The following is a 42,915-nucleotide window of genomic DNA, read 5'->3' on the forward strand; positions in this document are numbered from 1 at the left end:
GCCGCCTCGCCCGTGTATCCCTGCACCGGCTGCTGCCGGTTCCTATCAAGGCCGAGCGAAGTGAGCCAGGCAAAATTTTCGTCTCATTAGGGGGCATCAATGCTGGTTATTTTTATTCTGCAGTGGGTCAATTTTATTTGCACATAGTGGGTCAATTCTATTGACAATCAACAATCGAGCTGTTCCAGTGCCCAGGTGAAAATTTGGTTGCAGACCTTCTGACAAAGTTCATGGATGCCTTTCTCAAGTTCATAGAAGTCCTTGCAACTACCAAGTAATTCAATCAGACCCTTAACGAAAAGAAGGACTGCACCCACTATTTGGCGAATATTTAGCATGAGACCTCATACTCCTTTAGCTTGATTTCTGGTGTTTTTGGGGCGCGTGAGGTCTCATTTCTTTTTCAGGGGGCTGATCCCCTTCTGGTGCCTACTGAAATTTTACACGGCCATTGAAAAGAAGAGGGAGAAAGTAGAGCATCGTGAAGGAAGAGCATTTTTTTTGTCGAATAAAGCTCGGGTAAAAATACTGCCTCCGGGAGAGCAGGCCCGGTTAAGGCCGGGGATTAAATAAGGGGTCTTTAGTTTCCTGCAGGTAATCATTATTTGCGCAAAAGAAAAAGACAGGAACGGGGATGATTTCCATGGTGCAGAGGAAAAAGAAGCTTAGCTTTAGAACGTGTGTTGGGGGGGGGGGGGGGTAAGGATACCCGGTTATACCATAATATACCTCATATGGATTGTTATGGCGCACATCCTCCCCCGCGTCTACCTGCGTTTCCTACCTTTTTCCCCCTGATTTTCATTCGTCAGGTAATTTCCCAGTATAATTTCCCTGATGCTTGAGGTATTTCCGTGTAATCTATACTTAACTGTGTCATATCAAAACCAGGCTGATACACTGTTGCCTGTGCATTCATCCAGTTGAGAGTATTAGACATACCCATGGGAGTGAAGGTTGAAGTGAACAGCGAGGAAAGGGTTGTCCCAGCTCAGAGTCAGGAGAAAAATTCCGGGACAGCCCCGGATACTAACTGGCTTAAGGCCCATATTCTGATTACCAGAGAAGTAAATCATCTCCTTCTTGAGGTTCGCGAGGAGAGCGAGCTGTTTAAGCGCATTTGCGAGCTTCTCGCCGGGCTCGAATTTATCAGGTTTGCCTGGATTGTTCTTGCCGAGAAAGAGACATTTGGCGTGACGCCCATTGCCCACAGCGGTTTTGAGAACGGCTACCTGCGTTCAGTAAAGGTTACCTGGGACGACAGCCAGGCGGATCCCGGACCGACCGGCGCAGCCATCAGAACGGGCGAGCCCGTAGTGGTGAGGGACATATGTGGCGACCCGCGGCATGCGCCCTGGCGCGAGGAAGCGGTACGCCGTGGCTATGCGTCAAGCGCGGCTGTTCCCCTGGTGCACGAGGGCGAAGTTGTGGGAATCCTTAATGTTTATTCCCACCTGCCGGACGCTTTTGACCCCGAAGAAATGGCCTTTCTCGCCGAAATTGCAGGCGACATTGCCCTTGGGATCAAGAGGCTACGCCTAGAAAGAAAGCTGGACGAAACGGTCGTCCGGCTCCGGCAGATGCTGTACGGTACGGTGGAGGCTCTCAGCAGGATGCTGGAACTGCGGGACCCGTATACAGCCGGCCACCAGATGCGGGTGGCGCGGCTGGCCTGCGCCATCGCCCGGGAGATGGGGTGGGCGGAAGACCGGGTGGAGGGCCTCCGGCTCGCCGCGTTGCTGCATGATATAGGCAAAATGGCCATTCCGGCAGAGATCCTCACCGCACCGCGCCGGTTGACGGAACCGGAGTTGCAGCTGATCAGGTTACACCCGGTGCTGGGGTTCGAGGTGCTTAAGGGGATAGAGTTTCCCTGGCCGGTATCGCAGGCAATGCTGCAGCACCACGAGAGAATGGACGGGAGCGGTTATCCGAACGGGTTGCGGGGAGAGACCATCATTCCCGAGGCCCGGATTCTGGGTGTTGCCGACGTGGTGGAATCCATGGCTTCGCACCGGCCCTACCGGGCCGCCCTGGGTATGGAGGCCGCCCTGGAAGAAATCAGCCGGAACAGCGGCATCCTTTACGACCCGCAGGTGGTGGAGGCGTGCCTGGTCGTCTGCCGGAACAACCCCGGCGTCCTGGTGCAGGATTAAACTGGCGTTTATCAGGTTGGTGACGGAGGTGTTTCTCCGGGCGGGGTACAGGAAGGCGTTAATGAACGGCGGCGTTATTCTTGACGGTAACTTCAGACAGTGGTTTAATTGAGTTAGAAGTAATCATGAAGGCCGGGTTGCAAGAGAGAAACGTAGCTGCAGGGAAGTCAGGGTTTTTCCCTGCAGTTTTTCTCATTAATGGAGGCGTTTTGAAAGGGCAGCTCCTGCGGGAGCTTCCGGCAGGAAAACAAGGAATTATGTCGAAATAGCAAAAAATGGTCTTCAGGCTACAGGCTATGGAGGGAAGTATTGATGGATGCTATTAAGGTGACGGAAATCGTCAATGGCCTCACGACAGACGGCAGGCAAAAAGACCTGTGGTGCCGGGTTATGGAGGAAGCGCTAAGCAAAAAAGCAGCAGACGGCTTATTTGAAGCCCTGCGGTCATTAATTGAAGAATTGGGTGAAGAAGAAGTAGGGGCGAAAATACTGCATATTGCAGAAGAACATGCTTCTTTCCCGGCTGTTGATATACTCCGGGCCGCATTGAAGGTTTCCGGGGAGATACGGCGCGAAAATGAGCATATTTTAATGCAGCTCCGCCAGATGCTTTCGGAGCTGGCCACCCCAATAATTCGTATATGGACTGATATTTTACTGGTGGCCATGATTGGAAACCTGGATGGCCAGCGTGCCCAGAATATCGCGGAGAGATTGCTGAACAGGGTGAGTTCCGTCAGGGCGAAAGTGGTACTGGTGGATGTTACGGGTGTCCCCATGATCGATACGGTGGTCGGGGGATTTCTTATGGAGATGTTTAACGCCATAAAATTTCTAGGTGCCGAGGTCATTCTTACCGGTATCAAGCCGGAGGTTGCCCATACCCTTGTCAAACTGGGAGTAGACTTCCAGATGGTTACAGTCGCCAGGGACCTGGAGGATGCTCTCCGCCGCGGGATAGCCATAACCATGGAAGAAAGGAAGAGGCGCAGGCAGCTTGCCCTAAGCCTGGCGGGCGGCAGGCTGGAAGAAAGCGGTGAAGATGATGAGCTTTGAGGACAGGGTTGTGCCCATTATGCAGGTGGATGGCTACCTGCTGGTGCCCATCCAGATCGACCTGGACGACAGAACGGTAGGACGGCTGCAGCAGCAGCTTTTGAAGGAAATCGAGCGGACGAGGGCCAGGGCGATTATACTGGATGTAAGGATGGTGGAAGTGATTGATAGCTATATATCATACACCCTTTCTGAAACGGCTGCTATGGCCCGCCTTATGGGGTGCCGCACTGTATTGTGCGGCATTCAACCCCCTGTAGCTTTGACTCTGGCCCAGATGGGTGTCACGCTGCAGGAGGTCGCGGTGGCGCGGAATCTGGAACATGCCCTGGTACTGGCCGGCTCTTTCCAGGAGAGGGATAAAGGTGTATGAGGAAAAAATAACCTCCATAATTGAGGACCCGGCGCAGGAATTCGATATAGTGGTCCGCATTACTCGAGAGGAAGACATTGCCGTAGCGCGGCAGATGGCCAAACAACTGGCCCAGGAGATCGGCTTTTCCCTGGCCGATGTTACTAGGATAGCCACTGCGGTTTCGGAGCTGGCCCGGAATATCTACCGGTACGCCAGGCAGGGCAGGATAATGATAAGAAAGCGGCTGGAGGACAGGGACAGTCCGGGCATTGAAGTAATTGCTGCCGACCGCGGCCCCGGTATCCCTGATGTCGAGCTGGTCTTGATGCGGGGCTATACCACCTGGGAGCGCAGTCTCGGTATAGGCCTTTCGGGAGTAAAACGTCTGATGGATTCCTTCGCCATTCACTCCGAAGTGGGTAAGGGGACGGTGGTTATTACGGAGAAGAGGAGGCGTACATTTTGACTTTCTCTAAACAGGCCACGGCGTCCGGCCACGGCTGGGAGGTCTGGTCGTGCTGGAGGCCGCGGACAGGCTATCCGGTGGGCGGGGACCTTTGTTATGCATATAAAGGAAATGATAAACTTTTTATTTCGGTAGTGGATGTGCTGGGGCACGGTGAAGAAGCTCATCGCTGTGCGGAAGGGCTGCACAGAGTTCTGGAAGAACGTAAAGAAGACCTGCCGGGTGTGTACGGTGATATCGAAAGGGTCGCTGCCAGAATCCGGGGATGTACCCTCTTCCTCGGTACCCTGGACAATGCGACTCTAAGTTATATCATGGTGGGGAACATAAGGGGCTGGGTGATTGGTGATAAAAGGTTGGAGTTTTTGCCGGGGCAGCCCGGGGTGGTGGGAGGGCGGAAGCTTGTGCCGGTTATCCGGAATGTAAGGATTGATGATTATTCTCTTGTAATAGTATGTTCTGATGGAATAAGGCGTAGCTTTGTGCCCGACCGGGGTGACGGGCACCTGTGGCGACAGGATGGTCTATACCTGGCGGTTACGATAATGGAGAAATATGGTGTTCCGGAAGACGATGCCAGCGTACTGGTGGGGAGGAGGTGCACCTGAGTTGGCTTCAGAGGCCTTTTATAATACTTATAAAAATTACCTTGAACGATATGTATGTGAGGGTGGAACCGAAGGAGTACTCGTGGAAGCCTATCAGGACCTGACACACAGCCTGGATGAGAAACATGTTCAGGCGGCAAATATTCTGGATATCCACACCAGGGCACTTCGGGAGGTAATGGGCATCCGCCGGGATAGCGATCCTGTCCAGTGGATATACATAGATCGCGCTACGGAATTCCTGGCTCAAATACTGGTTGTCATTGATAGTTTTCTTCTGCAGCTTAAAGACAGGATAGAACACGACCCGCTTACAGGATTGTATAACAGGCTCGCTTTATACCCGTTATTGAACCAGCTCCTTAGAGAAGCTCAGAGGAAGGAAAAGCCGCTGGTGGTTGCCATGCTGGATCTTGATGATTTTAAAGTGATAAACGACCGGTTCGGCCACCATGCGGGTGACCAGGTTTTATGTGCTGCGGCCGGCATTATAAAGAAGGCTTTGCGGGCTGCGGATAAGGTGGTTCGGTACGGTGGAGAGGAATTTATAATTATGCTGCCGGATACCAGCCTGAATAGATCGCAGATTGCCCTGGAGCGTATAAGATCCCAGATAGCAGGGCAGAGGTTATTGCCAGAAATGGACGTGGTTGTCACGGCCAGTATTGGGGCTACGGAATATAGCGGCAGGGGAACTGCCAGTGTAAATGACCTGATAGCTCAAGCTGACAGGGCCATGTATAAGGCAAAAAAGGAAGGGAAAAACATGGTGGCTTGTGTTGAACCTGAGTCTCCAGGAAAACAGGAGGAGTGATTAACGTGACCATAGAAGAGCTGCGCAGGCTTCCGGAAGCCATTTCCCAGAATTCCCCGGCTTCTTCTATTGTTTTAAAGTCGGGGATTTTGTTTTTCGGGGTCATTTTTTCCAGCTTTCCTCATTCCAGACAAGTTGAGATATGTACATCTGGAACAACACGGCTGGACTGGCTATTTTAAATATTGTACCATGTATTGTTAATGGAGGCAATCAGCGGTAGGCCACTTGTGCTTATAACCGGTGGTTGGAAGACCGCCGATATGGCCATCGCCACCCTGGTGTAAAGGGTAAAAAAGCCGCCTCCGGCAGGACCTATTTTTCAGGATCCCGGGACTGTTGTATTTGCTACTATAAAACTGATCCATTTTTAGCCCCTGTGATATTGTCAAACTGATCCACCCTGGAAGACGTGGTAGACAAAATGATACTGTGAAACTGATCCACTTTGGCGAAATTGCTGCTCTGAAACTGATCCACTTCCTTCAATAATCCCCTATACTGGATGTACATTCATCCGGGTCTGGGGGGAGAAGGGAAGTGATTGAAATTAATCTTTACGAACAAATCAGGTACCTTTATGCCGTGGAAAAACTTTCTAAAAGAGAAATTGCAAGAAGATTGGGCGTATCCCGCAATACCGTCAAGCGTTACTGTGAAGGTGAAAATGTACCCTGGGAAAGGAAACGCCGGCAGGGTAAATGCCCGGTTACCGACCCCATTAGAGAGACCGTTAAAGAGTGGCTGGAATCAGATAAGGAGTGGAAATGACCACCATAAAGATATTTCAGAAACTCAAGATATTCGTAAATAATTGACTATTTGTATTGGCCAGACCGGAGGAACTGGTTCCCCTGGGAAGGTGCAAACCTTCCCAGTACTTTAGGGGTCCTTGCATACAGTTCACCGGACACCCCGAGGATCAGGTGCCTCTGGCTAAAAGGGGGGATTCATCGGTACCAGCACCTATATGGGCTTACCCGGTACCCGCTAAAATGTGGAGATCAGGGAACGAGACCTGTCTGCCGGCGAAGGACCGGGGGGCCACCGGTATAACCGGCACGAAAAATTACTCAAGACCATTAGAACCAATCGTGCCGGAGGTAGATGCCAATTCACTGTTCTGAACCCGGTAAGACGGTTCCGGCTAAAGGGACTGGATAAGCTGGGGCTGCCGGCAATTGCATATCGGTTTGCTTTGAATTGGGGTAGCTTCTTCCCTGCCCGAGCTACATCAATTCGACTCTTGCCTGGCAGATCAATTAATGGGCTAATGGCTATGGCATGGCGTTCTGTTACGCTCTATAAAAAGACCATCATGTTAGATATTGGTAAAACGGTGGAAGTGGATCACTTTTACTTTATCATTGGTGGATCACTTTCACATTATCAGGTGGATCAATTTTATATTGACAAACGCAGATAGACGAAGAAAAGCAGAGGATCCAGTTGAACCTGGCCGCTTTTTACGATGAACTGCCGGAGTATGCCGAAAAGAGTTCGGACAATTCGCTTTTTACCCTTTCTCCCATGTATTCGGCCACCCTGCGAGCTTTTTTGACCAGTAATCTGAGCATTTACCCCGCAGTCCGGGGGCAATGCATCGGCCCCTTGAGTTTTGGGCTCAAGATAACTACGGAAGACTTAAAGCCAATTATCTGCAACGACGAAGTGCGGATGTTTTTGTTTGATTTTATCGCCCGGAAGGTGAACGCCCAGGTGGAACAGTTGCGCGCTGTTCACCCTGCTGCCTTTGTCTGGGTTGACGAGCCGGGATTGGAAATCCTGTTCAGTTCCTTTACGGGCTACCCCAGCGACCGGGCCAAGGTGGATTTTGCGGAGTTTCTGGCCCAGGTCAAGGGTCTAAAGGTGTCCACCTGTGCGGCAACCCGGACTGGTCCTTCCTCCTCGAGGGCCTGAATCTGGATATTTTATCGGTCGATATTTTTAGCAACGGTTATATTTTTACCCGTTACACCAGGGAAATAAAGAAATTTCTGGAGGCGGGCGGAATCTTATGCTGGGGGATAGTGCCGACCCTAACGGAAGAGCTATCGGCAGAAGATGTCCTTTCACTCACGGCCAGGCTGGAGGGTTTCTGGATGGACCTGGCGGGTAGAAATATTTCCCTGGAACTCATCCTGGACCGTGCCTGGCTCGCCCCGGCACGCTGCTGCCTGGTTAACGCGGATGGGCACGAAACGGTGGAGAGAGCTTTTACTGTCCTGCGAGAAACTTCAGGATATTGCGGGAAAAATACGGACTTAACTAGGCAAAACAAGCGGCAGCCTAAACCCGGGAAATCATTAAAAAATCAAGGTTGTTAGGATGGGGTTTTTGAATCGTACAGCTTTGGTAAGAAAAGGCCTGCGAGGACAGTTATGCAGGCCTATTTTTATAGCCTATTTTTATAAAGGTTGGGGTAACAACCCGGATTTTATAAATATAAGCGCCCCCTTAATCAGAAAAAATACCAGCCGCATATTTATCTTACATGAGATACAGTCCCTGTTAACAATTGAAGGAGGAGTAAAACCTTAAAACTTTTAATAGGGGGCTGCGATCAAATGGAAAGATATAACAATCTGCAGTGGGAAGCCAGGATTAACCGGACACCGGTACTGGTGGGAAGCGGGAGAATTATCAAAGAACAGGAAAATGTGGTAGCAGCTGCCAGGGTTCGCTTAATTGTTTTAGTACCTGAAAATAATACTTATCGTACACAAAGCACTGTAGATGTATCTGCAGAGGTATTAAGCCTGGCAGTAGGGATGGGGAATTTTATGCCGGATCAAATTGTTGTGGGCACTCCGGACAAAATCCTGACCTGGTCGGGCCGCGGAGAAGTCATTATTCCTTTCTGGAGCACTCCACCGGAACAGGGGGCCCGTTTTGTCAGTTTGGCCCTTGGAGATGTAAATGGAGACGGGCGTTCAGAAATTGTGGCTGCTGCTGAAGGAGCACGCGCTTTTTATGTTTATGAGCAACCACAAATACTAGAAGCAGGAATGAGTTTGCAGTTGCTTACCATTCACCTGGTACCCGGAGTACCACAGAAGGTAACTATAACCAGGCGAGAAAGGGCTTTACCCTTAATTGCTGTTGCCTTCCAGGAAGCAAACAACTGGGGTATGGGAACTTTCTTCTTCACCGAAAGGGGGTTTGAAGCCGGACCATACCTGGAACGTCTTCCTGCCGGGGTAACGGCCATAGTATCCGGCAGGTTAACAGGCACCCCCGGGGAGGATATTTCCTGGGGCGGTAATGACGGGAGAATCAGAATAGTAAAAGTGGCAGAAACCCTTTCTACTGTATTAACCACGGATAACCTTGGAAGTATTATTTCAGCCCTGGCTGTGGGGAGGTTCAACGGGCGAGAAGTTCTGGTGGCGGGAACACCTGAGGGATATGTTTTTATCTATCCTTTACCGGTAACTTCTCCATCCCCAGAAAGGATGATAAAATTAGAAATTCCCGTAAATACCCTGGCCATAACTACCAGCGGCCGGCTGGTAGTGGGTAGTCAGGAAGGACGAATAAAAGTAATCGGGACGAATAATGGATTGTCCTTTTTTACATACCGGGTACGCCCTGGGGATACCCTGTGGTTATTAGCCCGCCGGTATAATGTTGCGGTAGAGGAAATTATACAGTTTAACGGGTTAACCAATCCTGATCGTATTTATCCCGGGGAATTCATAAACATTCCATTACGGAAACACTGAACCCTTACATAAGCATAATTCATCATTATTGGGAGAAAGAATATAGGAGAAAGTATAGTGTCTTTAAAATCATAATGGGAGGTGATGTTCGTGCGTGTTGAAGTGGACCAGGATTTATGTATTAGCTGTGGTACCTGCGTGGACACCTGTCCCGAAGTGTTTGATTGGAATGATGAGGATAAAGCCCATGCCATTGTAGATGAAGTACCTCCCGAGTTTGAAGATCAGGCCCATGAGGCGGTAGAAAGTTGCCCCACCAATGCCATTTCAGAATATTAAGTAGAAAGAGACAGGCAGCCTGCTCAAGGAAATGATCCCGCTACGTTCCACTGGTTTCACGTAGCCCAAGTCCACTGGGAGCACGGTTTTAATACCGTGCTTTTAATTTAAGGAGGTTTAAATCATTATTTAGCGAATATTAACGGGGCAAATGTGAAACAACATTGCTTAATGGAAAAACAATAAAAACTATAAAGGAGAAATATACGTGCGGAGAAGGAAGGTACTGCATGTTATCCGCCCGGCTAAAGGGGGCATGAAAAATCATCTAATTTCCCTTTTATCCCTGGGGGATAAAAATTTTTTTGAACCCCTGGTAGCGTGTCCTCCAGGAAATATGGCCCGGGAAATTAAAGAACTGGGGATAAAAGTTTTTCCCATACCTCTGGTGGGAGAAATCTCGCCCCGTTCTGACTGGCGTGTCGTGCGACAGCTTGTGGATATCCTGACAGCTGAAAAGGTTACCATTTTACATGCCCATAGCTCCAAAGCAGGGTTGGTTGCCCGGATAGCAGCCAGGATAGCCCGTACTCCTGTTGTTTTCATGACCGTTCATAATTCTATTTTCTATGAATTTTGGCCATCCTGGAAAAAGACCATTTATGCCCTGGGAGAAAAGTTCCTGGCCCGCTATACCCATCGCATTTTAACAGTGTCTGAAGCGCTAAGAGAAGAATTATTAATAAAAGAAAAGCTACCACCGGAACAGGTGATTACCATACATAACGGTATAGATCCGGCCCTTTATAGTGATGAGGTTGATAGGGTGGCAGTATTGCGTTCTTTAAGCCTTCCACCTTCTGGCCCGCTGGTAGGAACCATTGCCCGTCTGGCACCACAAAAAGGGCTAACGAATTTCATTCAAGCTGCAGCTATTCTATGCAGTAAACATCAGGTTAATTTTATGATTGTCGGAGATGGCCCTTTGCGCAAAGCCCTGGAACAGCAGGCAAACTTCCTGGGGCTTAATGGACGGTTATTTTTCACCGGAGAACGGAAAGATATACCCCGGATATTAGCTGCCATGGATGTCTTTGTTCTACCTTCAATCACCGAAGGATTGCCTCTTACCGTCCTTGAAGCTATGGCGGCGGGAAAACCTGTAGTGGCTACCCGGGTAGGTGGCTTGCCAGAAATAGTATTAGATGGAGAAACGGGACTGCTGGTACCGCCCCAAGATCCCCGGGCACTTGCTCAGGCCATAGAACACCTGCTCTTGAAGCGTAAAGAAGCAGAAGAAATGGGCCAGCGTGGCAGAAAAAGGGTTATCCGGTTCTTTACTGTAGAAGCAATGGTACGTAAAATTGAGGAGGAGTATAAAAGTGCCCTTTTAAACCTGGGTTTATTATCTGCCCGCTAAAAGTTTAAATTAATGAGTTATAACCAGTTATTGAATCCGAGGTGACAAAAATTGCAAGCAAAAAGGCCAATTTTTGTATTTTTTATCTTTATTATTACCATTTCATTAGTAATTTCCTTCCAGCCGCCCCTGCAGGCCGGAAATATGCCGGCACTGGAACTTGCCGCTCCTGCCCATGATAAACAGGTTAAACCAATTTTACCCTCTGATCAGGGCAGGAGGGTAATCATGGTTATTGTAGATCGATTAAATCTCGACGACTTAAAAAACTTGAGTGATCTGCCCTATTTGCAAAAGCTGCTGCAACAGGGTGCCCTGGGTTTGATGAACGGCAATACGGCGGGTGTTCAAACTCCAGAAAATTGCTATGCCACCATTGGAGCAGGTGTGCATATTACTGCTAATGGGACGGCATTTTGGGGATTTAACGCCCGGGAAAAATTAGAGAAGGGTACAGCCGGTGAAGAGTTTTACCGGCGTACAGGCCTGGTTGCTGAACCAGGCTCGCTGGTTCAGCTGGGTATTGTACGGATCCATAAACAGAATCAACGATTACCCTATAAAGCTACAGCTGGCGCTTTGGGTTCTGCTTTGCATAGAGCAGGCCTGAAAACTGCTGTCCTGGGGAATGCTGATGTTCCCCAGGGGTTGCGGCGTGAAGCATTAAGTATTGCCATGGACGAACGCGGTATAGTGGACTACGGCAATGTAGGAGCAACCATGCTGGTCAGCGACCCTTCTTTCCCGGGTGGAATGCGAACAGGATATGAAAAATTGCTACAAGCTTTTGATCGCCTGCCACAGGATACTGCCCTGGTTGTTCTGGAAACAGGAGATCTTTCTCGATTGGAGGAGATGCGTACTGATACCCGTGATGATGTATTTAACATGCAGCGCCAGCTTACATTGAAAAGATTAAACGAGCTGGTGGGTAACCTTGTATCCCGTCTCGATACTCAACGGGATCTGTTACTGATTCTTTCACCTACATCGGGAAAAAGCGATACTGAAAATCCTCAATACCTTACACCTATCATAGCTTATGGAGCAGGAGTTACTCCCGGCCTGTTGTCCTCCCCTACTACCAAAAGGGCTGGCATAGTAATGAATACTGATATTGCACCGACGGTCTTACAATTCCTGAATATAGGAATACCTGGAGAAATGACCGGCCAGCCCATGCATATTACAGGCCGCGAAAAGGTGGAAGTCAATGTCCTGAACCGCATGTTAAATCAGCTTACCATTACTTACAATATCCGCCCGGGTATACAAAAAGGTTATATATTTTACCAGCTTATCCTTCTGCTGGTTTCTCTGTATTGTATTTTCTGGCGGCGTAAAAAGTTGGGGCGGGTTTTGGAGCCTTTTCTGCTCTCGGTAATGGTGGTACCCCTGGTTTATCTTTTATTACCCCTGTTGCCTCAACCAGCAGGTTGGGTTGTTGTTCTGGAGCTATTAATATTAACTGTTCTTATAACCCTGTTCACCATATTTATCCATCGCCAGGGCCTGCTGGATCCCTTTATTTTTCTTTGTTTTACCAATGCAGGGATCATATTACTGGACACTATGCTGGGGAATCCCCTGCAGAAAACATCTATTATGGGTTACGATCCCATCGTGGGTGCCCGCTTTTATGGTATCGGCAATGAATACATGGGCATACTTATAGGTTCTATAATTATAGGTTCCACGTCCCTTTTAACCCGTTTCCCCCGCTGGCGAAAGTTCCTGATAATTTTCATTGGAGGGCTTTATCTTACTACCATTTATATACTTGCAGCTCCACAGCTCGGTACCAATGTGGGGGGGACCATAGCAGCTACTGGCGCTTTTCTTACTACTCTTATCTTACTCTGCGGCCGCTCCTTATCGATTAAAAATGTTGCCCTGATTATTCTGGGTGTTGTGGTGGTACTGGTAGCGTTTATGACCTATGATCTCAACCGTCCTTCCTGGCTACAATCTCATATTGGCCGTAACACAGCCCTGGTTTTACATGGTGGCTGGCCCGTGGTGCTGGACATCATTCAACGCAAGTCGGAACTTAACATTAAACTGGTCCGCTATACTATCTGGAGCCGTATTTTCCTGGCCAGCCTGGGCAGTCTGGTGTTGCTCTTCTATCGCCCGGTGGGGGTGATGGCAGCTATCAGGAACAAATATCCTGATCTCTTCCGCGGCTTTATAGGTGTTACCACAGCCAGTATTCTGGCCCTGATTTTCAATGATTCAGGTATAGTGGCTGCTGCCACCACCATGGTTTTTGGTGCCCCACCCATGGTTTATCTGGTACTTAAAGAAATTGATGAAAAATAACCAGTTATGTAAAAGATATCCTCATGAAGACATCTAAAATTTTATTTGACAACAGCAAATCTTATGCTACAATTGAACTTGATTGGAATTGGCCAATCCTGACAAATGTCGAGTTTGTCAGGTGGTTGGATTCCAAAATATTTTTGTCAAAGGGGGAAGATAACTACGATGAAACACTTGGGCCGCCATGTCTTGGCTGAAATTTATGGCTGCGAGTTTGAACTTCTCAACGACATTGAAAAAGTTGAAGAAATTATGGTCAATGCAGCCCTGGAAGCAGGAGCAGAAGTGCGGGAATGTGTTTTTCATAAGTTCAGCCCGCAGGGAGTCAGCGGCGTGGTGGTTATCTCCGAATCTCACCTGGCCATTCACACGTGGCCGGAACTGGGCTATGCTGCGGTTGATGTTTTTACCTGTGGCGATAGGGTCAATCCCTGGGACGCTTGCAACTACCTGACCAGCCAATTTCGTGCCAAGCACATGTCGGCCAGAGAAACCAAACGTGGCATCTTTCCCGTCACGGAAGAAGAAGAGGCTGATCATCAGGTAGCTGTAAATCTTTAGGAGGGGGATTTTTATTAGTACCCGGCTAACCAAGGGCTAGTGAGCCTTGCGATCTGAAAAAGATTGCAGGGCTCACTGCATTTTCGCATACTTTTTCAGCATTTCTTAGCAGGGAGGAAATTTTTTAGCCGCAACGAATCAATACTATGGTAAGGTAATTAAGGAGGTTTATTATGTTCGACCGGGTGCTCGCCCCCATTAAAACAGAACTTCAGCAAGCTCAAAATATACTGGCCAGGTCATGCCAGATACGGAATATATACCTGAGCAGGTTTACCCGCCCGGTAGCCGATAGCATTCATAATTTTATTCGCCCTGCTCTGGTGCTTCTATCAGCCAGATTATTTGCCCCTTTAAATATGCAGGCTGTAGCTCTGGCGGCTGTAATCCAGCTTATTTACCTGGCTACATGCCTGCATCGCAACGTGCAGGAGAATACCGTTTCCGGGAGCCCCAGAGATGGTTACCAGTTTCCGGTACTCGTGGGAGATTATTTTTACAGCTGTTTTTTTACTTGCTTATGCGAACACGGTATAATTAAGTACTTAGAACCACTTTCAAAAATTATCTGTGAAATAAATGAAGGCGGCCTCCTGCGCATTAAAAATGAGGATGAGCTGCAAAATACGGATTTGCTCAAGCAAATAGTTTTTAAAGAAACAGCTATTCTTTTTGGTGGGGGCTGCCGCCTGGCCGGTGACCTGACAGGTGCCACAAAAAAGGAGCAGGATGCACTGGAAAAATTGGGAGTAAGTTTTGGCATGGCTCTTGGATTGAGTGAATACGCCCTGGAAACCGGCAATTATTATAAGGAAGCTCTAACGGCCTTAACCAGCTTGCCACCTGGGGAAAATCGTGATGTCCTGGAAAAATTGATTTGTTTTATTCTAGAGCAAAATATGGGGTTGGCTTTACAGTTTAAATAACTTTAGAAGGAGCTAGATTGATGCACATCCCACCACCTTACCGGAGTAAGGAAGAATACGTTCATGCAATTTTTTCTTCCATAGCACATCGCTACGACTGGTTAAACACTGCCCTGAGTTTTAACCGGGATAAATACTGGCGTCGTTTTGCCGCCGCTCAAACCGGATTGCAACCGGGTGGTTGCGGGCTGGATGTATGCTGCGGGACAGGAATGCTCACCATCGAGCTGGCACGCCTGGCCGGACCCGGGGGCCGGGTTATAGGGCTGGATTTCTGTGAAAAAATGCTGCTTAAGGGCAGGGAAAACGTTAGCAAAACCCCTTATTCCGGGCAGATCCAGTTTGTACAGGGAAATGCTGTTGACCTTCCCTTTCCTGATAATACTTTTGATTGTGCCACCATTGGCTTTGCCCTGCGCAATGTACCGGATATACGAAAAACTATCAGTGAAATGGCGCGGGTGGTTCGGCCGGGGGGGAAGGTGGTTTCTCTGGAATTGTCCAAGCCCAGCTTGCCTGTTTTCAAGCAACTTTATTATTTTTATTTCAACCACCTGGTGCCTTTGCTCGGCCGTCTGGGAGTAGGTTTTGATGGTCCATACAGTTACCTGCCCAATTCCTTAAAAGATTTTCCACACCAGGAAGAAATAAAGGAACTCTTCCGTGAAACAGGCCTTGCTGACGCCCGTTATTACGAACTGACAGGAGGAATAGTTGCCGTACACGTAGGCACCGTAACTTAACCTGGAGGTAACATTATGGCTTATAAAGATTTGCGAGCCTTCATTAATAAGCTGGAACAAAAAGGTTTATTAAAAAGAATTACTACAGAAGTTGATGTGGAACTGGAAATAACAGAAATCACCGACCGGGTATGTAAAGCGGGCGGGCCGGCATTATTATTTGAAAATGTTCGCGGATACAACATGCCTGTGCTAACCAATGCCTTTGGTTCGCTGGAGCGAATGTGCCTGGCCCTGGAGGTAGAAAATTTAGATCAGATCGGCGAAGAACTGGTCGATATACTGCAGCCTGACGATTTGCCTGTAACTTTCCTGGACAAGCTAAAAGCTATACCAAAACTTGCTCGTTTGTCTTCATATTTACCCAGAAAAGTTCAATCCGGTCCATGTAAAGAGGTAATTCTGCGGGAAAATCCTTCTCTCAAGGAACTCCCAATTCTCAAATGCTGGCCACTGGATGGCGGTCCATATATTACCCTGCCCCTTGTTTTTACCAGGGATCCAGTTACAGGTCAGCGCAATGTGGGTATGTACAGGATGCAGGTTTTTGATGAACGTACCACCGGTATGCACTGGCACATCCATAAGGGGGGAGCAGAACATATCAGGAAATATTCAGGACCCATGCCCGTAGCGGTGGTTATAGGTGCTGATCCGGCAGTTATTTACGCTGCTACAGCTCCCCTGCCTTCCGGTATAGACGAAATGCTCTTTGCCGGTTTCTTGCGTAAAGAACCGGTGGAGCTGGTACGCTGCGAAACTATAGATCTGGAGATCCCGGCAAATGCTGAAATAGTACTGGAAGGTTACGTGGATCCACGGGAGACCCGCCTGGAAGGTCCCTTTGGCGACCATACGGGTTACTATTCACTGCCAGATCACTATCCGGTCTTCCATTTAACCTGTATCACCAGGCGCAAAAATCCCATCTATACCGCAACCGTAGTGGGCAGGCCACCAATGGAAGACGCTTACCTTGGGAAAGCTACGGAACGTATCTTTTTGCCCCTCATCCGGTTACAGCTGCCGGAGATTGTTGATATGAATATGCCCTTCGAGGGAGTGTTTCACAACTGTGTAATTGTTTCCATCAGGAAACAATACCCCGGGCAGGCTAAAAAGGTGATGTGTGCCCTGTGGGGAATGGGCTTGATGATGCTGGCCAAGCTAATCATTGTGGTGGATGAAAACGTTGATGTCCAAAACCTTTCCGAAGTAATGTGGAGGGTATTTAACAATGTCGATCCCCGGCGGGATGTCCTGATGGTAGACGGCCCGCTCGACGCTCTGGATCATGCTTCGCCCCTGCCTCTCTATGGTAGTAAAATGGGAATTGACGCTACGCGTAAAGGTCCCGGAGAGGGACATTTGAGGGAATGGCCTCCGGATATAGAAATGGATGAAAGCATTAAGGAACTGGTAAACAGGAAGTGGGCAAGTTATGGCTTATAGGGTAGTATATAAAACACGCGTTATTCTAGAAATGATCAAGTTTGAACATACCATATTTGCCCTTCCTTTCGCTTATGTGGGCGCACTGCTGGTCCAAAAACAAATACCAGACCTGCATAACCTGCTCTGGATAACCCTGGCCATGGTGGGAGCCCGCACCGCTGCCATGTCTCTTAACCGGTTAATTGACCGTCATATAGATGCCCTGAACCCCCGTACAGCCAACCGTGCGCTGCCCCGCGGGCTGGTCAGGGTAAAGGAAGTATGGTTGCTGGTTATTTTGTCCTTTGCCCTGTTGCTTTTCTCGGCCTACCAGTTGAGTCCTCTGGCATTTAAGCTTTCTCCCGTTGCTGTGGCGGTACTTTCTTTTTATTCATATACCAAGCGTTTTTCCTGGACCTGCCATCTTTTTCTGGGCCTGGCCCTGGGGCTGGCCCCGGTAGGTGCCTGGATTGCTATCGCCAACCGTTTTGATCTGGCCCCTATCCTGCTCGGTCTGGGAGTTCTTTTTTGGGTGGCGGGTTTTGACATTATCTACGCCTGTGATGATTATGATTTCGACAGGAAATATGGGATTTACTCCATTCCAGCTCGTTTTGGTCTGGAGCGGGCCTTATTAATTTCTGCTTTCTTTCATATCATTGCTCCTTTGTTTTTTGTGGCCGTATTTTTCGTATTGCATCTGGGTTTGTTTTACCTGATAGGTGTGCTGATTGCGGTAGTTCTATTATTCAAGCAGCATAAACTGATATCCCCCCATGATCTTTCCCGTGCCGGGGTGGCGTTCTTTAATCTTAACGGAACATTAAGTATGGTAATGTTTATCTTTACCCTTATAGATGTGCTCTTTCCTTTGCACCTTTTTTAGCCGGAATTAGCCAATTTAAATCAGGGAAAGGGAGAATGAGGTTATGAATAATTTCAATGTTTCTGAGGAACTAAAAGACATCGCCGAAAAAGTACAAGCCGGGGAGCGTTTAAGCTTTGAGGATGGGGTGCGCTTATTTAAATCGAACGACCTTTTAACCATTGGTTACCTGGCAGATCTGGTTCGCCGGCGTAAAAATGGAGACCGGGCTTTTTTCGTTGTTAACAGGCATATTAATCATACCAATATTTGTATTAACCGTTGTCCGCTGTGTGCCTTTGGCAAGGACCCGGGTGATCGGGGAGCCTACACCATGACCCTCGACGAAATAGAAAGCCGGGCAAAGGAATGTCAGGGGCAGGGTGTCTCGGAAATACACATTGTAGGTGGTTTGAATGAAGCCCTGGACCTTGAATATTATCTGGAAATGATACGCCGGACACGGCGGGCTCTGCCGGGAGTATTAATTCAGGCTTTTACGGCTGTGGAGGTAGATTATCTGGCCCGCAGCAACGGTATTTCCCTTAAAAGAACCCTGGAGCTGCTCAAAGAAGCCGGGCTGGATTCTCTACCCGGTGGGGGGGCTGAAATTTTTGCCCCCCGGGTTCGGGAGCGGATTTGCCCGCGTAAAATTAGCGGGGAGCGCTGGCTGGAAGTGCATGAAACGGCTCACAACCTGGGCATACGGACCAATGCTACCATGCTTTACGGTCATATCGAGACCGTCGAAGAACGGGTAGAACACTTAATCCGTCTCCGGGAACTGCAGGACCGTACCGGTGGTTTTTTGGCGTTTATACCACTGGCGTTTCATCCCAAAAATACCGGCCTTGAATCCCTGGAACTGACCGGCACCACCGGCTATGAAGATTTAAAAGTGCTGGCCGTTTCACGACTCATACTGGATAATTTTGATCATATCAAAGCCTTCTGGATCATGATCGGTCCCAAACTGGCACAGGTAGCCCTCTCTTTCGGGGTGGACGATTTGGACGGCACGGTAGTAGAGGAAAAGATTGCTCATGATGCAGGTGCGGAAACTGAACAGCATATGCCCCGGGAAAAGCTCATTAAAATGATCCGGGCGGCGGGGCGGATTCCGGTAGAACGGGATACCCTGTACAATGTACTCTGGGAGGGGTTACAGTGACGTGGTTAAGCCTGGGGCAGATAGAATACCTGAACTGCCTGCCTGTCTATCATGCGCTGGAAGAAGGATTGATCCCGTTAAACGGTGAACTGGTTAAAGGACCTCCTACCAGGCTAAACCGCATGTTTTTAGAGGGCGTTCTCCACTGCACCCCTCTTTCTTCCATTGAATATGCGAAACACGCAGGGGATTGTTTCATTTTACCCCACCTGTCCATAGCGAGCGATGGAAGAGTGGCCAGCGTACTTTTTTTCAGCCACCTCCCGGTTACAGAACTGGAAGGAAAAAAAATATGTGTAACCACAGCTTCGGCCACTTCAGTAGTTTTGTTAAGGATTCTTTTTGAACATTATTATCATGTGGAAGTGGAGTTTCACCCTGTAAAAGCAGATCTTAAAACCATGCTGGAGATGGGAGAAGGTGTTTTACTCATAGGGGATAACGCCATGCAGGCTCACCAGCTGGTGATCAGGGAAGGCTTACCGGTATTTGTTACCGACCTGGGCCAGGCCTGGAAAGACTTTACAGGAGAAAAAATGGTTTATGCTTTATGGGTAATCAGAAGGGAGTTTGCCGAAGCCCATCCCCAGGAAGCCAACGCTATGGCCGAATTATTATATAGCTCATTAAAGATAGGGATGAATAACTTACCCGTATTGGTTAAAAAAGCCCACCGGCGAACGGGATTGCCTCCTCAGGTGCTGGAAGATTACTTCCATACCATTCGTTACAATTTTGATGACAGCTACCGCCGCGCATTGCTTACCTTTTATGATTATGCCTATAAGAGTGGTATTATTGAGGAACGGGTAAAGCTTTTTATCTGGGGTGAAGATACGTGCCAGGGGTAACATATTTGCTGGAGAAAGCTGCTGCAGGAGAAAGGCTTTCCCTGGAAGAGGGGGTAGAAATTCTTAAAAAGGCCGACCTTCTGGCTCTGGCCAGGGCAGCAGATCAGGTACGCCGCAGGTTGCACCCGGATAACCGGGTGACTTTCATTATTGACCGGAACATTAATTATACCAATATATGCCAGTGCCGGTGCCGGTTTTGTGCATTCTACCGCCGGCCACAGGATCCCGATGCTTACGTTATTACTCAGGAAGAACTTTTTCAAAAGATTGAAGAAACCATCCAGGTGGGAGGAACGGAGCTGCTCATTCAAGGAGGCCTGCATCCCGATCTGGATCTGGAATATTATCTGGACATGCTGCACTCAATTAAGGAACGCTTTGACATCCATATTCACTCTTTTTCACCGCCGGAAGTAGTGCACATGGCCAGAAAGTCCGGCCTGCCTGTGAAAGAAGTACTGGTTAGATTAAGGGATGCGGGTCTGGACTCCCTGCCCGGTGGAGGGGCAGAAATACTGGTGGACCGCGTTCGCCAGCTAATAAGCCCGAATAAAATTACCTGGGCCCAATGGATGGAAGTGATGCGCTGCGCTCATGATCTGGGCATGAAAAGCACCGCCACCATGATGTTTGGCCATGTGGAAACCCTTGAGGAACGGGTACTCCATATGGTACGCATTCGCGAGCTTCAGGATGAAACCCACGGGTTCACTGCTTTTATTCCCTGGAGTTTTCAGCCCCTGAATACAGAACTGGGAGGGGAAACAGTAACGGGGGTTGAATACCTGCGTACCCTGGCCACAGCCAGGTTAATGCTGGATAATATACCCAGTATACAAACGTCCTGGGTCACCCAGGGAGCTAAAATAGCCCAGATTTCGCTTTTCTTTGGGGCCAATGATTTCGGGAGCACCATGCTGGAAGAAAATGTTGTCCGGGCAGCGGGAGCTAATTACCGCGTACCGCTGCACGAGATAATCAGGTGCATCAAAGAAGCTGGTTTTACCCCGGCCCAGCGGACTACTTTATACGAGATTATACGGGAATACTGAGTTATAACTCCCGGCTTGCCTTAAAGGAGCCGTTTACCCTATAATTTTAGGGATAACATGAGCGGAGGAAAACAGGCCCATGGAAAATAAAGAAGTTTTGCGCAAATTGCCGGCTGTGGACGAAATACTGCGCCGGCAGGAAATTGCGGACCTGCTGGTTGAGAACCCGCGCAACCTGGTGGTGGAAATAATCAGGGACGTTCTGGATCGCTGGCGCCAGGTTCTGCTGACAGGTGAAGTAAAAGAGGAGACGGGGCGTGCAGAAATTACTTCCCTTGTCGCAAAAGAAGTAATCCGGGAAACCGCTCGCCGCTCCCGGCCAAGTTTACGCCGGGTGATCAATGCTACCGGAGTGGTATTGCATACCAACCTGGGCCGGGCTGTACTGGCCCGGGCAGCCCGGGCTGCAGTGGAAATGGTCGCTTCCGGTTATTGCAACCTTGAACTGGATCTCCAGAGCGGCCGCCGGGGCTCCCGTTATGCTCACCTGGAAGCACTGCTTATCAATCTGACCGGTGCGGAAGCGGCCATGGTGGTGAACAATAACGCTGCAGCCGTTTTACTGGCTTTGAGCACGCTGGCCAGGGGGCGGGAGGTTATTGTCTCCCGCGGTCAATTAGTGGAAATTGGCGGTTCTTTCCGTATCCCTGAGGTAATGGCTCAAAGCGGCGCCATCCTAGTGGAAGTGGGAGCAACCAATAAGACCTATCCCGATGATTATCGCCGGGCTATTAACGAACGAACTGCTCTTCTCCTGCATGTTCATACCAGCAATTATCGTCTGGTGGGATTTGTCCGGGAAATTACCGTTAAAGAATTGGTTGCGCTGGGTAAGGAATACGGGCTGCCGGTGATGAGCGACCTGGGCAGCGGCTTTTTGGTGGACCTTGGCCAGCTGGGGCTCCCCGCAGAACCAACGGTACAGGAAATTGTGAGCTCGGGTGTAGATGTAGTTACCTTTTCCGGTGATAAACTTTTAGGAGGTCCCCAGGCGGGTATTATTGTTGGCCGGCGCCAGTTTATCGAAAAAATGAAGAAAAATCCTTTAACCAGGGCCATACGTATCGATAAATTTACTGCTGCGAGTCTCGAGGCTACCCTTCGCCTGTACCTCGAACCGGCAAAAGCTCTGGAACAAATACCTACCCTGCGAATGCTTACTGCAGGGCTGGCCGAACTGGAGGATCGGGCAAGAAAGCTGGCAGAACAGATACGCCAGAAGGTGGGAAATAAAGCTACTATTGAGTTATTACCTGTAATATCCCGGGTGGGAGGAGGAGCCATGCCCACAGCTGAGTTGCCCTCCATGGCTGTGAGCATACGGCCCGGGCAAATTGATAGCGAAAATCTGGCCAGTATCTTGCGGAACGGTGAACCAGCAATTATGGGGCGTGTGCAGGACGAACGGTTACTCCTGGATATCCGCACCATTTTACCCGGGGAAGAGGAAATCTTGATTCAAGCTATTACGGCAGCATTTCAAGCCGTAGAGGAGGTCGAAAAGTGACCCATTTAATTATTGGAACCGCCGGTCATGTGGATCACGGCAAAACAATGCTGGTCAAGGCTCTTACCGGGGTGGATACGGATCGCTTGAAGGAGGAAAAGGAACGGGGAATTTCTATTGAATTGGGTTTTGCTTCACTAACCCTGCCCAGCGGCCTGCAGGCAGGTATTGTAGATGTGCCGGGTCATGAACGGTTTATCAAGAATATGCTGGCCGGTGTAGGCGGAATTGACCTGGTGCTTTTGGTAATCGCTGCAGATGAAGGGGTTATGCCCCAGACAAAAGAACATATGGATATCATCCAGCTTCTGCAAATACCACGAGGAGTGGTGGTAATAACCAAGGTAGATCTGGTGGATCGTGAATGGCTGGATCTGGTACGGGAAGAAATTAGAGATTTTCTCAAGGGTACCACCCTGGAAGATGCGCCTATGGTAGAGGTTTCCAGTATCACCGGCCGGGGGTTGGATGAACTTCTACGCGCCATTGATCTGGTCGCACAAAAAGTTAAGGAAAAGCCGGCTACAGGACACGTACGCCTGCCCGTTGACCGGGTTTTTTCGGTAACTGGCTTTGGTACTGTTGTCACCGGTACCTTATGGAGTGGCGTTTTGCATACCGGCGATGCCCTGGAAATCATGCCCCGCAGAATTGCTTCCCGGGCGCGTATGCTCCAGGTGCATGGGCAAAAGGTGGAGAAAGCCCGTGCCGGGCAACGGGTAGCAATAAATCTGACCGGTGTGGAAGTGGAAGCAGTACCCCGCGGAAGCGTTGTAGCCACTCCCGGCATCCTGACCCCATCCTACCGCATGGACGTTCGCCTGATCCTGCTGGAATCAGCCAGGCCGTTGAAGAACCGGGCACGGGTACGCATGCATCTGGGTACAGCAGAGATTATGTGCCGGGTAATTCTCCTGGATCGAGAGGAGCTGGTTCCCGGGGATACGGCTCCTGCTCAGCTGGAACTGGAAGAACCTGCGGTGGCCTTACAGGGGGACCGGTTTGTAATCCGTTCCTATTCGCCGGTACGCACCATTGGTGGCGGTAAAATTATTGATCCGGTAGCACCTAAACACCGGCGGATGCGCACGGAAGTAATTGAAAAGCTCTTAACCAGGGAAAAGGGGACACCGGAAGAAATCCTGCTTCAGCAGCTTAACAGCCAGCAGAATATTTTAACGGCTGAAGAGCTGGCCAGGGCGAGCGGGCTGGACGAGCAAGTCGTAATAGAAACCATGCAAAATCTGGCCAAGAAAAACCTTATTCGCACCATATTTCTGGAGAACCAGGTATCCTATCTTCCTGAGGAAGTTTACCAGCAGTGGGCGGAAAAAATTCGCTCTGTAGTCCAGGAATACCACCGGGAATTTCCATTGCGGGAGGGCTTCCCCAGGGAAGAGATGCGCTCCCGTTTCTTTGCCCGCATGAATAATAAGCATTTTCAAGCCCTTCTTCAGGTCATGGAAGAAGATAACCTGGTGAAGTTGCATGCCCAGGAGATAGCTCTTCCTGAATTTACCCCTCAACCAGAACGCAAACTGGAACAAAAGATAAGGTATTTACTTGAGATATACAAAGAGGCGAATTACCAGCCGCCTGCGTGGATTGAAGCAACCCGCCAGGCCGGGTTAGATGGCCCGATGGCTCAAGAAATTCTACAGTACCTGCTCAAGAAAGGCCTGCTGGTACGGGTAGCCGATGATCTTTATTTTCATGCAGAGTGTTTGGATAAAGCCCGGCAGGAGCTGATTAATTACTTGCGGGAAAAAGAGGAAATAACGGTGGGAGAAACCCGGGACTTGCTGCAAACGTCGAGAAAATATGCCTTACCCCTTCTGGAGTATTTCGACCGTGAAAAAACCACCAAACGGGTAGGCGATAAGAGGGTCCTAACCAAAATGGAAAAACAAAAAATCCGGTTATAACCAGATGGTTACAACCGGCCATTCCCCCTGGCCTCCGGAAAATATTTTACTGGTTGTCCATAGGCCACAGGTACAGCCCTGTTGCTTCATCGAAGACCCGTTCAAAATCCCGTTCCTGTTCATGAAGGAGTTCGGTAATCACATATTCACAGGCGAAGACCTCCGTACCTTCTGCCAGATGGCCCCCAATCATACTCCCATCCGCGGACATCAGTGCGATGTGAGCATGAACGAAAGGCTGCCCATCCTTTAGGGAAATATTGCCTTCCAGGCTGATTATTTCACATGGATTGTTGAACTCCAGGTATTTATAAGTTCTTTGTTCCTGATGGTAAAATCCCAGCCGGGCGCGGGTAACTGCTCCTATGGCCCGTATCACCCCCAGCCGGATATTTTCATGTACACAAAGCTCGGTTAGAGATATCAGCAAATCTGTTCCCTTACTCAGTCTTCCCATGAGCATGCGTCCACGGCCCACCGGTTGTATAAGCACAGGTACTTATCCTCCCACCTTGAATTAATTTAACTTAAAGAACATGGAGGACGCGGAAAAACCCGTGTCCTCCACCCAGTTTGCTTGCTTGTACGGCTATTGCTGGTTTTGTTGCTGCTGTTGTTGCAATACTTTATACTGTGGCTCCTGCTGTTCAATGTAATTAACCCTTCCGCGCAGGCCTTTACAAATGTCCTCCAGCTGCTGGGAATAGCTGGCAAACATTTGTTTGGCCGTCTGATCCTGGGTGTCCAGGGAGAAGGACTTTAAGTTAGCAGCTGCACTTTCCAAAGAGGCCAGGGTTTGATGCATCTTTTCGCCAACAGTCATAATTTTACCTCCTTCTTTTTAAGAAATTTTCATTACAGCTCTAGTTTGAACACACTTTTAATAAGATATCACCAATTTTTTATGGGTAAATAAGCACTATATAGGACATTTGATAAAAAAAGGTGGTTAATTTGAATCCTTTAGTGGAAAAGTTAAGGGAAATAATTAAAATAAAAGGACCCATTACCTTTAAAGATTTCATGCAAATGGCCCTTTATTATCCGGGTTTGGGGTATTATACCAGTCCGGGAGAGAAAATTGGCCCCCGGGGAGATTTTTACACCAGTTCAGATGTGCATCCCCTTTTTGGAACCATGCTGGCCAGGCAGTTTTACCAGATGTGGGAATACCTTGGGAAACCACAAAGCTGGGCACTCGTTGAATGGGGAGCGGGTAAAGGCCTTCTTGCCCTCCATATCCTGGAAGCCCTGGGCACATCTTTTCCCCTGGCCTGGACAGGTTTACATTACTACATCATTGAAGCTAGCCCGGAAATGATAAAAAAACAGAAGGAATTATTGACCTCTTTCCCGCAAGAAAAATTATCCTGGGTAAACAATCTATCTGAGGCAGGAGATAACGGCCATATAAAAGGAATCATTTTTGGCAATGAGCTTGTGGATGCTTTCCCTGTCCACAGGGTGCGCCAAACCAATTCGGGGTTAAAGGAAATTTATGTTAACTGGGATGAGGGAAGGCTTGTAGAAGTGGAGGGGGAACTTTCCACCCCTCTTTTGGAAGAGTACTTTCAGACTTTCGGTATAAAACTTGTGCCTGGCCAGACGGCTGAAGTTAATCTTGCTGCCAGGGAATGGCTAAGGGAAGTAGCAACTAAATTGGAGCAGGGTTTTGTCCTCCTCATTGACTACGGTATGGAATCCCCGGAGCTGTACCACCCTTCCCGCATGGAAGGCACCCTGCGCTGTTACCGGCAGCACCGCTTAAATAATAATCCTTTAAATAATGTGGGACAACAGGACATAACCGCCCATGTTGATTTTTCCGCTTTGACGCATTGGGGCCGGGAAGCCGGCCTGCTACCAGTTGGTTACACCACGCAAATGGACTTTTTGTTGAACCTGGGCATTCTGGAAGCCATTCCCCGTTCAAAGCCCGAATACGTTTTTGACGCAAAAGCCACGCATACCGTCATGGCTGTAAAAAAATTACTTTTACCCGAAGGAATGGGACGGGTATTTAAGGTTCTGGCATTTGCCAAGGGAGTTAGGAAGCCTGACTTACTAGGTTTTGTTAAGAGAAAAAATTGATTAAGGGGTTTAATATGACTGGAGTTAAAAATCTTTTTTTTATTGCCGGAGAGGGAAAGCACAGGGTGCAGCTCCAGGCAACCCTTACTGGCGACGGCATTATATTTACTCTCCTGGGCGGGGAAAAGCCCCATATTGGTGCAATGGTCATGAGCATTCCCCGCCCCAGCATGGTTGAACCTCGAAAATTAAGTTGTAATTCAATATCAGTACCCAGGCTGGGACATAAGGAGGACGAAATAATAAAACCCCTGGCCGAAAAACTGGCCAAAGCCAGCGGTCAGGTGGTGGTTGCAATTGCTGGACTTCATGTAGAAAATGCGCAAAAAGAAGATATAAATCTCCTAATAGATAATTCCTGGCAGGTTATGCAACAGTTACTAAACGCATTAAACTTTGAAAAAAATAATGCCAACTTTCGTTAGCTTTTTTTTGTACTCCCGGGGACAAAATATTTACCGGGAGGTGAAAAATAATGCTCCGTGATGATAAAACCAGTCGCACTAAAGAGCGTGAAAACGATAATACTATCTGCCCGGCTCTGGAAGGCTCGGCAGGCTGCCCGGCAGATAACACGATTACTTCTGGCTCCTGTACCGAATGTGTTGAAGCAGATGACGACCTTTAAAAATAATGGAACGGGGTTCAAGCCCCGTTCCTTTTTAATATACCGTTTTAATATACCGTCACCGGTAATTTTACAGGCGTGTGGATTAATAAATATCTTGACATGGTTAGTCAGTGAGATTAAACTGTATTTAGATTGAAATTCATTCTCATTAATTATGATCCCAAATTTCTAACCACTCCGGGAGGGAACCCTTTTATGACCCTTGATCGCATAAAAAGAGGCCAGCGTTGTCGTATTTTATCCTTACCCTCGGAGTCAATCCGGGCACAGGCACTGCGTTTCGGTATTGCTGAGGGGGAAATTGTAACCTGCAGTGAAGTTATACCCGGAGGACCGGTAATTATTAGCAAAAACCATCAGGAGATTGCCATCGGACGGGGGTTAGCCCGGCAGATAGAAGTAGAAGGGAGCATTTAATCGTGACTCATGGTTGCTGCACTGGTGTGAAAATTGATGTACCTGAAGGGGGAAAGCGCATAGTCCTGGCCGGTAATCCTAATACAGGAAAGTCAGTATTCTTTAATCATTTTACCGGTATATATGTAGACGTTTCCAATTACCCGGGTACTACCCTGGATATTTCCTGGGGTCGCTATGGCTCTGACGTAATAATTGATACACCGGGAGTTTATGGTATATCCTCTTTTAACGATGAGGAACGCATTGCACGGGATATTATCCTTTCAGCCGACCTGGTACTCAACGTGGTTTCGGCCGTTCATCTGGAGCGGGATCTTTTTCTTACCCAGCAGATCATTGACACCGGGGTGCCGGTGATTGTCGCCCTGAACATGATAGACGATGCCAGGAGAATGGGTATTGAAGTGGATGTGGAACGCCTGAGTCAGTTGCTGGGGGTTCCAGTTATCCCTACGGTGGCTGTAAAAAGAAAGGGATTTGAACGTCTGAAAGCGGAACTCTATACCGCCCGCCCGGGCCATGTCACACCCGGGGTGGAAAAGGAACTTAACCCCCTAATTAACCGGGTAGGTAACCGGGGAGAAGCATTATTGATCCTTGAGGGAGACCCGGTAATTGCTGCCCGCTATAACCTGGAACCGGGGACCAGGCAAGAAGAAATTTACCGCCGCCGGAGAGAAAGGGTTAATGCAATATATCAGCAGGTGGTTAGGGAAACCTCCCGGGGTGCAAGTATGGCTGTTACCCTGGGGAGGCTGATGATTAAACCGCTTACGGGAATCCCCATACTGTTGCTAACGCTATGGGCAATGTATAAAGCCATTGGTATTTTTATTGCAGGCACCGTTGTGGGCTTTACAGAGGAAACCATTATGCAGGGTATGTACGAGCCTGCCGTGCGCCATTTTGTCGAGCAATTTATACCCCAGTCATCCATCCCGGGTACTATTTTAATTGGCGAATTTGGTTTGCTCACCATGACAGTTACCTATCTTTTGGGACTATTAATGCCCCTGGTGGTAGGATTCTATTTCTTCCTTTCTTTATTCGAAGACTCCGGATATTTACCCCGTATTGCCACCCTGGTAGACCGCCTGTTAAATTCCATTGGTCTTAATGGCCGGGGAGTAATTCCCATTATCCTGGGTTTCGGTTGCGTAACCATGGCCACCATTACCACACGTCTCCTGTCCTCCGAACGGGAAAGGAAAATAGCCATTTTTCTTTTGGGGCTGACCATACCGTGTTCCGCCCAACTGGGGGTCATTGCCGGTATGCTGGCTACTCTGGGACCGCATTACCTGGCCCTGTACGCCCTGGTCATCTTCAGCGTACTGGTAATGGCTGGCACGTTGCTGGCTACCCTGCTACCCGGTAAATCGGCAGACCTGTTTATCGATTTACCTCCTCTGAGGTTACCCCGCATAGATAATGTATTGAAAAAAACATTTACCAAATCATTTCACTTTCTCAGGGAAGCCGCGCCACTTTTTGCCCTGGGAGCACTGCTTATCAGTACCTTTCAGGTAACAGGTATTCTGGAATTCTTGCAGAATTTGCTGGCACCTCTCACTGTAGGATGGCTAAACCTGCCCCGCGAGGCAGCCACGGCTTTTATTATGGGAATTGTACGCCGTGATTTTGGAGCTGCCGGTTTAACAGAGCTGGCTTTATCTCCGCTTCAAACTATAGTAGCTCTGATCACCATTACCCTGTTCGTGCCCTGCATTGCTTCCGTGCTGGTAATTTTTAAGGAGCGGACAAAAAAAGAAGCTCTGCTAATCTGGGGGAGCAGCTGGATAGCGGCATTTCTCGTAGGTGGACTGGTGGCCCAGCTGGCTCGACTCTTTAGCCCTGGCAGTGGGAAAACACAAGTCTTACCGGTAATTCTTTTCTTTATAGCATTTACTCTTATAGTAGTAGTCACCTGTAATTTGCTTCGCCGGACAAGAACAACCAGCAGCATTACGGAGCAGGGCTATAAAAGCCGCTGAACTGACGATAGGTGAGGTAGGCAAGGGAGGTCAGGGAATTGCTGGTTAAAAGAGAATATTGTCCCTGCTGTGGCTATAAAACAGCTGATATAAATGCTACCCGTTGCCCCCGGTGTAATCACTACTTATGGACCTGGGCGCATTGCCAGGGCAACTGCAAATTATGTACCCGGGAATGCTTAGTACCCGTAGAAAAAAGAAAGACGGAGGAAACATTTTGAAAAGCATCCGGAGCCGGTTTTAAAACGGCTCCGATTTTTTAACAGGGAAGTTTTCCAGGTTACGAAACATACGTTATACATAAGACTAAATTAAAAGATCAGAAGTGGAAGGCAGGCGATTAAAATGTCTCTTCTGGGTTTGATTCTGGCGTGTCTTTTCTTTGCTGCCGGCCTGGCAGGAACAATTGTACCGGCTCTACCAGGTGCGCCGCTCATCTGGCTGGGAATGTTGATTTACGGTATAATCACCGGCTTTTCTACCCTGAAATGGGGTTTTTACCTGGGCCAGACACTGGCAATGATCCTGGTACTGGTCCTGGATTACCTGGCTGGAGTGTGGGCAGTACGCCGCTATGGTGGTTCTGGTTATGCCATATGGGGAAGCATGGTGGGGTTGATTCTGGGATTAATCATTTTAGGTCCAGCCGGCATGGTTTTTGGCCCCCTGGCGGGAGCGGTAATTGGTGAACTGTTTGCTCGCAAGTCTTTAAATCAAGCTTTTCTGGCAGGATGGGGCTCCCTGGTTGGTTTTGCCGGGGGGACAGTAGCCAAGCTGGTCCTGGAAATAGGTATGATTATTTGGTTTTTCTCTGCCATCCGGTAAGGAGAAAACGATTAATCCCGCCGGAAATTTTCCTTAAACCCTTTATCCAGGGGGCCACCGAGAGAATTAAATTGAAAATTTCCAGTTTCCTGGCCTGTAACGGGTTGATTAATCCCCATCTCCTCTTCTCCGGGGTTTTCCCCTTTAAGCTGCAAATGCACCCGGCTTATCTGCCCTTTGCGTCAAACACGATGCACTGCCAAAAGCACCTCTCATGAATATATTCTTACGTTTGAAAACCGGGATCCACGGGTAGGGAAGGCTGCCGGCTGGCCTCCACTGCCAGCTGATCACAGCGATTATTAAAAGCGTTATCGGCATGGCCTTTCACCCAAACCCAGTTCACTCGATGCCTGTCAGCCAGAAGAAGTATTTGTTCCCAGAGGTCAGCATTTTTAGCCGGTTCTCCATTCTCCCGCCGCCAGCTGTTAGCCTGCCAGCGCCTGACCCATCCCCGGGTCATGGCATCTACTATATATCTGCTGTCCGTGTAGATGGTTACCCGGCAGGGGCGTTTTAACGCTTTCAACCCGGCTATTACGGCCATCAACTCCATACGATTGTTGGTGGTTAGAGCATAACCTCCGGATAGCTCCTTAATATGGCTACCGTAACGTAATATCACCCCGTAACCACCGGGGCCGGGATTGCCGCTACAGGCACCATCAGTATATATCTCCACTTCCGGCCAATCGGACATTAATATTTTCCCCCGTTTATACTGAATTACTCTTACAATTGTAGCACTTTTGGGGTTGCAGTGTCAGCCAGAATTTATTTTGCCGCCGTTCGCCCCGTCACGCTCTTCACAGGAGCATAATAAACCTGCCTGGCCGGTACCTGTACGTTCTCCCGTTCCGGATAACGAAGGGCGGTTAATTTTCCACCCATTACGCAGCCCTGGTCGATATCAATAGTATTATTGCGAAAAACAGGTTGAGGTACAGGAGTGTGCCCGTAAACCACCAGTGCCTGTCCCCGGTATTCCCGCGCCCAATCCCGTCGCACGGGCAGACCATCGGGAGTTATTTCGCCGGTAGAGTCGCCGTATAAACAAAAATCCGCTATCCGTGGTGAAAGGCGGCCAATCATTTTTTCTTTAATTCCCCCGTGCACTGCAACCAGCCGGCCTTCATCCAGAACTAGATAGGGAACAGCCCGGTGATAGAATCTTAAAAACCGCTGGATAAAAGAATTCCGGTCGACAGGATTTAACTGTTCCAGCTCGCGGGCTGTTTTTTCTAAACCGTGACGGACCTGCACCCGGCGACCGGATAGATAGCCAGCTAATTTTTTACAGTGGTTCCCCGGTACATACAGGGCATCTCCCGACTCCACCATATTAATAACTTAATAACCAGGTTAATGGTAGCCAGGTTAAAGGGCCCCCGGTCACCGATATCACCAAGAAATACTACCTTTCGTTTCCGGGGATGGGTCCAGCTTTTGCCCCGACACCGGTAACCCAAACGGGTGAGAAGTTCTTCCAGCTCCAATAAGCAGCCATGGACATCGCCAACGAGATCGAAGGGACCCCGGGCTGGTGATTCTATAGGCAATGGGACGATCTCCACCCGGACCCGCCGCCCGGCAACGATCCGAGGAAACAATCTGGGTATCCTTAAACCAGCGGGCGGCAAAGGTGGATTTCCCGCACCCGGCAGAACCACATAAAACCACCAGGGAGGTCCTGGGTATGGACAGCCTGGTGAACATACTTCTCCCCCTTTACTTGAAAAGCGGTTAACATTTCTATCTTTTCACCAGGACCGCAACGATATAATTTTCATGGGTAGCCGTGGTCTGGGGAAAATCCGGGGTTACTTAATGGGCAGCGTGAGCAACCGGGTGGTTCGTCATGTCCCCTGTCCGGTGCTTATCGTACGTTAAGAAGACTCTTGTTTTTCAAGTACAAGTATACTAAAATTTCTTTGGGAGTTATTCTCCCGGCGGCAAGCCGCCGGGAAATTTCTTTTTCCTGAACTCTCACCCAGGAGGTGGCAATAAAGGTGGCTGTTGTAGAAATTCGGGTCGCAAACCACCCCTACCTGACCGATCCGGCTGGTGAGGAGGTTTTATATGAAATAAAGCACGCCCTGGGCATTGATGCGGTTCAAAAGGTACGTACAGCCAAGGTATATCGTTTTGAAGGCATTGATGAGTCAGCAGCTCGACTGCTGGCTGAAAAGCTGCTGGCGGAAGCAGTTTTTCAGGACTATACCATCAATGCTCCCATCATCAAAGACGCTCCTGTAGTAGTGGAAGTGGCCTATAAACCAGGGGTTATGAATCCTGAGGCCGCATCATTGATGAAAGCTGCCCGGGACCTGGGAATTGAGGGGCTGGTGGCCGCCGATTCCAGCCGTGAATATGGCTTTTACGGTCAGGACATTAACTCGCAGCACATTGATGTCATCCTTGAACGACTGCTGGTCAATGCCACCGTAGAACGGGTGGTTACTGAAAAACCTGCCACTCTTCTCATTTCGGGCCGCCCGGGACAAACCGAAATCATCCCCCTGCGCGGGATGAGCGATGCCGAACTAATGGAACTGAGTCGCGACAGACTTTTCCTTAACCTGGAAGAAATGAAAACGATTCAACAGTACTTTAGAAATATTGGCAGGGATCCTACGGACTGTGAAATTGAAACTCTGGCCCAAACATGGTCCGAACATTGCGGCCACAAGACTTTCAAAGCACGTCTCCTGGTAGAAGGCAGGGTTAAAGAACCCCTTTTGAAACGCCTGCAAGAGGCAACTTTTGCAGCCAATCATCCTCTGGTACTTTCTGCTTTTGTGGATAATTCCGGAGTGATGGAATTTTATGACGGTTGGGCCATCTGCGGCAAAGTGGAAACCCATAATTCTCCGTCCGCCATCGAACCATACGGCGGTGCCATGACAGGAAGTGGTGGAGTATTCAGGGACGTCATGGGAACCGGCCAGGGAGCCCGGGTTATAGCTTCCACAGATATGTTTTGTTTTGCACCACCCGATACTCCCCGGGAAGAAATTCCGCCGGGTTGTCTCTCACCCCATTACCTGCTGCGCCGGGTGGTGGCCGGGGTACGGGACTATGGTAACCGTATGGGCATTCCAACCAATAACGGTTCTGTGCATTTTCATCGCGATTTTCGGGCCAAGCCATCGGTCATAGTTGGTGCTTACGGAATGCTGCCTGTTGAGCGCTGTCGGAAAGGCCAGCCCCGGCCCGGCGACCTGGCCGTAGTTATCGGTGGGCGAACAGGTCGGGATGGTATTCACGGCGCAACCTTTTCCAGCGGTGAAATGACCCACCGAACTACCGAAGTAAATGCCAGTGCCGTCCAGATCGGCCACCCCATTGAAGAAAAGCGTGTAGCCGACGCCATACTGGCAGCCAGCGAAGCCGGTCTCGTCAGGGCCATTACCGACTGCGGTGCAGGAGGGTTTTCCTCTGCCCTGGGTGAGATGGGCGAAAAAACAGGGGTCAGGGTATGGCTGGAAAGAGCACCTCTAAAATACCAGGGTTTGAGACCCTGGGAAATCTGGCTTTCTGAAAGCCAGGAACGCATGATTATCGCCGTATCTCCGGGAAATCTGGAGCGCTTGCTGGAGATTTGCCGGGGATTGAATGTGGAAGCTACTGTGCTGGCGGAATTCACCTCCGATCGCAGGCTGGTGGTAACATATGAAAACGAAATCGTTTGTGATCTAGACATGGAATTCCTCCATCACGGCCTGCCCAAAAGGGTTCTCCCGGCCCGCTGGCAGCAGCCGGCGTTAAAAGAACCACAGTTGCCGATTCCAGATGCTTTGGAAGATATATACTGCAGGGTAATGAGCCATTTGAATGTATGTTCCAAGGAACCAATTGTCCGTATGTACGATCACGGTGTTCAGGGTTCCTGCAGCCTTGCCCCCTACGGTGGGGTAGAACAGGACGGTCCCAATGATGCCGTAGTCCTTACTCCTCTGCTCGGCTCCCCGGCAGCGGTAATAATCAGCCATGGTTTGAACCCGGTATTAAACCAGATAGATCCTTATTATGGAAGCCTCTGGGCGGCAACGGAAGCAGTTTCCAATGCCGTAGCCGTGGGGGCTAACCCCGGGGAACTGGTTTTAATTGATAACTTTATCTGGCCTTTTCCCGATGAAGAGTCACTGGGAGCCCTTGACAGGGCGGTAGATGCGTGTGTTGATTTTGTTCGTGCCACCGGGATGCCTTTTATTTCTGGAAAGGACAGCCTTTCCAGCACTTACCGCGGCAAGGATGGAGAGGTAATTAAAATTCCGCCCGTGCTCTGTGTTTCTGTTTTTGGCCGCCTCCCAGATGTAAAACGTACCATTTCATCAGATTTTAAAGGAACTGGTAATTTGATAGTCCTGGTAGGCCAGCGTAATCTATCCGAAATGGCAGGATCGGTTTATTATGATCTATATGGTTACCTTGGCAAAAACCTTCCCCGGATAGATCTGAAAACGGTAACCCGGGTATGGAAAGGCATATTCAGGGCCATACAGGAAGGAAAAATTCTGGCCTGTCATGACATTAGTGAAGGGGGGCTGGCTGCTGCCCTGGCCGAGATGTGCTTTGGGGGCGGGGTGGGAGCAGAATTGAATGTTCCCGCCGGCGAAAGACCTGATTATTTCCTGTTCAATGAAACAAGCGGGTGTTTTTTGCTCGAGATGTCCCCCCGGGAAAATCCCGGCAAAGTCCTGGCCGGCCTTCCCCACGTGGTTCTGGGACAGACACGGGACAATCCGGTAATTGAGATCAAACAGGAAGGGCACCATCTTTGCAGGATAGCTTTGTCCACTCTGAAAAGGTCCTGGAAGGAACCCATGGAACGAATCTTCGGTACCCCTGGCGAAGCCCGGGAGGTGGGATAATGAAAAAACCGCGAGTGTGTATTTTACGTACCGATGGTACCAATTGCGATCGTGAAACTGCATATGCTTTCGAGCGGGCTGGTGGGGAACCTCACCTGGTGCATGTCAATCAACTCAGGGCAGGGGAGAAAAAGCTCACCGAGTATCAAATTCTGGTTATCCCCGGTGGTTTTTCATACGGGGATGACGTGCATTCAGGTAAAATACTGGCCGTGGAACTGACTTCCTTCCTGAAGGAACAATTACAGGAATTTGTTGACAGGGGCAAGCCGGTGCTGGGAATTTGTAATGGATTTCAAGTTCTCGTCCGCACCGGTCTCCTGCCTGCAGCCAGGATAGGAGACATCAAAACCACCCTTATGCACAATAATAGCGGGCGCTTTGAATGCCGCTGGGTTTATCTCCGGGTGGAAAATACGTCCTGTATTTTTACCCGGGGGCTGGCCGGCAGGTTACTTCATTTTCAGGCCGCCCATGGTGAAGGCAAATTTTATACCGATAGCCAGAACCTAAGTAAAATTGAAGAGGGCAGGCAGGTGGTTTTTCGTTACGCCACCAGTAACGGCGAGCCTGCCACCGTTTACCCGGACAATCCCAACGGCTCTTTGAACGCTATAGCCGGCATTTGCGATCCCAGCGGGCGGGTACTGGGATTAATGCCTCACCCGGAACGCTTCGTGGACCTTGTCCAGCACCCCAACTGGCGCCGGCAACAATTCCGTGAACCTCATGGCCTGCCCATCTTTCGCAACGCTGTGACCTTTGCTCAGGAAATGTAAGATAGAGGAGAAACACAGGATGAACATACGCAAGGCAAGAATTGCGGATATGGAATCGGTACACAGCTTAATTACCTACTACGCTGACCGGGGGCTTATGCTGGCACGCTCTCGCTCTGCCCTGTATGAAGCTGTAAGAGAGTTTACCGTAGCCGAGGAAAATGGGCAGGTTATAGGTGCCGGGTCTCTCCATATTATTTGGGAAGACCTGGCGGAAATACGAGCTCTGGCGGTAAATCCCCGTTATACGCGCCGGGGTATTGGTCGCCGCCTGGTTCAATCCTTTCTTGAGGAAGCCCGTGAACTGGGGCTTCCCCGGGTTTTTGCCCTTACCTATCAAGCAGGATTTTTTATCAAATGTGGGTTTCAACCCATAGCCAAAGAGAAGTTACCGCAAAAGGTCTGGAAAGAATGTATAAACTGCCCCAAATTCCCCAGTTGTGAAGAAGAAGCAGTGATCTTTGAATTGTAAGATCTGGACCTTACACCTGTTCCATATATTATGGCCAGGCCGGGCGCTGAGGTTGGTAAAAAACAGGAGGTGGAAAAGTTTTGTCAGGGAAAGGCCTGCCAAATGATGCAGGAGAATCAAGTAAAATGAAGGTACTTTTTCATATTAACGAGGCGGAACGCTGGCCCCGGGTTATCACCAACATTATTAATTTTTTACGTGATGTTGGAGCAGAAAGGGCCAGCATCGTGGTTCTGGCTAATGGTTCCGGTGTACTCGGTTATAACCCGGGTGAGCAGGATTTAATAAGCCAAATGGAGAACTTGCATAAAGTGGGAGTTGCATTTATTGCTTGCCGGAACGCTTTGATTGCGCATGAAATAAATGAAGAGGGATTACCTGATTTTGTAGTTGTTGTTCCCGCAGGCATTACCGAGATAGTACGCAGGCAAGTTCAAGGATATGCTTACATTAAGCCCTGATTTTCTCAGCCAGCAGGGTTCAAAAATAGACAGGTAACAAGGAGATTAATATAAAATGAACGACCTGCGCATTGCCCTGGTTCAAATGCAAGTAAGCATAGGAGAGGTAAGGAAAAATCGGGAGAAGATGGCTGCTTTTGTGGAAGAAGCGGCCGGCAAAAAGGTGGAAATGATCCTTTTCCCCGAGCTATGCATTCAGGGTTATCACCGGGAAAAAATACAGGAATTTGCCGAGCCTATCCCGGGAGAAAGCACAAATTATTTAAGCAGGCTGGCCAGTTCCTATAATATGGTCATACTGGCTGGACTGGCAGAGATGTCCGGCTGCGAGAAACCCTATATCACCCAGGTTATCGCTTACCCTGACGGCCGGCTGGATAAATACCGCAAGACCCACCTGGGCAAGAGCGAAAAACCCTATTTTACCCCTGGCAACCAGCTCCCGGTTTTTGAAACGGATAAAGCCCGGTTTGCTGTGGAGATTTGCTGGGATCTGCATTTTCCTGAGGTTACTACTGTACTTTCCTTGCAGGGGGCGGAGGTTATTTTTGCTCCCCATGCCTCGCCTACCATGGTAGGAGACCGGCGGGATATCTGGCTTAAATACCTCTCCGCCCGGGCATATGATAACAGTGTATTTATAGCTGCCTGTAACTTGGTGGGACCATCAGGGAAAAATCAGGAATTTTGTGGCGGCGCACTGGTTATTGATCCCAAGGGCAATGTAGTGGCCGAGGATTTTGAGGGAAAAGAAGGATTACTGGTCGTTGATCTTGACTCAAAGCTCATCAATACCATCCGTTACAACAATACCACCAGCATGCGCCATAGTTTTTTCCTGGAATCCAGAAGACCTGAATTGTACGGGTTACTGGTTAAACCCGGTTTGATAAATTAACCCCGGAAAATTTCCGGGGTTAATTTACTTCCCTTAACTACCCTGGACGGCCTGTTTTCTTCTGGCTTCCTGAAGAACCTCTTCCTTAATTTTTAAAGCATCGCCCATGACCATACCGAATTGCAACCATTTAAAACCAAACTGTAACAATTCCAGGTCATCATCCTTTATTCGTTCAATAACCTCCGGTTCCACCTCAAAAATATCAAGGAACCTGCTTTCAAAAATAAACTTTCTGAACCTGTCCAGATCATAGCAGGCCATATAGTACATCTGTACAATACGTGGATTGACAACCTTTTCGCTTAAAACCCGGGGGCTGTTGGAAACCAGTTTGAAAATAGCCTCTACCTCTTCATAAACCAGCAACCCCTGCTCCTTAAGATAATCTTCAACATAAAGTTCTTGAGGCTCGTCCAGACCACGGCAACGGGAGGGGTCGGTTAAAATGGTAAACTGATCATACTCAGCACACTTGTCCAGGGGAAACATACGGCAGGCCCAGGGGCGGTCTTCATAAATACTGCATCCCTGAGGAGTGACAAAGGGACACTTTTTATCCTGCTTTTCGTCCATTTTCAGGAGAACCACAGGTAATCCAGTTCCCTCACCAATAAGGGAAACAGTATAACGGTCCAAAAACTCCCCGGAGGAAAGTCCCAATCTTTTCCGCATGCGCAGTACATCAAAAGGTGAAAGGTAAATATTCACATCTCGGCAACAATGGGTAAAGCAAGAAAGTCCCGGGTGACAGGAGAAATGAAATTTACTGTCAATGCTCAGTACTTTTTCTTTGGACATGTTATTAATCCCCTCTTCCCTAAATAAAAATTACCTGCATGTATTACCATTAAACACTTACCCTTATCCCAGGTTTTTTTACGACTAACTCATTATAACCCCTGTTCACCCACCTTAGCAAGCCAATCTTTTCTGCCAAAAAAACAAAAGAAAGGCACATTGAATGTACCTGCTCCTTGCTCAAGCAGTATAAATAGCACCTTTGGGACAACGGGCCAGACAGGCTCCGCATTTCAAACACTTCTGCCGGTCAATAAAATATGGCTGCCCCTTTTTCTCTCCGATAATCGCTTCAGCAACACATTCACGGGCACATAAACCGCAGGCAATGCATTTTTCTTCATCTATCACGTAGTCTACCAGCGCCCGGCAGACTCCGGCGGGGCACCGCTTTTCTATGATATGGGCTTCATATTCTTGACGAAAATATTTTAAAGTGGAAAGGACTGGATTGGGTGCGGTCTGGCCCAGACCACAAAGGGAGGCGTCCATTACCTCTCTGGAAAGCTCCTCTAATTCATCAAGATCTTCTAATGTTCCTTTACCCTGGGTGATTCTTTCCAAAATTTCCAGCATACGCTTTGTGCCTACCCTGCAGGGAGTACACTGGCCACATGACTCATCCTGGCTGAATTGTAGATAGAACTTGGCAATATCCACAACGCAATCGGTCTCGTCCAGAACAATCATACCCCCGGAGCCCATCATAGAACCCAGCTGTTTTAGAGATTCATAATCAATGGGTGTATCCAGGTAACGCTCTGGTATACAACCTCCCGAAGGACCACCGGTTTGTACTGCTTTAAAACGCCGTCCTTCAGGAATCCCTCCTCCAATATCAAAAATCACCGTACGCAGAGTAATACCTATGGGTACTTCAATTAAACCGGTATTTAGAACCTTGCCGGCCAGGGAAAAAACCTTTGTTCCCCGGCTGTTCTCTGTACCTACTGAAGCAAACCAGTCCGGGCCTTCACGGATAATCACAGGAATATTGGCGTAGGTTTCCACGTTGTTTAACAGGGTGGGCTTCCCCCACAGGCCGCACTGGGCGGGGTAGGGGGGACGGGGACGCGGTTCCCCACGTTCCCCTGTTGCCGAACGCAGAAGAGCCGTTTCCTCGCCGCAGACAAAGGCACCGGCTCCCAGACGTATATCAATATCAAAACTGAAATCAGTGTTGAATATGCGCCGCCCCAGAAGTCCATACTGCCGGGACTGGGCAATTGCTCGTTCCAGCCGGTCTACGGCGATGGGATATTCTGCCCGGACATAAATATAACCTTCCCGGGCTCCAATAGCGTAGCCGGCTATGGTCATGGCTTCCAGTACACTATGGGGGTCCCCTTCGAGAATACTCCGGTCCATAAATGCGCCTGGATCTCCTTCATCCGCATTACAAACCACGTATTTCACCGGTCCCGGTGCGGCAGCGGCCAGCTCCCACTTGCGGCCAGTGGGAAAACCTGCTCCGCCACGCCCCCGCAAGCCCGATTTTTTAATTGTGTCTATCACCTGAGCCGGTGTCCAGTGCAATAAAACATTGGCCAGGGCAAAGTAACCATCACATGCTATGTACTCTGTAATATCTTCAGGGTTAATCAAGCCGCAATTACGCAATGCTATCCGGTATTGGGCGCGGAAAAAGCGGATATCCGAAAGCCGGGACTTTTTCTCCCCGGAAACAGGCTCCGTATACAGGAGGCGTTCCACTACCTGGCCTCCCAGTAAATGCTTTTCTACAATTTCGGCAACATCTTCTTTCTTAACCCTGCAATAAAGCGTCTGTCCGGGGTAAATGACCACCAGTGGTCCCATTTTACAAAAACCGAAACAACCTGTTTTAACAATCCGGGCCGGGGCTTTTTTTAGCTGGACCTGCCTGAACAGTTCTTCCTTTACCCGGTGGCTTGCTGAAGAGGTACAACCTGTTCCGGTACAAACCAGTACCTGCCACTCCGGGCTGGCACCAGGTTTTTCCCTGCGGGCGTTAATGTCCGGGAGCCGTTTCTCCTTGATAGCGAGCAGGTCGTTCAATCCATTGATCACCAGCAGTCACCTCCCTGCGCCGGTACTTCTGTAGTAGCCTGGCTACATCCTGGCGCCGGAATTTCCCGTACACTTTATCATCAACAGTCAAAACCGGTGCCAGTCCGCAAGCCCCCACACAACGGGTACTTTTCACTGTAAATAAACCATCTGCGGACGTGTTGCCCTCGCGCAGGTCTAGCTGTCGCCTGAATTCATCGAAAATTCCCTGTGCGCCTTGAACATAGCAGGCAGTTCCCAGGCAAATATTAATGCTATATTTCCCCTGTGGTTCTGTGTGAAAGAGGGCATAGAAGGTAACAACACCGTTAACCTCACTAACCGGCAGGTTCAGTTTACCTGCAATATAGGTTTGCACTTCCTCCGGCAGGTAACCAAATATATTTTGAGCCTCTTTTAATATGCGGATCAGCTGTCCTTCCTGCTGGCCGTAACGTTCAATAACCTCATCCAGCTGCCGGTATTTTTCCTCCCAATCTTTTTCCTCTCCCGTCAAGGCTATCACCTCCTCCTTCGAAAATCTACTCCTAAAAGGATAGTTTACCGTGGGGAGAATAATAAATTCACCTCTTTCAGGAATTAAAATTTTAAAATATGGAAACCATATTGTAATAAATAATCAATCACCGAGGGGGATTGTCCATGAAAATTAAATTTCCCCGTCAGGTTCTGTACCTGGCCTACCGGACGTGGCAAAAAAGGCGCCAGCAAGGGGAATTCCTGCGCTATTATTTGAAACCAAAAGAAGACAGCCGCAATAAAATTGCCCGCTGGCTTGATTTTTACATAACCATAATTTCCCTGGGGTTATTAAGTTTTGCCTTTTTTACTGTCCTCTGGCCTGCCCAAACAGCTCTTTTTATCTCCCTGTTTTTTATGATTGCTGCTATTCCCGGGGCGGCAAAAATACACAAAAAAAGACTTCAAAAGGAAAATCTTCACCGGAGGCTTCGCTCCATAGTCGAAGGGTACCGGGAGATGTTGAAGCAGCTTGAGGATGCTGAAGAGCTGGCTTCTTTTATATGGCCACTTTTAAATAAACTGTCCCAATTTGAACAGGCACAGCCGCCAAAAAGAAAAAAGGAAAAGTTTAAATTGCCGGGGGGAGTTATCCGGGCAATCTACCGGAACATACCTGTACTCATTAGTTTCATACCCTCCGCTGGGAAACCGGTAGATGTTTCTGCAGTACATGAGTTGCTGGGGATTATGAAAAAGCAGGGATACCGGTACGCCCTCCTTATCACCCCGGGTGAATTTGCCCCGGATACCATGCGGCTGGTTGCTTCTCTGCGTAACCAGTATCGCATTGCCCTGGTGCCGGAAAAGGAACTGCTGTACCTGCTAGCCCAGGCAGAAAAACTAACCCAACCTGCTGACCGGACTGAGACGACAGAGGTTACTCCTTTTGTGTTGTCCCTTAAAGCCCTTATAAAAGCGGTCATTGATTATAAAAAGGGGCGTTTATATCTGTTAACCGGAGCATTGTTAACAATCTTTTATTTCATCCTGGGTCCCGGTAATTCCGTAAGTAAGGTTTACCTTTTCCTGGCGGCAGCCAACCTTTTTCTCGCCCTGCTCTGCCTGGTTTTCGGTCAAAGGGAAACAGTACCTCCGGATATCCATGATCTCCTGCAGGAAACTTAATAAAAACTCCGGATAAGCTGAAAGGGCCACGTTTGATGGCCCTTTTTCATTACTGCACCGGCAGATTAAAAACTTACATAGATTTAGTGCAAGTTACTAAAAATATCTATATGTAACCTGCCGAGGTGTTACGATGCACGATCCCGGGAAGATTTCTGGGTTGCAAATGATATACCTGCTCATTAATTTGGTTGGTGCCACGGCCCTGGTTTTTTTACCCGGGCTTACCGCCTTTATAGCGGGGAGAGATGCCTGGGTGGCCCCTCTTCTATCTACCCTGCCCGGGTTATATGTAATTCTGGTGATCACTTCTCTGGGCCAGCGCCTCCCCGGCCAGACCATTGTGCAGTACACCGAAACGCTGCTGGGCCCGTGGTTGGGGAAAATTATCGCCTTATCCTATATAATTTTCTTCTTGCATGTTAACGGAATAATCGTACGTAAGCGTAAAATAAACCCCACCTTGCAATCAGGTGGGGACATAATCTGGCTTATTTATTAGCCCTGCAGACAGGGGGCAGCGAATCGGACCAGGGGAGTAACTGATCCAGGGCGTTACTGTCTTTAGGGTTCAGGTTGGGAAGTTTTTCAAAAAGATAGCTGAGGTACTGGAAAGGATTCAACCCATTCTCCTTTGCCGTTTCTATGATGCTGTAAGTAATAGCGCTGGCCCGTGCACCCCGCGGAGTATTGGCAAACAACCAGTTCTTGCGGCCAATGACAAAGGGTTTGATCGACCGCTCACTCCGGTTGTTATCCAGTTCCAGGCGCCCATCCTGCAAAAAGGCAAT

The 42,915-nt window shown here is 49.0% G+C and carries 45 protein-coding genes and 2 pseudogenes; 37 read left to right on the plus strand and 10 right to left on the minus strand.

Annotated elements, in window-relative coordinates; genetic code table 11:
• Positions 1-173 precede the first annotated feature (173 nt).
• Positions 174-338 (minus strand): annotated as a pseudogene (locus BUB44_RS15110) (ISLre2 family transposase); the annotation flags it as partial.
• 624 nt (positions 339-962) lie between these two features.
• Between BUB44_RS15110 and BUB44_RS10035 the strand changes: the two are divergent.
• From BUB44_RS10035 to selB, 23 genes are all read left to right on the plus strand, one after another.
• Entirely contained in the window at positions 963-2,156 is a 1,194-nt protein-coding gene (locus BUB44_RS10035; protein WP_073165854.1) for an HD domain-containing phosphohydrolase, read from the plus strand.
• A 312-nt stretch (positions 2,157-2,468) separates the two neighbouring features.
• On the plus strand, positions 2,469-3,212 hold the full coding sequence (locus tag BUB44_RS10045; RefSeq protein WP_073165860.1) for an STAS domain-containing protein: 744 nt from the start codon (positions 2,469-2,471) through the stop codon (positions 3,210-3,212).
• Positions 3,202-3,585, plus strand: coding sequence for an STAS domain-containing protein (locus tag BUB44_RS10050; protein ID WP_073165863.1), 384 nt, complete (start codon positions 3,202-3,204; stop codon positions 3,583-3,585). The genes BUB44_RS10045 and BUB44_RS10050 overlap by 11 nt, the downstream gene beginning before the upstream one ends.
• On the plus strand, positions 3,578-4,033 hold the full coding sequence (locus BUB44_RS10055) for an anti-sigma regulatory factor (protein WP_242655949.1): 456 nt from the start codon (positions 3,578-3,580) through the stop codon (positions 4,031-4,033). Before BUB44_RS10050 ends, BUB44_RS10055 begins: the two co-directional genes overlap by 8 nt.
• A complete protein-coding gene (locus BUB44_RS10060) occupies positions 4,030-4,641 on the plus strand; it encodes a PP2C family serine/threonine-protein phosphatase (RefSeq protein WP_073165865.1) in 612 nt (203 codons plus the stop codon). The genes BUB44_RS10055 and BUB44_RS10060 overlap by 4 nt, the downstream gene beginning before the upstream one ends.
• A gap of 82 nt (positions 4,642-4,723) precedes the next feature.
• A complete protein-coding gene (locus tag BUB44_RS10065; protein WP_242655950.1) occupies positions 4,724-5,455 on the plus strand; it encodes a GGDEF domain-containing protein in 732 nt (243 codons plus the stop codon).
• Between the two features lie 540 nt (positions 5,456-5,995).
• Positions 5,996-6,226, plus strand: coding sequence for a helix-turn-helix domain-containing protein (locus BUB44_RS10075; protein ID WP_073165873.1), 231 nt, complete (start codon positions 5,996-5,998; stop codon positions 6,224-6,226).
• A gap of 678 nt (positions 6,227-6,904) precedes the next feature.
• Positions 6,905-7,375, plus strand: a complete 471-nt coding sequence (locus BUB44_RS10080) for a hypothetical protein (protein WP_073165876.1) — start codon at positions 6,905-6,907, stop codon at positions 7,373-7,375.
• A 110-nt stretch (positions 7,376-7,485) separates the two neighbouring features.
• On the plus strand, positions 7,486-7,782 hold the full coding sequence (locus BUB44_RS10085; protein WP_131821617.1) for a hypothetical protein: 297 nt from the start codon (positions 7,486-7,488) through the stop codon (positions 7,780-7,782).
• A gap of 240 nt (positions 7,783-8,022) precedes the next feature.
• Positions 8,023-9,180 carry a LysM peptidoglycan-binding domain-containing protein gene (locus tag BUB44_RS15115; RefSeq protein WP_114362154.1) on the plus strand — a complete coding sequence of 386 codons (1,158 nt, stop codon included), beginning with the start codon at positions 8,023-8,025 and terminating at the stop codon, positions 9,178-9,180.
• Between the two features lie 90 nt (positions 9,181-9,270).
• The gene (locus BUB44_RS10100) at positions 9,271-9,459 is read left to right on the plus strand and encodes a ferredoxin (protein WP_027356356.1); all 189 of its coding nucleotides are present in this window, start codon (positions 9,271-9,273) and stop codon (positions 9,457-9,459) included.
• Between the two features lie 208 nt (positions 9,460-9,667).
• Entirely contained in the window at positions 9,668-10,819 is a 1,152-nt protein-coding gene (locus BUB44_RS10105; protein ID WP_073165885.1) for a glycosyltransferase family 4 protein, read from the plus strand.
• Between the two features lie 228 nt (positions 10,820-11,047).
• On the plus strand, positions 11,048-13,141 hold the full coding sequence (locus BUB44_RS10110; RefSeq protein WP_131821618.1) for a hypothetical protein: 2,094 nt from the start codon (positions 11,048-11,050) through the stop codon (positions 13,139-13,141).
• A 168-nt stretch (positions 13,142-13,309) separates the two neighbouring features.
• A complete protein-coding gene (speD, locus tag BUB44_RS10115; protein WP_027356355.1) occupies positions 13,310-13,705 on the plus strand; it encodes an adenosylmethionine decarboxylase in 396 nt (131 codons plus the stop codon).
• Positions 13,706-13,878: 173 nt separating this feature from the next.
• Positions 13,879-14,631 carry a heptaprenyl diphosphate synthase component 1 gene (locus BUB44_RS10120; protein WP_073165890.1) on the plus strand — a complete coding sequence of 251 codons (753 nt, stop codon included), beginning with the start codon at positions 13,879-13,881 and terminating at the stop codon, positions 14,629-14,631.
• A 20-nt stretch (positions 14,632-14,651) separates the two neighbouring features.
• Entirely contained in the window at positions 14,652-15,374 is a 723-nt protein-coding gene (locus tag BUB44_RS10125; RefSeq protein WP_073165893.1) for a demethylmenaquinone methyltransferase, read from the plus strand.
• Positions 15,375-15,389: 15 nt separating this feature from the next.
• Complete coding sequence (locus BUB44_RS10130; RefSeq protein WP_073165896.1) at positions 15,390-16,826, plus strand: menaquinone biosynthesis decarboxylase; 1,437 nt, start codon at positions 15,390-15,392, stop codon at positions 16,824-16,826.
• Positions 16,816-17,694: a UbiA-like polyprenyltransferase gene (locus tag BUB44_RS10135; protein ID WP_073165898.1), complete on the plus strand. Its 879-nt coding sequence runs from the start codon at positions 16,816-16,818 to the stop codon at positions 17,692-17,694. The genes BUB44_RS10130 and BUB44_RS10135 overlap by 11 nt, the downstream gene beginning before the upstream one ends.
• Before the next feature lie 43 nt (positions 17,695-17,737).
• The gene (mqnE, locus tag BUB44_RS10140; RefSeq protein ID WP_073165901.1) at positions 17,738-18,844 is read left to right on the plus strand and encodes an aminofutalosine synthase MqnE; all 1,107 of its coding nucleotides are present in this window, start codon (positions 17,738-17,740) and stop codon (positions 18,842-18,844) included.
• Entirely contained in the window at positions 18,841-19,695 is an 855-nt protein-coding gene (locus tag BUB44_RS10145) for a menaquinone biosynthetic enzyme MqnA/MqnD family protein (RefSeq protein ID WP_073165904.1), read from the plus strand. Before mqnE ends, BUB44_RS10145 begins: the two co-directional genes overlap by 4 nt.
• A gap of 5 nt (positions 19,696-19,700) precedes the next feature.
• On the plus strand, positions 19,701-20,750 hold the full coding sequence (mqnC, locus tag BUB44_RS10150) for a cyclic dehypoxanthinyl futalosine synthase (protein ID WP_423219788.1): 1,050 nt from the start codon (positions 19,701-19,703) through the stop codon (positions 20,748-20,750).
• A gap of 79 nt (positions 20,751-20,829) precedes the next feature.
• Positions 20,830-22,257 carry an L-seryl-tRNA(Sec) selenium transferase gene (gene selA / locus BUB44_RS10155; RefSeq protein ID WP_073165910.1) on the plus strand — a complete coding sequence of 476 codons (1,428 nt, stop codon included), beginning with the start codon at positions 20,830-20,832 and terminating at the stop codon, positions 22,255-22,257.
• Positions 22,254-24,182 carry a selenocysteine-specific translation elongation factor gene (gene selB, locus BUB44_RS10160; protein WP_073165912.1) on the plus strand — a complete coding sequence of 643 codons (1,929 nt, stop codon included), beginning with the start codon at positions 22,254-22,256 and terminating at the stop codon, positions 24,180-24,182. The genes selA and selB overlap by 4 nt, the downstream gene beginning before the upstream one ends.
• 46 nt (positions 24,183-24,228) lie before the next feature.
• Here the strand turns inward: selB and BUB44_RS10165 are convergent, their stop codons facing one another.
• Positions 24,229-24,675, minus strand: coding sequence for a PPC domain-containing DNA-binding protein (locus tag BUB44_RS10165; RefSeq protein ID WP_083543199.1), 447 nt, complete (start codon positions 24,673-24,675; stop codon positions 24,229-24,231).
• A gap of 96 nt (positions 24,676-24,771) precedes the next feature.
• Positions 24,772-25,005: a DUF1657 domain-containing protein gene (locus BUB44_RS10170; RefSeq protein ID WP_073165915.1), complete on the minus strand. Its 234-nt coding sequence runs from the start codon at positions 25,003-25,005 to the stop codon at positions 24,772-24,774.
• Between the two features lie 131 nt (positions 25,006-25,136).
• On the opposite strand from BUB44_RS10170, the gene BUB44_RS10175 reads away from it, so the two are divergent.
• The 6 genes from BUB44_RS10175 to BUB44_RS10195 all read left to right on the plus strand — a co-directional run bounded on the left by BUB44_RS10175 (position 25,137) and on the right by BUB44_RS10195 (position 30,143).
• On the plus strand, positions 25,137-26,273 hold the full coding sequence (locus BUB44_RS10175; protein WP_073165918.1) for a class I SAM-dependent methyltransferase: 1,137 nt from the start codon (positions 25,137-25,139) through the stop codon (positions 26,271-26,273).
• 14 nt (positions 26,274-26,287) lie between these two features.
• Complete coding sequence (gene lpdD, locus BUB44_RS10180) at positions 26,288-26,698, plus strand: prenylated flavin chaperone LpdD (RefSeq protein ID WP_073165958.1); 411 nt, start codon at positions 26,288-26,290, stop codon at positions 26,696-26,698.
• A 50-nt stretch (positions 26,699-26,748) separates the two neighbouring features.
• Positions 26,749-26,901, plus strand: coding sequence for a hypothetical protein (locus tag BUB44_RS15410; protein ID WP_157832971.1), 153 nt, complete (start codon positions 26,749-26,751; stop codon positions 26,899-26,901).
• A 198-nt stretch (positions 26,902-27,099) separates the two neighbouring features.
• A complete protein-coding gene (locus BUB44_RS10185) occupies positions 27,100-27,321 on the plus strand; it encodes a FeoA family protein (RefSeq protein WP_027356342.1) in 222 nt (73 codons plus the stop codon).
• Between the two features lie 2 nt (positions 27,322-27,323).
• The gene (gene feoB / locus BUB44_RS10190; protein WP_073165921.1) at positions 27,324-29,318 is read left to right on the plus strand and encodes a ferrous iron transport protein B; all 1,995 of its coding nucleotides are present in this window, start codon (positions 27,324-27,326) and stop codon (positions 29,316-29,318) included.
• 345 nt (positions 29,319-29,663) lie between these two features.
• Entirely contained in the window at positions 29,664-30,143 is a 480-nt protein-coding gene (locus BUB44_RS10195; RefSeq protein ID WP_073165924.1) for a DUF456 domain-containing protein, read from the plus strand.
• Between the two features lie 226 nt (positions 30,144-30,369).
• Here BUB44_RS10195 and rnhA read toward each other — a convergent pair whose 3' ends face one another.
• From rnhA to BUB44_RS15830, 3 genes are all read right to left on the minus strand, one after another.
• On the minus strand, positions 30,370-30,843 hold the full coding sequence (gene rnhA / locus BUB44_RS10200) for a ribonuclease HI (protein WP_027356339.1): 474 nt from the start codon (positions 30,841-30,843) through the stop codon (positions 30,370-30,372).
• Between the two features lie 74 nt (positions 30,844-30,917).
• Positions 30,918-31,484, minus strand: coding sequence for a bis(5'-nucleosyl)-tetraphosphatase PrpE (gene prpE, locus BUB44_RS10205; protein WP_242655951.1), 567 nt, complete (start codon positions 31,482-31,484; stop codon positions 30,918-30,920).
• Positions 31,430-31,753, minus strand: coding sequence for a metallophosphoesterase (locus tag BUB44_RS15830; RefSeq protein ID WP_242655952.1), 324 nt, complete (start codon positions 31,751-31,753; stop codon positions 31,430-31,432). The genes prpE and BUB44_RS15830 overlap by 55 nt, the downstream gene beginning before the upstream one ends.
• Before the next feature lie 166 nt (positions 31,754-31,919).
• On the opposite strand from BUB44_RS15830, the pseudogene BUB44_RS10210 reads away from it, so the two are divergent.
• The 6 genes and pseudogenes from BUB44_RS10210 to BUB44_RS10235 form a co-directional block, all read left to right on the plus strand.
• Positions 31,920-32,033: pseudogene (locus BUB44_RS10210) on the plus strand (universal stress protein); the annotation flags it as partial.
• Positions 32,034-32,152: 119 nt separating this feature from the next.
• On the plus strand, positions 32,153-35,017 hold the full coding sequence (gene purL, locus BUB44_RS10215; RefSeq protein ID WP_073165927.1) for a phosphoribosylformylglycinamidine synthase subunit PurL: 2,865 nt from the start codon (positions 32,153-32,155) through the stop codon (positions 35,015-35,017).
• A complete protein-coding gene (gene purQ, locus BUB44_RS10220; protein WP_034634630.1) occupies positions 35,017-35,796 on the plus strand; it encodes a phosphoribosylformylglycinamidine synthase I in 780 nt (259 codons plus the stop codon). The genes purL and purQ overlap by 1 nt, the downstream gene beginning before the upstream one ends.
• A gap of 19 nt (positions 35,797-35,815) precedes the next feature.
• On the plus strand, positions 35,816-36,268 hold the full coding sequence (locus tag BUB44_RS10225) for an N-acetyltransferase (RefSeq protein WP_073165931.1): 453 nt from the start codon (positions 35,816-35,818) through the stop codon (positions 36,266-36,268).
• 80 nt (positions 36,269-36,348) lie between these two features.
• Positions 36,349-36,729, plus strand: a complete 381-nt coding sequence (locus BUB44_RS10230; protein ID WP_242655953.1) for a DsrE family protein — start codon at positions 36,349-36,351, stop codon at positions 36,727-36,729.
• A 55-nt stretch (positions 36,730-36,784) separates the two neighbouring features.
• A complete protein-coding gene (locus BUB44_RS10235; protein WP_073165934.1) occupies positions 36,785-37,627 on the plus strand; it encodes a nitrilase family protein in 843 nt (280 codons plus the stop codon).
• Positions 37,628-37,660: 33 nt separating this feature from the next.
• Here BUB44_RS10235 and BUB44_RS10240 read toward each other — a convergent pair whose 3' ends face one another.
• From BUB44_RS10240 to BUB44_RS10250, 3 genes are all read right to left on the minus strand, one after another.
• Positions 37,661-38,428, minus strand: coding sequence for a YkgJ family cysteine cluster protein (locus tag BUB44_RS10240; protein ID WP_073165937.1), 768 nt, complete (start codon positions 38,426-38,428; stop codon positions 37,661-37,663).
• 180 nt (positions 38,429-38,608) lie between these two features.
• Positions 38,609-40,480: an NADH-ubiquinone oxidoreductase-F iron-sulfur binding region domain-containing protein gene (locus tag BUB44_RS10245; RefSeq protein ID WP_423219789.1), complete on the minus strand. Its 1,872-nt coding sequence runs from the start codon at positions 40,478-40,480 to the stop codon at positions 38,609-38,611.
• Positions 40,419-40,973, minus strand: coding sequence for an NADH-quinone oxidoreductase subunit NuoE family protein (locus tag BUB44_RS10250; protein WP_073165940.1), 555 nt, complete (start codon positions 40,971-40,973; stop codon positions 40,419-40,421). The genes BUB44_RS10245 and BUB44_RS10250 overlap by 62 nt, the downstream gene beginning before the upstream one ends.
• A gap of 146 nt (positions 40,974-41,119) precedes the next feature.
• Between BUB44_RS10250 and BUB44_RS10255 the strand changes: the two genes are divergently transcribed.
• Together BUB44_RS10255 and BUB44_RS10260 are read left to right on the plus strand one after the other, a co-directional pair.
• Positions 41,120-42,124 carry a restriction endonuclease gene (locus BUB44_RS10255; protein ID WP_073165943.1) on the plus strand — a complete coding sequence of 335 codons (1,005 nt, stop codon included), beginning with the start codon at positions 41,120-41,122 and terminating at the stop codon, positions 42,122-42,124.
• Positions 42,125-42,284: 160 nt separating this feature from the next.
• Positions 42,285-42,626 (plus strand): GerAB/ArcD/ProY family transporter, encoded by a 342-nt coding sequence (locus BUB44_RS10260; RefSeq protein WP_073165946.1) that lies wholly within the window; start codon positions 42,285-42,287, stop codon positions 42,624-42,626.
• Here the strand turns inward: BUB44_RS10260 and BUB44_RS10265 are convergent.
• A partial coding sequence (locus BUB44_RS10265) for a transposase domain-containing protein (protein ID WP_131821619.1) occupies positions 42,616-42,915 on the minus strand: 300 nt, incomplete at its 5' end. The genes BUB44_RS10260 and BUB44_RS10265 overlap by 11 nt on opposite strands.

This window comes from Desulfofundulus australicus DSM 11792 (genome assembly GCF_900129285.1).
In the GTDB taxonomy this organism is placed as follows: Bacteria; Bacillota; Desulfotomaculia; order Desulfotomaculales; family Desulfovirgulaceae; genus Desulfofundulus; species Desulfofundulus australicus.

Bases quoted from the DNA above. Each gene is read 5' to 3' on its own strand.
- BUB44_RS10045 (WP_073165860.1), top strand. From the start codon at position 2,469: ATGGATGCTATTAAGGTGACGGAAATCGTCAATGGCCTCACGACAGAC.
- BUB44_RS10050 (WP_073165863.1), top strand. From the start codon at position 3,202: ATGAGCTTTGAGGACAGGGTTGTGCCCATTATGCAGGTGGATGGCTAC.
- BUB44_RS15115 (WP_114362154.1), top strand. From the start codon at position 8,023: ATGGAAAGATATAACAATCTGCAGTGGGAAGCCAGGATTAACCGGACA.
- BUB44_RS10110 (WP_131821618.1), top strand. From the start codon at position 11,048: ATGGTTATTGTAGATCGATTAAATCTCGACGACTTAAAAAACTTGAGT.
- speD (WP_027356355.1), top strand. From the start codon at position 13,310: ATGAAACACTTGGGCCGCCATGTCTTGGCTGAAATTTATGGCTGCGAG.
- BUB44_RS10120 (WP_073165890.1), top strand. From the start codon at position 13,879: ATGTTCGACCGGGTGCTCGCCCCCATTAAAACAGAACTTCAGCAAGCT.
- BUB44_RS10125 (WP_073165893.1), top strand. From the start codon at position 14,652: ATGCACATCCCACCACCTTACCGGAGTAAGGAAGAATACGTTCATGCA.
- BUB44_RS10130 (WP_073165896.1), top strand. From the start codon at position 15,390: ATGGCTTATAAAGATTTGCGAGCCTTCATTAATAAGCTGGAACAAAAA.
- BUB44_RS10135 (WP_073165898.1), top strand. From the start codon at position 16,816: ATGGCTTATAGGGTAGTATATAAAACACGCGTTATTCTAGAAATGATC.
- mqnE (WP_073165901.1), top strand. From the start codon at position 17,738: ATGAATAATTTCAATGTTTCTGAGGAACTAAAAGACATCGCCGAAAAA.
- selA (WP_073165910.1), top strand. From the start codon at position 20,830: ATGGAAAATAAAGAAGTTTTGCGCAAATTGCCGGCTGTGGACGAAATA.
- BUB44_RS10170 (WP_073165915.1), bottom strand. From the start codon at position 25,005: ATGACTGTTGGCGAAAAGATGCATCAAACCCTGGCCTCTTTGGAAAGT.
- lpdD (WP_073165958.1), top strand. From the start codon at position 26,288: ATGACTGGAGTTAAAAATCTTTTTTTTATTGCCGGAGAGGGAAAGCAC.
- BUB44_RS15410 (WP_157832971.1), top strand. From the start codon at position 26,749: ATGCTCCGTGATGATAAAACCAGTCGCACTAAAGAGCGTGAAAACGAT.
- BUB44_RS10185 (WP_027356342.1), top strand. From the start codon at position 27,100: ATGACCCTTGATCGCATAAAAAGAGGCCAGCGTTGTCGTATTTTATCC.
- BUB44_RS10195 (WP_073165924.1), top strand. From the start codon at position 29,664: ATGTCTCTTCTGGGTTTGATTCTGGCGTGTCTTTTCTTTGCTGCCGGC.
- rnhA (WP_027356339.1), bottom strand. From the start codon at position 30,843: ATGTCCGATTGGCCGGAAGTGGAGATATATACTGATGGTGCCTGTAGC.
- prpE (WP_242655951.1), bottom strand. From the start codon at position 31,484: ATGGTGGAGTCGGGAGATGCCCTGTATGTACCGGGGAACCACTGTAAA.
- purQ (WP_034634630.1), top strand. From the start codon at position 35,017: ATGAAAAAACCGCGAGTGTGTATTTTACGTACCGATGGTACCAATTGC.
- BUB44_RS10225 (WP_073165931.1), top strand. From the start codon at position 35,816: ATGAACATACGCAAGGCAAGAATTGCGGATATGGAATCGGTACACAGC.
- BUB44_RS10235 (WP_073165934.1), top strand. From the start codon at position 36,785: ATGAACGACCTGCGCATTGCCCTGGTTCAAATGCAAGTAAGCATAGGA.
- BUB44_RS10240 (WP_073165937.1), bottom strand. From the start codon at position 38,428: ATGTCCAAAGAAAAAGTACTGAGCATTGACAGTAAATTTCATTTCTCC.
- BUB44_RS10255 (WP_073165943.1), top strand. From the start codon at position 41,120: ATGAAAATTAAATTTCCCCGTCAGGTTCTGTACCTGGCCTACCGGACG.